Here is a 56,334-nt window from a genome sequence, read left to right as displayed (position 1 = left end):
CGCCGGCGGCCGCCGGGACGAGGGCGAGGGCGATGAGGCCTGTGGCGATGAGCGCGTCGCGACGGAGACCGCGAGATCTGCGAGGGGCGGCGAGGGAAGTGGTCATGACCTCAGCGTCGCGGCGAGGCGGCACTGCCGGCATCGGCCGATCGGCCAGAACCGCTGGTGGCGCGGGGCCGAATCCCGGACGACTCCCTGGCGAGTCGGCGCGTCGACGTGGCGACGCGCCGCGTCGAGGCAGAGGCGTCCGGGATTCGACGCGGGTCACGCGCCGTGGGCGCGCATCGTGCGGGTCAGACCTGCTCCTGCCGAGGGGCGAGGGGCAGCGGCTCCATCGGCTGGTCGTTGGCGGTCAGATCGATGCCCAGGTCGCGCGCGTAGACGCAACGGGTCGCGATCGCGACATCGTCGCCCGACTCGGTGAGTTCGAACACGCGGCCGCCGCGCATGCGGTTGCGCTCGGCGCCCGAGAGACCGTAGGCGCCGAAACCGGTGCCGGGGGCGTAGCCGAGCTGGACGCCGTAATAGTCGCCGACGTAGTCGTTGATGTGGTCGTGGCCGACGAACACGCCCTTCACGTCACCGCGCTCGAGGATCGCGTTGTACATGCCGGAGTTGAAGGGGCCGGGGCACTCGGCCTCGTTGCGCTCGCCGACGATGCCGTGGCGGGCCTTGCCCCGTGCTGCGTCGGCCGCGGTGCGCGTGTCGACGCCGCCCCACCACATGAAGCGGTGCTCCCACAGCGCGATGTGCAGGAACATGAGCCCGGGCACCTTGCGCCCGCGCTGCTGCTCGAGGCGCTGCGACTGCTCGCGGTACCAGGCGACCTGATCCATGCGCAGCCAGTCCCACGTCGGGTAGCCGGCGAAGTTCTGGCCGTTTATCGCATTGGGCGCGTACCGGCCGGAATCCATCAGCCAGAGCGTGAACGCGTCGCGGTTCTTCTTCGCCGTCGAGCCGATCGACACGATCGTGTTGCTGGTTCCCGTCACGCCCTCGATGTTCTCGGCGTTCATGTTGTACTCGTACGAGCGGTACATCGCCAGCATCCCTGCCTCGTCGACGCCCGACGCGGGCAACGAGTCCTCATCGTGGTTGCCGTAGGTGACCGCCCACGGGATCCTGCGGGACTCCATCGGCCACACGACGTTGTTGATGGCCTGCTTGACGGCCAGCCGCGTCTCGCATCCACCCGTGATCACATCGCCGTTGATGACGACGAAGTCCGGCTTCTCCTGATCGAGCACCTTCTCCATCAGTTCGACCGTGCGGCGGTCGGTGCGCTCGTCGTCCTGCGTGTCGTTGAACTGGACCACCTTGAAGGTCCCATCCGCACGGAACCGCAGCTTCGGAGCAGTCGGGCTCGGGCTGCCGGACGGGGATGCCGCGGCACCTGTCAGTGGACTCGCGGCGGCCGCCGCACCGGCGCCGAGCGGCAGGGCGGCGCTGAGGGCGCCGACCGCTCCAGCGGTGAGGACGGTTCGCCGGCTGATCGGCAGTCGTTCGGGCATACGAGATCTCCTTGTCTTCGGGCGGGATTTCGCCGCGGTGAGACTAGGAGTGCCAGGTGGCGTGCCGCTGACGCGGGGGTGAACGGATCCACCGAGTCAGATGCGGTCGAGCTGCTCGAGGAACTCGTCGGCCATCTCGAGCTGCTTCGCGAGCCGGTCACGGCGCTCGGCGGCATCCGCGCGGAAGTCCTGCAGCACGGTGCGGGCCTCGGCAGTGTGGTCGGCGGCGTCCAGGACGCGCAGCAGATCGCCCATCTGCTCGAGCGAGTAGCCCAGTGGCTTCATCCGGCGGATCACGAGCAGACGGCGCAGGTCCTCGTCCGTGTACAGGCGGAAGCCGCCGTCGGAGCGCCCCGAGGGCGTGAGCAGCCCGATCTCGTCGTAGTGGCGGAGGGTGCGCAGCGACATGCCCGTGCGCTCGGCGAGTTCGCCGATGTGCATCGTCTCCGGCATCCGTTTCCTCCTAACCCTCACGTTACGTTAGGGTTTCCGTGTCGGGTGATCCGCCCGCGGTCGATTCATGCTGTCATATCGGGGGAGCGCCATGTCCACATCCGCAGGCGTCGACCGCAACCGCTACCGCGCGAAGCCCAGCGTCCTGGACGCGCTGAAGAGCCCCCGGCTGCTGACGCGCGAGGTCCTCGCCGGCCTCGTCGTCGGTCTGGCGCTGATCCCCGAGGCGATCGCGTTCTCGGTCATCGCGGGCGTCGATCCGAAGGTCGGCCTGTTCTCCTCGTTCATCATGGCCGTCGCGATCGCCTTCCTCGGAGGGCGGCCGGCGATGGTCACGGCCGCGACCGGCGCGGTCGCGCTCGTCATCGCACCGGTCGCCCCGATGTACGGGCTCGACTACTTCATCGCCACGGTGATCCTGGCCGGCATCTTCCAGGTGCTCCTCGGCATCCTCGGCGTCGCCAAGCTCATGCGGTTCATCCCCCGCAGCGTCATGACCGGGTTCGTCAACGCGCTGGCGATCTTCGTGTTCAGCTCGCAGTTCCCGCACCTGATCGGTGTGCCGTGGCTGGTGTATCCGCTCGTCGTCCTCGGCATCCTCGTCATGATCGTGATGCCGCGTCTGACCAAGGTGGTTCCGGCGCCGCTCATCTCGGTCATCATCGTGACCGCCGTCGTGCTGCTGTTCGCCATCAACGTCCCGACCGTCGGCGACCAGGGGGAGCTTCCGCGCAGCCTGCCCTCCCTGTTCCTCCCCGACGTGCCGCTGACCTGGGAGACCTTCACGATCATCGCCCCGTTCGCGCTGGGCGTCGCCGTCGTCGGGCTGATGGAGTCGCTCATGACGGCCAAGCTCGTCGACGAGATCACCGACACCCACTCGGACAAGACCCGCGAGACGTGGGCGCAGGGTGTGGCGAACATGCTCTCCGGTCTCCTCGGCGGCATGGGCGGTTGCGCCGTCATCGGCCAGACCATGATCAACGTCAAGGCCTCAGGGGCGCGGACGCGGATCTCGACGTTCTTCGCCGGCGTCTTCCTGTTCGTCCTGGTCGTGGTGTTCGGGGATTTCGTCGCGACGATCCCGATGGCCGCGCTCGTCGCGGTCATGATCATGGTCGCGATCGGCGCGTTCGACTGGCACAGCGTCCGTCCGTCGACACTGAGGCGGATGCCGAAGAGCGAGACGTTCGTCATGGTCGCGACGGTGGTGCTCGTGCTGATCACCCACAACCTCGCGATCGGTGTCGTCGGGGGCGTGTTCGTCGCCTCGGTGCTGTTCGTCCGCCGGGTCGCGCACCTGGTCACCGTGACCCGCACGGCCGGGCCGGATGCCGCGCACTACGTCGTCGACGGCGCGCTGTTCTTCGCATCCAGCAATGACCTCACGACGCAGTTCGAGTACGCCGACGATCCGGACCGCGTGGTGATCGATCTGTCGCGCTCGCACGTGTGGGATGCCTCGACGGTCGCCGCCCTCGATGCGATCGAGACGAAGTACGCGCAGCACGGCAAGACGGTCGAGCTCGTGGGGCTCAACGAGGCGAGCGGTCTCTTCCACGGCCGGCTCTCCGGCGGGTTCCCACCGGCCTGAGTCAGGCCGTCTCCTCGTCGTCGAGCCGGCGCGGCCCCGCGCCCGAGGCGCCGAGCGCGTCGTCGGGGTTGAGCAGCCGGCATGCCTTCATCGAGAGGCATCCGCAGCCGATGCAGCCGGTGAGCTCGCGCTCCAGGCGCTCGATGCCCTCGCGTCGTCGCTCGAGCTCGTGCTTCCAGCGCCGTGACGCGCGCTGCCAGTCCTCGTGGCTGGGTGTCTCGGTCATCGGGACGTCGGCGAAGACGTCCTGCACTTCGGACAGCGGGATGCTGAGACGCTTGGCGACAGTGATGAGCGACACCCGTCGCAGCATGTGTCTGGCGTAGCGGCGCTGATTGCCAGGGGTGCGGGTGGACGCGATCAGTCCGAGCTGCTCGTAGAAGTGCAGTGCGGACACGGCGACGCCCGTCCGCCGACTCATCTCGCCGACCGTGAGCAGCTCATCCGGCGCGTGGGCGGCGCTCGCCTCGCTCATGCAACCCCCTCGATTTGACCTCAAGCATACTTGAGGTTTTACGGTGGAGGGGAGTGTGAGAGAGGTTCGGATGACGTATGTGATCGCGCTGCCGTGCGTGGACGTGAAGGATCGTGCCTGCATCGATGAGTGTCCGGTGGACTGCATCTACGAGGGCGAACGGTCGCTGTACATCCACCCCGATGAGTGCGTGGACTGCGGCGCCTGCGAGCCGGTGTGCCCGGTCGAGGCCATCTACTACGAGGACGACGTCCCCGAGGAGTGGGCGGACTACTACAAGGCGAACGTGGAGTTCTTCGCCGAGATCGGTTCGCCAGGAGGCGCGGCCAAGGTCGGCGCGTACGAGTTCGACCACCCGATCATCGCGGCGCTCCCGCCGCAGGAGGGAGTCGCATGAGCGCTCCGCTCACCTCAGCCGCACCGATGCCGAGCGCCGTGGGCGAAGGGCTGAAGAAGGCTTTCCGCACGCACCCGTCCGGGGTCGCGATCATCACCGCGAACGTCGACATGGGACCCGTGGGGCTCACGGCATCCAGCGTCTCCTCCGTGGCGGTCGACCCCGCGGCGATCATGTTCTCGGTGACGCGGGCCACCGGCAGCGCCGGCGCCCTGCTCTCCGCCGACACGTTCGTCGTGCACCTCATCGACGACGCGCATGCCGACCTGGCCCAGGCGTTCGCGACCAGTGGCGCCGAGCGCTTCACGCCGGAGCAGGGCTGGCGCGTGCTCGAGACCGGCGAGCCGCACCTGCCCACGGCCAGGGCGGCGCTGCGCAGTCGCGCGCTGCACACGGTTCCTGTCGGGTCGTCGACCGTCGTGATCGCCGAGGTCCTCGACGTGCTCGACGGCCCCCACGGCCGCCCGGTCGTCTACTTCGATCGGCGATTCCACGCCCTTCCCGCCGCCTGACGGCGCCCATTCTGCGAGATGCGCCTCGCGCCCGAATGCTCCGCTCACGACGGCGCGGAAGAGTCGGCTTCGATCTCCTCCAGAATCGGCACCGCCGTGCCGGTGCCGTCCTCGGCGCGGATCCGGTCGCCGATCTCGCTCGCACGAGCGGCGTACTGCGAATCGCTGATCAGATCGACCAGCCGCCGGGTGAGCGCATCGACGCCGGCGCGCTTCAGGTTTCGACGTCGCCGCGGGTGCCGAAGGTCGTGATGAGGACGCGCATGCGCTCAGCCGGTCACGAGATCGCGACGTCGGAAACCCCAGAACGCGAGCGCGAAAAGCGTGGCGCACACGGCGCTGACTCCGAGCACGCCGGACATGTCGACGTCGTCGCCGAACGCGGTCGGCACCCAGTGGAAGGGCGAGAGGCCCTGCACCCATTCCGGAAGGTCGAACAGCGGTCCGAAGAAGTCGATCACGAAGAAGAACGCGAGTGCCGCCCAGCCGGCGCTCGTCGCTCGCGGAACCCAGCCGTACAGGGCGGCGGTCAGGGCGAGCAGGGCGAGCACACCAGGAGCGTACGAGGCCCAGACCACGGCGAAGTCCCCGACGGTCGGATCCTCGATGCCGACCAGTGCGGCTCCCGCCCACATCCCGAAGATGGACACCGCGAGCAGCAACAGGGTGCCGAGCCCCGCGACGATCAGCTGTGCGGCCAGCCACCGTGAACGTCCGACCGGTGTCGACAGGGTGAGCTCCAAACGCCCGGAAGCCTCCTCGGCCTTGGGGTGCTGGCCCATGACGACGGCGTACGCACCGACCGAGATCGAGATGAACAGGACCATCGCGCCGAGGAAGGAAGTCGTGAAGGCCGACGGCTCCGATCCGAACAGCGCCGCGAGCACCGGGTTGTCATCGACCAGGTCGGCGACCATCTCGTTGAGGGTCGACATCATCGTCCCCGCGCCGAACCACATCAGGCCCATCGCGAGCCCGGTCCACAGCAGAGCACCGCGCTGCTGCAGCCACGCGAGTGCGAACGGCGATCGCAGCAGCGTGCCGGCGTCCGCCGGACCGGGACGCCCCGCGACGAGGCCGGCACCGAAGTCGCGTCGACGTGCGAGCTGCGCGGCGAGCACCAGCAGCAGGACGGTCGCGGCCAGCGGGAGCAGCAGCGGCCACCACCGCAGGTCGACGAACGAGCGCGTCTGCTGGGCCCACGCGATCGGCGAGAACCAGGACAGCGGCGAACCGCCGGTCTCCTGGAGGTCGCCGGCGGCGCGCACCGCATAGGCGATCGCGAAGACGACGAGGGCGGCACCGGTGGCGCCGCGGGCGTGGGCGGTCACCTGCGCGGTCACGAGCGCGACGGCGCCGAAGACCAGAGCGACCAGGGCGCAGCCCAGCATCATGGCAACGGCGTCCACCACCGGCACCTCGGTACCGACCAGGACCATGCCGGCCGCGCCCAGCGCGGCGATGATCAGCAGGTGGACGGTGAGGGTGAGCAGCGTGGCGACCGCAGTGGTGTGGCGGCTGACGGCGCTCGCCCTGACGAGCTCCGCGGTGCCGTTCTCCTCGCCGGCCCTAGTGTGACGGATGACATGGAGGATGCTCATGATGGCCAGCGCCAGGATGAGCCACGTGACGCCCTCGTTCGCCATCGCCACGGGAGGCGTGTAATCGTCCAGACCGTAGCCCGGACCACCCATGACGATGCCGCTGGGCGTCGACATCACGGCGGCGCGGGCGGCCAGCGCCGCCTCATCGAACACCGTGGTGAGCGCGAACGTGAAGTACACCGCGAACAGGGTCATCGATGCGGCCCAGACGATCATGCGCACGCGATCGCGACGCACGATGTGTCGGTACAACTGCCAGAGGCCGGCCAGCGGCGGTTCGGCGTGGGGCCGCGCGGACCGACGGGTCTCGAGCGTCGCACTCATCGCGACGCCTCTTCGAGCGGAGTGATCTCGTCGCCGTAGTGCCGCAGGAACAGGTCCTCCAGCGACGGGGGCGTGGAGACGAGGGAGGTGACGCCGAGTCGCCCAAGCGCGCGGAGGACCTCGCCGGTGGCGGCATCGTCGAGGTCGAACGACAGGCGGATGCCGCCGTCCACGTTCTCGACGCCGAGGTCGTGCACGCCCTCGATCGCGGCGACCGAGCCGTCATCAGTCGGAACGACCGCGACGACGCGCGAACGGGTGAGCCGGCGCAGACTGCTCAGCGTCCCGGATTCCACGGCTCGACCGGCGCGGATGATCGTCACGGTGTCGCAGACCTTCTCGACCTCGCTGAGGATGTGACTGCTCAACAGGATCGAGGTGCCCTGGGCCTTCAGGTCGCGCACGTGCTCGGTGAAGACCGCTTCCATCAGGGGGTCGAGGCCGCTCGTCGGCTCGTCGAGGATGAACAGCTCGGCGTCGCTCGAGAAGGCGGCCACGAGCGCCACTTTCTGGCGGTTTCCCTTCGAGTACGTGCGCGCCTTCTTGGTGGGGTCCAGCTCGAAGCGTTCGAGCAGTTCCTTCTTCCGCTGCGGATTCGGCGTGCCGCGCAGGCGCGACAGGTAGTCGATCGCCTCCCCGCCGGTGAGATTCGGCCACAGGGCGACGTCACCCGGGACGTACGCGAGCCGGCGGTGCAGTGCCACCGGCGTCGCCCACGGGTCGCCGCCGAACAGGCGGGCGGTTCCCGCGTCGGCGTGCAGCAGTCCGAGCAGAACGCGGATGGTGGTGGACTTGCCGGCCCCGTTGGGGCCGAGGAATCCGCGGACCTCGCCGGGGGAGACGGTCAGGTCGAGGCCGTCGAGCGCCTTCACCGACCCGAACGACTTGTCGAGTCCCTGAATATCGATCGTGTTCATGGGCATGCTCCTGATTCAACGGACGACGATGCGTCGCCGACCAGGCTTCCCGGCACTCCGATGGTCAAGATACTCCCGGAGGGGGTTCGGCACCAGTACCGTGCGGCGTGGCGCGATCTACTGCTCCTCCGAGGCCGCGAGCTCCTCCGCCTTGCGGTAGCGGCGGTTGCGCAGCCCCAGCACGATCGCGGCCAGCACCGCGGCCAGCACGGATGCCGACAGCACCGCCACCTTGCCGTGGTCGTAGTGCGCGCTGCCCTCGCCGAAGCTGAGTTCCACGATGAGCAGCGAGACGGTGAAGCCGATGCCGGCGAGCACGCCGACGCCGGCGATGTCGATCCAACGCAGTGACGGGTCCAGGTTGATGCGTCGGATGCGGGTGATCAGCCAGGTCGCCGCGGTGATGCCGATCGGCTTGCCCAGGACGAGTCCGATCACGACGCCGATCAGCACCGGATCCGAAAGAGCGGAGGCGAAGCCCTCGGGCCCGCCGATCGCGACGCCGGCGGAGAAGAACGCGAACACGGGCACGGCGAATCCGGCGGACAGCGGGCGGAAGCGGTGCTCGAAGATCTCGGCCAGTCCTGGTCCGGCATCCTCTGCTCGATGGGCCTTCTTGTGCAGCACCGGGATGGTGAAGCCGAGCAGCACCCCGGCGATCGTGGCGTGGATGCCGGATGCGTGCATCAGCGCCCACGCGATGAACCCGATGGGCAGCAGGATCAGCCAGGCGGCCGCGGGCTTCGCGTGGAACAGGCGACGCGAGGTCTGGGCGATCACGCCGTAGACGGCGATCGTCACGAGCGCGAGCAGCAGCGGGACGAGATCGATCGACTCGGTGTAGAAGATCGCGATGATGCCGATCGCGATGAGGTCGTCGACGACGGCGAGAGTCAGCAGGAAGATCCGCAGCGCGCTGGGCAGATGCGAGCCGATGATCGCGAGCACGGCGACCGCGAAGGCGATGTCGGTCGCCGTCGGGATCGCCCAGCCGTGCGCCTCGGTGGTGGAGACTCCGACCACGGACACGTACAGGAGAGCGGGCACCGCGACTCCGCCGATGGCAGCGACGATCGGCACGATCGCCGTGCTGGGGGAGCGCAGGTCTCCGGCGACGAACTCGCGCTTGAGCTCGAGGCCGACGAGGAAGAAGAAGATCGCCAGCAGGCCATCGGCCGCCCACGCACCGAGGGAGAGCTTCAGGTGCCACGGCTCGTAGCCGATCTCGAAGTCACGGATCGCGAAGTAGGAGTCCGCCCACGGCGAGTTCGCCCAGATCAGGGCGATCGCGGCGAAGGCGACCAGCAGGATGCCGCCGACGGTCTCCTTGCGGAGGATCTCGGTGATGCGGATCGACTCCGCTCGGGACGGCGAGGGGAAGATGTTGCGAAGGCGAGCGGGAGTGCGCGACATGGGCGCCTTTCGGGTCGAGGACGGGGCCGTCGACCAGACTTCCCGACTCTCCGCCACCCATTCTAGCGGAGCGGTGGCGCTCAGCGCAGCTGTGCGAAGCGCTCGACGTCCCGCGTGGGGCCGACCACCAGGACGACGTCGCCGTCGCCGAGGACCGTGTCCGCCTGCGCGTTGCGCCACTCGCCGTCGGTGCCGCGGAACGCGGCGATCGTGACGTGGTGCGTGCTGCGGACGGCTCCTTCGGCGAGGGTGATGCCGTGCAGGAGCTGCGGCGCGATGGTCTTGACCACCGCGTACCCCTTGTCGATCTCGAGGTAGTCGGCGGCCGCACCGCGGACGAGGTGGGCGACACGGCGCCCCATGTCCTTCTCCGGGTAGACGACCTTGTGCACGCCGAGCTGCTCCAGCACGGCGCCGTGCTGCTCGTCGACGGCCTTCGCCCAGATGACGGGGACGTTCAGCTGCAGCAGGAGGGATGCCGTGAGGATGGACGCGGTGATGTCGCTGCCGATCGCGACGACGACGCGGTCGAAGTCTCCGATCGCGAGCTGCTGCAGGACGTCCAGTCGGGTCGAGTCGGCGCGGACCACCTGGGTCAGCGCGCCGTTGAGCGACTGGACGACCGCCTCATCCGCGTCGACGCCGAGGACATCCGTGCCGGAGTCCATCAGCTCGAGCGCGAGCGAGGTGCCGAACCGGCCGAGACCGATGACGGCGACGGAGTCCGCCTCGGCGATCCGCCGGGCATCCTGGCCGAACGAGAGAAATCTGGTCATGTGGGGTCCTTTCGCATTCCCGAGCACCGGCGTCAGCCGATGGCGGGGCGTTCCTTGGGGAGTTCGTATCCGGTTGCGCGCTCGCGCAGGGCGAGGGCGGAGCCGAGCGTCAGCGGACCGAGCCGCCCGAGGAACATGAGCAGCACGAGGATGAGCTGCCCGGCCTCAGGGAGGTCGGCGGTGATGCCCGTCGACATGCCGACGGTGCCGAAGGCGGAGACGACCTCGAAGAGCACACGGTCGAGGTCGAGGTCCGTGATCGCGAGGATCGCGATGACCGCGGCCATGACCGCGCCGAGGGCGACGATGACGACCGTGATCGCCTCGCGGTGCACGGCGCGGGACAGGCGCTTGCCGAACACGTTGACGGCGGTGCCGCCCCGGAGCTCGGTGAGCATGATGAAGAACAGCACCGCGAACGTGGTGACCTTGATCCCCCCTGCCGTACCGGCAGGGCCGCCGCCGATGAACATCAGCACGTCCGTGCCGAGCCAGGTCTCGTCGTGCATCTGCGAGGTGTCCACGGAGTTGAACCCCGCGGTCCGGGCCTGCACGGCGTGGAAGAATCCGGCGAGAATCCGGGATGCCGGATCGAGCCCGCCGAGGGTCGCGGGGTTGTCCCATTCCATGACCACGACGTACGTCGTGCCCAGCACGAGCAGCGTGGCGGTCGCCCACAGCACGATGCGGGTGTTCATCGTCCAGTGCAGCGGGCGGCGCAGCTCTTTGCGCAGCTGACGCAGCACGGGGAAGCCGAGTCCGCCGAGGATGATCGCCGCGCAGACGGGCAGACAGATCCAGGGATCGGAGACGAAGCCCATCAGGCTGTCGCTGTACAGCGCGAAACCGGCGTTGTTGAACGACGACACGGAGTGGAACACGGCGTGCCAGATCGCCTTCCCGAGGTCGTAGTCGTATGCGGTGAGGAAGCGCACGAACAGCAGGATCGCGACGGCGACCTCGATCGCGAGGGTGGTCAGCAGGATGCCGGTGACGATGCGCTTCATGTCGCCGTTGCCGGTCGACTTCGTCTCCGTGCCGGCGATGATGCGCGACCGCACCGACAGTTTGCGCACCAGTGCCAGGCCGATCAGCGAGGCGAACAGCATGATGCCGAGACCGCCGAGCTGGATGAGCATCAGGATCACGACCTTGCCGAACCCGCTCCAGTGCGTCGCGGTGTCCACCGTGATCAGCCCTGTCACGCAGACCGCCGAGGTCGACGTGAACAGGGCGTCGACGAACCCGGTCCAGGTGCCCTTCGCCGACGAGATCGGCAGCATCAGCAGCAGGGTGCCGAACAGGATCGTCGCCCCGAATCCGGTCGCGATCGCCTGCGCCGGAGCGAGGTGCCGCGACCTCCGCCGGGGAGGACGCTGAGGGGTGACGGAATGAACCACAAGAGGGCACACTACGCGTGCGCCGACGCCCGGATCGCGATCCTAACGGGATCCATGCGGGCGGATCCTCACGGCTCCCTCACGCCGTCGAAACGGCGACCGGGGTCAGACCAGCTCGGCGACCAGCGCCTCGATACGCGCGCGGATGTCATCGCGGATCGGGCGCACCGCGTCGATGCCCTGACCGGCAGGGTCGTCGAGCTTCCAGTCCTCGTAGCGCTTGCCGGGGAAGAACGGGCACGCGTCGCCGCATCCCATCGTGATCACGACATCCGACGCCTGCACGGCCTCGGTGGTGAGGATCTTGGGCGACTCGGCGGTGATGTCGATGCCGAGCTCCGACATCGCCTCGACGGCGATCGGGTTGATCTGGTCGGCGGGCATGGATCCGGCCGAGCGCACCTCGATGCGGTCGCCGGCGATGTCGCGGAGGAATCCGGCGGCCATCTGCGAGCGGCCGGCGTTGTGCACGCAGACGAAGAGCACGGAGGGCTTGGTGGTCGTTTCGGTCATGATCTCTCCTGGATCTCAGCTGGTCAGGTCGTCGACGAGGATGCGGACCCGGTGCGCGATGTCGTCGCGGATGGCCTCGACGCCATCGTGCGAAGCCAGGGCGGGGTCGCCGACCGCCCAGTCGTCGTAGCGGACGCCGGGGATCACGGGGCAGACATCGCCGCATCCCATCGTGATCACCACGTCGGCGGCGCGGACCGCGTCGTCGGTCAGCGGTTTCGGGAACAGCTCGGATGCCGCGTCGGGCTCGATCTCGGCGAGGAGCGAGCGCACGTGCGGGTGGATCACGTCGGCGGGGCGCGAACCGGCCGAACGGGCGATGACCTTGCCACCGGCGATCCGGTTCACCAGCGCGGCAGCGAGCTGGGATCGGCCGGCGTTCGCGACGCAGACGAACAGCACCTGGGGGACGGCGTGGTCGCGGTCGCGGGTGAGGTCGCTGAGCCGCTGCCGAGCGAACCGCTCGGTCAGCGGGATCAGCGCACTCGTCACGCGCGCTGACCGCGCGAGCGCAGTGTAGGACTCGCGGACGACACTGAGCACGGTCTCGGTCTGCAGCTGCGGCACCTCGGCCGCGAGCTCGGATGCGAGACGCGTCACGCGGGCGTCGAAGTCGGGTCGGCGGGCCTGGTCGTCCGCGGCATCCGACCAGGGCGCGGCGATGCTCGCCGGCGCGAACGAATCCAGCAGAGCGGTCACGGCGACGCGGCGGCCGGGGTGGATGCGGTACCAGACCCAGGTGCCGCGGCGCTCGGAGGTGACCACGCCGACGTCCTTGAGCACCTTGAGGTGATGCGAGACCGTCGGCTGCGACACATCCGCGAGGTCGGCGAGATCGCACACGCAGGACTCGCCGCGCGGGTCGGATGCGATGGCCGACAGCATCCGCAGCCGCAGCGGATCCGACAGGGCCTTGAGCGTGGTGGCGACGGATGCCGCGGCCTCCGCGCCGATGGCGTGCGACGCGACGGGGCTGCAGGTGTCATCTGCGGTCAGAGTGACGGTCATCTCGGCATCCTCTCTGCGGTGTACGGATCGGTGTGGAACCAGCGCCTCGCCGTCCAGAGCGAGACGTAGACGAGTCCGACGAGCACCGGCACCTCGATGAGCGGGCCGACGACGCCGGCCAGCGCCTCGCCGGATGTCGCGCCGAACGTGCCGATCGCGACCGCGATCGCGAGCTCGAAGTTGTTGCCGGCGGCGGTGAACGCGAGGGTCGTGGAGCGCGCGTACCCGAGCCCGAGCGCCTTGCCGGTCAACAGCCCTGCGAACCACATGACCGCGAAGTACGCGAGCAACGGCACGGCGATGCGGGCGACGTCCCACGGATGCTGGGCGATCTGATCCCCCTGCAGGGCGAACAGCAGCACGATGGTGAACAGCAGGCCGTAGAGGGCCCACGGCCCGACGCGGGGGAGGAAGGTCTCCTCGTACCATTCGCGACCCTTGCGGCGCTCGCCGAGGTAGCGGGAGGCGAAGCCGGCCACGAGCGGGATGCCGAGGAAGATCAGCACGTTGAGCGCGATCTGCCAGACCGAGATATCGAGTCCCTGGGTGTCCAGTCCGAGCCAGCCGGGGAGCACCGTCAGGTAGAACCAGCCGAGCAGCGAGAACATGACGACCTGGAAGACCGAGTTGATCGCGACGAGCACGGCCGCAGCCTCGCGGTCACCGCAGGCGAGGTCGTTCCAGATGACGACCATCGCGATGCAGCGGGCGAGCCCGACGATGATGAGACCGGTGCGGTACTCGGGGAGGTCGGGCAGGAACGTCCACGCGAGCGTGAACATGAGCGCCGGGCCGACCAGCCAGTTCAGAACCAGCGACGAGATGAGCAGCCGCTTGTCGCCCGCGACAGCCGCCACGCGGTCGTAGCGGACCTTCGCCAGTACCGGATACATCATCACGAGCAGCCCGAGTGCGATCGGGATCGAGATGCCGCCGACTTCGAGGGCCGCCAGGAGGCCGGAGAGCCCGGGGACGAAACGCGCGAGCAGGAGCCCGGCGATCATCGCCAGGCCGATCCAGAGCGGCAGCCAGCGATCGAGCGTCGACAGACGCCTGGTCGCTGGTGCTGCGGGTGCGGTGGTGGTCACGCGGGCCTCCTGTATCGATCAGTGTCTATATTGACAGAGATCGATACAGGAGGCAACCGAGGGGGGCCCGGCGAGTGATGCCGCTCAGGACAGCATGCCGAGCAGCGGTCGCCCCTCGGTCTGCAGGGAGATCGTGGCAGGTGCGGCGCAGCATCCTCCGCCGTCGCCGAAGTCGCCCGAACCACCGCAGACGCCGGTCTCAGGAAGGGTGAGCTCGTTGCGGGCCGCGGCGTCCTGATCGCCCGCGAGGTGGGCGGCGACGCTGCGTACCTGCTCGTAGCCGGTGAGCGCGAGGAAGGTGGGTGCGCGGCCGTAGCTCTTGACGCCCACGATGAACAGGCCGGGTTCGGGCTGCGTCAGCTGCGCGGCCCCCGTGGCCGCGACCGTTCCGCACGAGTGGATGTTGGGGTCGATCTCTGCGGCGATGCCGGCGACGGCTTCGAGCGAGGCGTCCAGGTCGACGCGCAGTTCGCGCAGCATCCCGGTGTCGGGGCGGAAACCCGTGAGGGCGAACACCTGGGTGACGTCGGTCACCGCGCGGTCGTCCTCGGAGCGGATCGTGAGCGCATCCGCGTCCTGCTCGATCTCGGCGACCCGGAAGCCCGTCACGACGTCGACGACGCCGGACTCGATCACCTTCCTGGCACGCGACCCGAGGGCCGCGCGCTCGGGAAGTCCGTCGCCCGCACCTCCGCCGAACACGTTCGCGGTGCTGCCGCGCCGCAGCAGCCAGGTGACCCTGGTTCCTGGCGCTCGGCGCGCGAGCTCGCTCAGGCGCAGCACGGCGTGCGTGGCGGAGTGCCCGGAGCCGATGACCGCCACGTGGGCGCCCGCGAAGGTGCTGACGTCGTCCGGGATGCGGTACGAGATCCGACCGGATGCCGCTGTCTCGCCGACCGCGGCGAAGCCGTCGGCTCCTGCGGGGTTCGGCTGCGTCCAGGTGCCGCTCGCGTCGATCACGGCGCGGGCGAGCAGGCGCGCATCCGTCCCGTCCGCGCTGCGGGTGTGCACGATGAACGGCTGGCTCTTCCGTCCGGCGTCGACGACCTTGTCCCGGCCGCGCCGGGTCACGGCGGTCACGGTGGTGCCGTACCGGACGACGTCACCGAGGGCGGTGGCGAGCGGCGCGAGATACTCGCGCACCCAGTCGGCCCCGGTCGGGTAGCCGGATGCAGGTGCGGTCCAACCCGTCGGTTCGAGGAGGCGTCGTGCCGCGGCATCCGTCAGCTCCGGCCAGGCCGAGAACAGGCGGACGTGGCCCCACTCCGAGACGGCGGCGCCCGGTCCGTCGCCGCGTTCGACGACGGCGACGGCGACACCGCGTTCGGACAGGTGCGCGGCGGCGGCGAGGCCCTGCGGGCCTGCTCCGATGACGACGACGGGAAGCTCGGACATCGCATCTCCTCAGATTGAGAAACTTCAATATGAAGACTGTCGCGTACCTATCGAAGAATGTCAATACGTGACAGACTGGAGAGATGAGCCTCCCCGTGACGATCGACGCAGGCACCTGCTGCATGCCGCGGGTCGCCGACGTGCTGTCCGCCCAGGATGCGGAGGACGTCGCCCGCGTCTTCAAGGCACTGGGGGATCCGACGCGGGTGCGCCTGCTGTCGCTGATCGCGGCCGGCGAGAGCGGCGAGGCGTGCATCTGCGATCTGATCGAGCCCGTCGGCCTGTCGCAGGGCACGGTCTCGCATCACATGAAGCTGCTCGCGGAGGCCGGCCTCGTCACCAGGGAGCAGCGAGGCCGCTGGGCGTACTTCCGGCTGGTTCAGCCGGCGCTGGATGCCGCGGCCGACGCGCTGCGCGCTGGTTGACTCCGCGAGCAGCGCGACGGCGCGTCGTCAGCGGCGCTTGACCGGCAGATCGATCGGGCCGGTCACGGACAGCTCGTCCTCCCAGCACTGGATGCCGGTGACCTCCGGCAGCCGGGCCCTGGTGAAGACGGGGTCCAAGCCGGCCTTGCGCTGCTGCGAGTAGTCGCGCAGCAGCTTGAACGCCACACCGGAGAGCAGGCCGATGGCGACCAGGTTCACGAGCGCCATGAGACCCATGATGCCGTCGGCGGTGTTCCAGATGAGGTCGGCCGATGCGATCGAACCCGCGAAGATCACGACGACCACGAGCGTGCGGTACGTGGTCAGAGCCTTGCGGCTGGTCGTGATGAACTCGATGTTCGATTCGCCGTAGTAGTAGTTGCCGATGATCGAGCTGAACGCGAGCAGGAAGATGATCACGCTCAGCAGGACGTTCGACCAGGAGCCGAGGTTGCTCACGATCGCGCCCTGGGTGAGCTCGATGCCCCGGCCCGCACCGGCGAGATCCGGGGTGGACACCAGGATGATGAACGCCGTGATCGAGCACACCAGGAAGGTGTCGAAGTAGACGCCGAGCGTCTGGACGAGGCCCTGCTTGACCGGGTGCGTCACCGCGGCCGTCGCGCCGGCGTTCGGGGCCGAGCCGAGACCGGCCTCGTTCGAGAACATGCCGCGCTTGACGCCGGTCATGATGATCGTGCCCAGGGCCGCGCCGACGACCTCGTTGAAACCGAAGGCCTGCGTGTAGATCGAGGCGAACACGACGGGGAGCTGCTCGATGTTCATGCCGACGATGACGAGTCCGACGAGCAGGTACAGCAGCGCCATCGCCGGGACGACGGCCTGCGTGACGCTCGCGATGCGGCGCACGCCGCCGAAGATGACGAGTCCGGTCAGCACGGCGAGCACGGCGCCGACGACCCACGGGATCCAGCTGATCTCGCCGCCGAAGCTCGACGACACCGTCGCGCTGATGGTGTTGGCCTGCAGCGAGCTGAATGCGAACGGGAAGCAGATGATGAGGATGACGGCGAACAGGATGCCCATCCACCGCGCCTTCAGCCCGTGCTGCATGTAGTACGCCGGACCGCCGCGGAATCCGTCCTTGTCGCGCACCTTGTACGCCTGGCCGAGCGTGGACTCGATGAAGCTCGATGCGCCGCCGATGAACGCCATCGTCCACATCCAGAAGATCGCACCGGGGCCGCCGATCGCGATGGCCGTGCCGACACCGGCGATGTTGCCGACGCCGACGCGCGAAGCGGCCGAGATCGTGAACGCCTGGAATGCCGAGACGGACTGCGGTTCACCGTTCTCATCGCGCGGGGTCTTGTTCGTCAGCGTGCGGAACATCTCCGGGATCATCCGGAACTGCACGACGCCGGAGCGCACCGTGAAGTAGATGCCGAGCACGGCGAGCAGCGGGAGGATGATCCACGTCCAGAGCCTGTCGCCATTGGTGAGCACGAATTCGTTCAGAGCATCCATCGGCCCAGTATGTCGGTCGGCATAGCTTCCTGACCAGTCGCCGTGCCGGATCGGCGGATCACGGGCGTGGCACGGGTCAGATCCGCGCGGTCGTCCCCCGGACGATGAGTTCGTACGGCAGCGCACCGTGGGAGGCGGCGGGCGCGGCATCCTCGAGCTTCGCGAGGACGGCCGCAGCGGCGAGCTCGCCCTGCCCGATCGGGAACTGGTCGACCGTGGTCAGACGGAAGAACTCACCGAGCTCGTGGCCGTCGATGCCGACGATCGACAGGTCGGCCGGAACGCGGAATCCGAGGTCGCGGGCGGCCAGGATCGCGCCGATCGCCATCTCATCTGATGCCGCGAACACCGCGGTCGGCCGAGGGCCGGGGCGTCCGAGCAGCTGCTTGGCGGCGCGGTAGCCGCCCTCGACCGTGAAGTCGGCCGGCTCCAGGTACGCCGGGTTGAGGGGGATGCCGGCATCCGCCAGCGCCTTCTCGAATCCTTGGCGGCGCTGGGTGGGGATGTGGAAGTCGAGGTCGAACTCCGGGTTCGCCCCGATGTGGGCGATGTCGCGATGCCCCAGGCTCAACAGGTGCTGGGTCGCGAGTTCGGCGACCGCGACGTCGTCGACGGTGAGGGTGTCCAGGCGAGGGTTGGGACCGCCGATCGCGATGACGGGCAGGCCGAGGCTGAGCATCTGACTGGTCTCGTCGTCATCGAGCTCGATCGCGACCGCGATGATCGCGTCGACGCGCTGTCGGCGCAGCGCCGTCGCGAACACCTCGCGGCGCACGTCGCGGTCGGCGGTGATGTTGTAGAGCGTGATGTCGTAGCCATGCCGCATCAACGCGCTGGAGACGCCGGAGAGCACCGTGCTGAAGAACCAGCGGTCGAGGAACGGCACGACGACGCCGACGTTGCGGGTGCGGCCCGAGGCCAGCGACGAGGCGCGAGAGGACACGACGTAGCCGAGCTTGTTCGCGGCCGACAGCACGCGCTCGCGGGATGCCGCCGACACGTGCCCGCGGCCGCTCAGCGCGCGCGAGACCGTGGCCGTGGAGACTCCGGCCAGCTTCGCGACCTCGTCGATGCTCGTCATCGTGCGATCTTTCGTTCAGGTTTCGTGAGACGTGCTCTGCGCGGCGAGACGTACTTCGGGTGCATACGTCTCGCCGCGCAGGCCAGGTCTCGCGGCGTCGATCAGGACGTGGTGTACCAGGCTGCGGTGTCGACCGGGAGGGCGGTCCCCTCGAACGGTCGGCTCCGCACGAGGAACGTCGCGCCTTCCGGCAGCTCGATCGGAGCCGTGCCGAGGTTCGCCGCGACATGGATGTCGCCGCGGCGGAAGGCTACGGCATCCGCTCCGAGGTCCTCCCAGACCAGCGAGCCGGAGCCGAGGTCGTGCTCGCGACGCAGGCGCAGCAGCTGCTTGTACAGCGCGAGCGTCGACGTCGGGTCGTTCTCCTCGACGGCGCGGGCGTAGGACGCCCACTCGCCGGGCTGCGGCAGCCACGAGGCGCCGGTGTCGTTGAACCCGAACGCGGGGGCATCGGCCTCCCACGGCAGCGGCACTCGGCATCCGTCGCGGCCGTAGCGCTTGCCCTCGGTGCGGAACCAGGTCGGGTCCTGACGGAACTCGTCGGGGATCTCCATGGCCTCCGGCAGGCCGAGCTCCTCGCCCTGGTAGAGGTACGACGATCCTGGCAGCGACAGCATGAGCGTGGTCGCTGCGCGTCCGCGGGCCAGGCCGAGCGCGGTGTCCGGCTTGTTCGGGGTCAGCGGACCGATGCCCTCGCCCTGCGGGTTGTCATCCGTGAAGGCGAGGCGGGTCGCGTGGCGGACGACGTCGTGGTTCGAGAGCACCCAGGTGCTGGGGGCGCCGACCCTGCCGAACTCCTCGAGCGACTCGCGGATGACGGAGCCGAGCTGCTTCGCATCCCACGGCGTCATCAGGTACGGGAAGTTGAAGGTCTGGTGCATCTCGTCCGGGCGCACCCAGAGAGCGGTCTTCTTCAGCGTCGGCAGCCAGGCCTCGCCGCACAGGGCGCGGTCGCCGTCGTACTCCGCGAGCACCTGGTGCCAGTCACGGTAGATGTCGTGGACCTCGTCCTGGCCCCAGTACGGCACGTTCTCCTCGCCGCCGCCCATGGAGTCGGCGTCCGCGACAGGTGCGTAGTCGGGCAGGCCGGCCTCCTTGGCCATGCCGTGCGCGACGTCCACGCGGAAGCCGTCGACGCCGCGGTCCAGCCAGAAGCGCAGGATGGAGCGGAACTCCTCCTTGACCTCTTCGTTGGTCCAGTCGAAGTCGGGCTGGGTCGGGTCGAAGATGTGCAGGTACCACTGACCGGGTGTGCCATCAGGCTCGGTGATGCGCTCCCACATGCCGCCGCCGAACACGCTCTCCCAGTTGTTGGGGGGCAGCTCGCCGTTCTCGCCTCGACCGTCGCGGAAGACGTAGCGTGCGCGCTCCGGGCTCCCGGGTGCGGCCTTCAGCGCCTCCTGGAACCAGACGTGCTGGTCGGAGGAGTGGTTCGGGACGAGGTCGACGATGACGCGGATGCCGCGGGCGTGCGCCTCGGCGAGCATCGTGTCGAAGTCGGCGAGCGTGCCGAAGATCGGGTCGACATCACGGTAGTCGGCGACGTCGTAGCCGGCATCCTTCTGCGGGGAGGTCATGAACGGGCTCAGCCAGATGGCGTCGATGCCGAGTTCCTTGAGCGACTCGAGGCGGCTCGTGATGCCGGGGAGGTCGCCGATGCCGTCACCTGAGGCGTCCGCGAAGGACCGCGGGTAGATCTGGTAGATCACGGCGCTGCGCCACCACTCGGCTCCGGGTGCGGCGGACTGTTCAAGCTGAGTCATGCGATGAGCCTACTGCAAGCGCTTACAGTTTTGCGAGCGCCTGTGTCGACGCCGGACCTCAGGCGTCGCGCACGAGGTTGATCGGCTCCTCGTCGGCCAGCATCCGCTCGATCTGGGTGCGGATGACGCGAGCGATGCGCGGGTGCATCGCGTCGGAGGATCCGCCGACGTGCGGGGCGATCAGGACGCCGGGAAGGCTCCACAGCGGGTGGCCGTCCGGCAGCGGCTCAGGGTCCACGACGTCGAGCGCGGCGCGGATGCGGCCACGGGTCACATGATCCACCAGGGCGTCGGTGTCGACGAGGGCTCCGCGTCCGACGTTCACGACCAGCGCTCCGTCGGGGAGTGCAGCGAGGGCGGCGTCGTCGATGAGGTGGCGGGTCTCCGGCGTGTAGGGCAGGCCCAGGATCACGATCTCGGCCTGGGGCAGCAGCGTCGGCAGTTCGTCGATCGCGTGCACCTCGACCGTTCCCAGGCCGTCGTGCTCGACGGTTCGTGCCGTGCGCGCCACGACGGTGAGCTCGACCTCGAAGCCGACGAGACGATCGGCCACGGCCTGGCCGACGCCGCCGAAGCCGATCAGCAGCACGCGGCGGTCGGCGAGTCCCGGCGACCACAGCCGCTCCCACGCGCCGCGGTCCTGCGAGCGGACGAACTCCGGGATGTGACGCTGCGCGGCGAGGGTGAGCGCCAGCGCCTGCTCGCCGGTCGCCGTCTCGTGGACGGTCGCGGCGTTGGCGAAGCGGACTCCGGCCGGGATCTTGTCGATGATGCTCTCGTAGCCGATCATCTGCCCCTGGAGGAGGTCGACGTCGACACCGTCCAGAGCCGTGAGCACCTCACCGGCGTTCATGTACGGCGGCACGACGATGTCGATGCGATCGCGCGGGGCATCCGACTGCATGTCCCAGACGTGCACTTCCACGCCCTCGGGAGTGGGTGCGATGTCTTCGGCGATACGGGCGGTGGGAACGGTGACGACGAGACTCACGCTACGAGCCTATCCTCGCGCCCGTTCGCGCAGTAGCGTCGGAGTCACACTTCGAGATGAGGATGCCGCGATGATTCCCGAGATCAATTACTGGGCCGTGCTGCTGGCGACGGTGTCGAGCATGATCGTCGGTGCGATCTGGTACGCGCCGAAGGTGTTCGGGCGGCGCTGGGCGAAGCTCGCGCACGTGGACATGGACAATCCGTCGCGCGGAGCGCTGTGGCCGATGGTCACGACCGTCCTGGTGAGCTTCGGCACCGCCTGGGTGCTGGCCGGAGCGGCCGCCATCGCGTGGCACTTCTACCAGGGCTCGTTCTTCTCGGCAACCTTCGTGACCGCGATCATGCTGTGGGGTGGGTTCACGGGTGCGCGCATGATCACGCACGACGCGTTCGAGGGGCGGCCGACCCGGCTCACGACGCTGAACATCGCGCACGAGCTGGTCACGGTGGCCGTGATGGCGGTCATCATCGGTGTGTGGCCGCCGGCGCTCGGCTGACGCCGCCCGAACCGCAGGCTGACGGGCCGCCTGTCGGACTGTTCGTCCGACATGGCATGTCTACCCCCGGACCGACAGCTCGCGTCGCGCGGGTACACCTGCACGACGAGGGCACACCTGCACGACCGGATCGGCGGATGCATCGTGCATCCGTTCCCGGGTCGTGCACCTGTCCCCGCGTGAACGACGGTACGCGGCAGTCGGGTCCTACGCGGCGACGCGCGCCACTGCGGCGATCGCGCTGGTGAAGAAGTCCAGACCGTCGACGCCGCTGCGCATCGCGGTGGCGGTGTCGGGGCCGAAGCCCGGCTCGACGGCGTGCTCGGGGTGCGGCATGAGACCGACGACGTTGCCCGCCTCGTTCGTGACGCCGGCGATGTCGCGCAGCGAACCGTTCGGGTTGAGCCCCTCGTACCGGAAGGCGACGAGCCCCTCGCCCTCGAGGCGGTCCAGGGTCTCCTCGGAGGCGATGTATCCGCCCTCGCCGTTCTTGAGCGGAATCACGATCTCCTGGCCGCGGCGGAACGCGTTGGTCCACGCCGTGTCCGAGTTCACGACCGTCAGCTTCTGATCGCGGCGCACGAAGTGCTGGTGGTCGTTGCGGATCAGGCCCCCGGGCAGCAGGTGCGCCTCGACGAGCATCTGGAACCCGTTGCAGATGCCGAGGACCGGAAGGCCCTTGGCCGCGGCATCCTTGACCTCGGTCATGATCGGCGACAGTGCGGCGATCGCGCCGGAGCGCAGGTAGTCGCCGTAGCTGAAGCCGCCGGGGAGGACGAGCGCATCGACGCCCTCGAGGTCGTGCGCGCCGTGCCAGAGCGCGACCGGCTCGGCGCCGGCGAGGCGGATGGCGCGCTGCGCGTCGCGGTCGTCCAGCGAACCGGGGAAGGTGACGACCCCGATTCGGACGGTCATTCGACGACCTCGATGCCGACGACGTCCTCGATCACCGAGTTGGAGAGAACGTCCTCCGCCACGCGCTTCGCCTCGGCGAGCAGCTCGTCCGTGACCTCGCCGTCGACCGTGAGCTCGAAGCGCTTGCCGATGCGGACGTCGCTGAAGCCCTCGACGCCGATGCGCGCGAACGCACCGGACACGGCTTTCCCCTGCGGGTCGAGCAGTTCGGACTTGGGCATGACGTCGACGACGATGGTGGGCATTCGAGGCTCCGGATGTCGCGGGAAGGCGGGCACGGCCAGTCTACTGGCCTTCCCGCGGTCCGATCGGCGCTCGTGCGCCGGCGATCACCACTGGGGGTGGATCTCGGCGCGAAGCAACCGGTCGTACACGTCGTGCACCGCTGCGTCGAAGTCGGCGATGAGGTTCGTGTCGTCGAGGAGCGCGGCGGCCTGCGCGTTGCCCTCCGCCTGAGACGGGCGTCGTGCGCCGGGGATGACGGTGGTCACGCCGGGGCGGCTGGCCGCCCAGGCGATGGATGCCGCGGCGAGCGGCACTCCATCGGGCAGGGCCTCGGCGAGCTCGCGGGCCGCGCGCAGTCCGGTCTCGTAGTCGACGCCGGAGAACGTCTCTCCGCGATCGAACGCCTCGCCGTGGCGGTTGTAGGAGCGGTGATCGTCGGCGGAGAAGCTCGTCGCGCTGGTGTAGCGGCCGCTCAGTAGTCCTGAGGCGAGCGGTACTCGGACGAAGATCGCGACTCCGGCTGCGGCCGCGGCGGGAAGAACCTCGTCGAGCGGCTTCAGGCGGAACGGGTTGATGATGATCTGCACATTCGTGACGTTCGGTCGCGCGATGGCCGCCAACGCCTGCTCGCACGTCTCGACCGAGACGCCGTAGGCCGCGATCGCGCGCTCGTCGATCAGCCGGTCGAGGTCGTCGTACGTGCGGTCCGCGGCGATGACCTCGCTGGGAGGGCAGTGCAGCTGCACGAGATCGAGAGCATCGACGCCGAGATTGCGGCGGCTGCGCGCCGTCCATTCGCGGAAGTTGTCGAGCGTGTAGTTGTCTGCGGACTGCTCGGCTCGGCGTCCCATCTTCGTGGCGACGGTGACGCCGTGGTGGGGCCGCTCGCGGAGGTAGCGTCCGATGATCGACTCGCTGCGACCGTCGCCGTAGACGTCTGCGGTGTCGAACAGGGTCACGCCCTGCGCGACCGAGGCGTCCAGGACGGCGCGCGCGTCGTCCTCGCCGACGGCGCCCCAGTCGGCGCCGAGCTGCCAGGTTCCGAGGCCGATCGCCGAGACGTCACGGCCGGTGCGTCCGAGGGCGTGTTGCTTCATGACTCCACGCTACCGGCCATGCGGGTGGCCGGATCGGTGTCAGGCGTGGAACACCGTGTGCAGGTCGCCGATCAGGTCTCGGCCGCCGAGACCGTCGATCTCGAACAGCACCGAGATGCCGGCGACATGGCTGCCCAGACGCTCGACGAGCTGGCGTCCGGCGGCGAGCGTCCCGCCGGTGGCGAGGACGTCGTCGATCAGCAGGACGCGGGAACCGGCAGGCAGATCGTCGTGCATCTCGATGGTGGCCGTGCCGTACTCGAGTGCGTAGTCGACGGATGCCGCCGGCCGGGGGAGCTTGCCCGCCTTGCGGATCGGGATGAGCCCCGTGCCTGCGGCGATCGCCGCGGCGCCGGCGAGGAGGAACCCCCGCGCCTCGATGCCGGCGACGACGTCGAACTGCCCGGCGAACGGCTCGAGGATCGCCTCGGTGGTCGCGCGCAGCGCCTCGGCATCCGCCAGCAGAGGAGTGATGTCGCGGAAGACGACGCCGGGTTCCGGGTAGTCGGGGATGCTGCGGATCAGCGATTCGGCGCGGGCGAGGGCAGGAGAAAGAGCGGCGGAGGGCACCGGCCAAGGGTATCCCGCCCGGCTGAATCCGAGCCCGATGATCGGCTTCGGAGGTCGAAAGAGGAGGACTTGACAGTCGTGGGAGCGCTCCCATAGAGTGACTGCTCAGATCGTGGGAGCGCTCCCACGACACCCCCGAGCACGACACATGCAACAGCCCGCACAAAGGAGTGACACCGTGAACGCACGCGCCAAGCGCAGGATGCTGGTCATCGCATCCCTCGCCTCCGTCTCAGCACTGGCCCTCGCCGGATGCTCCGGCAGCAGCGAACCCGCCGAGGGAAGCTCGGACGAGAAGGTCACGCTGACGATCACCACGTTCGGCACGTTCGGCTACGAGGACCTGTACGAGGAGTACGAGGACCTCAACCCGAACGTGACGATCGAGGCATCCAACATCGACACCGGCGGCAACGCCCGCACCGACGCCTTCACGAAGATCGCCGCCGGCTCCGGCCTCAGCGACATCGTCGCGATCGAGGAGGGCTGGCTCGGCGCCATCATGGAGGTCTCCGACACGTTCGTCGACCTGAAGGACTACGGCATCGAGGATCGCAAGGGCGACTGGGTGGACTGGAAGTACGCCCAGGGCACGGATGCCGACGGCCGCGTGATCGGCTACGGCACCGACATCGGCCCTTCCGGCATCTGCTACAACGGCCCCGCGTTCGAGGCGGCCGGCCTGCCGAGCGACCGCGAGTCGGTCGCGGAGCTGCTCAACGGCGACTGGGAGACCTACTTCACGGTCGGCCAGGAGTACACCGACAAGACCGGCAAGGCCTGGTACGACCACTCCGGCTTCGTCTGGAACTCCATGGTCAACCAGCTCGACGAGGGTTACTACACCGCCGACGGCGAGCTGAACGTCGAGGGCAACGACCTGCTCCAGGAGCGCTTCGAGCTCCTGGGCGCCGCCACCGAGGGCGGACAGTCCGCCGCCCAGGCCGCGTGGGACTGGAACGGCGGCAAGTCGTTCGTCGACGGCACCTTCGCGACCTTCGTCTGCCCCGGCTGGATGCTGGGCACCATCGCTGGCAAGCTCGAAGCCGGCGGCGGAGACGCGTCGACCGGGTGGGACTTCGCCGATGTGTTCCCCGGAGGGGCGGCCAACTGGGGTGGCGCGTTCCTCTCCGTCCCGGAGAGCTCGGAGCACAAGGAGGCGGCCGCGGCGCTCGCCGACTGGCTGACGCAGCCCGAGCAGCAGGTGAAGCAGTCGGCGGCCGCCGGCAACTTCCCGTCCACGATCGAGGCGCAGGAGAAGCTCGCTGCAGACGCGACGCCGAACGAGCTGTTCAACGATGCTCCGACCGGCGCGATTCTCGCCGAGCGCGCCAAGGGTGTCGTCGCCCAGTTCAAGGGACCGCACGACTCGGTCATCCAGGAGAACGTCTTCGGGCCGGCGCTGAGCGCGCTCGACCGCGGTGAGACCGACACGCAGGGGGCCTGGGACCAGGCGATCTCGCTGCTGAACGAGCTCGTCGACTGACACGCTCCCCCTCCGGTCGCAGTTCGTGTCGCCTCGGCTCCGCCAGAGCGACACGAACTGCGACCGGAACCACGTCCGATCGCCCCAGACGGGAAAGACCATGACCCTCACCGCTCCGCCGGAGGAGCGCGTCGCCACGGCATCCGCCAGGCCCGCCCCTCCCCGTCGCCCCTGGCGTCACCGCCTCTCGCGGTTCGACCAGAACGCGTCGCCGTACTTCTACGTCTCGCCGTTCTTCCTGCTGTTCGGTCTGATCGGGCTGTTCCCGCTGATCTACACCGTGTACGTGGCCGTGCACGAATGGGACCTGCTCAAGGGCGAAGGGCCGTTCGTCGGGCTCGGGAACTTCACCGAGATCCTCGGCGACCCGATGTTCTGGAACTCGATCTTCAACACCCTGAGCATCTTCCTGCTGTCCGCGATCCCGCAGCTGTGCATCGCCCTCGTGATCGCGTACCTGCTCGACCGCGGCCTTCGAGCGCCCACGTTCTGGCGGATGAGCATCCTCATCCCGTTCGTCGTGACGCCCGTCGCCGTCGCCATCATCTTCTCCAGCATCTTCAACGAAGCCGACGGTCTGGCCAACAACCTGCTGAACCTCATCGGCATCGCCGACCAGGAATGGAAGCACGACACGTTCCTGTCGCACCTCGCGATCGCGATCATGGTGAACTTCCGCTGGACCGGGTACAACGCCCTCATCCTGCTCGCGGCCATGCAGGCCGTACCGCGCGATCTGTACGAGTCGGCCGCCCTCGACGGGGCGGGGCCGGCCCGCCGCTTCTTCTCGATCACCATCCCGACCATCCGCCCGACGCTCATCTTCGTCATCATCACGGCGACGATCGGCGGACTGCAGATCTTCGCCGAGCCGCGCCTGTTCGACGTGTCGACCGCCGGTGGCATCGGCGGCAGCGACCGCCAATTCCAGACCACGGTGCTGTTCCTGTGGGAGCTGGCGTTCTTCCGCCGTAACCTCGGCGAGGCATCCGCGGTGGCGATCCTGCTGTTCGTGCTCATCGTCGGCATCGGCGTGATCAACTTCCTCATCTCGCGCGGAATCGCATCCGGCGGCGACCCCGGACGCAACCGCGCCGCTCGCCGCGCCGCGCGCAGGTCCCTCACCAAGGAGGACGCCCGATGACCGCCACACAGGCCATGAGCGTGCCCGAGCGCCTCCGCCGCCGCCAGTCGTCGAGCGTCGGCACCGCCGGCATCGGCAGTCGCCCCGGCTTCCTCACCTACGGGCTGCTGGCAGCCTTCATCATCGGCAGCGTCTACCCGCTGTGGTGGTCGGTCGTCGTCGCCTCGAGCGACAACTCCACCGCCGGCGAGACCCTGCCGCTGATCCCCGGCGGCAACTTCTTCACCAACGCGACGAAGGTCTTCGATGCCATCCCGTTCTGGCTGGCACTGGGCAACTCGGTCATCATCTCCACGATCATCACGATCTCGGTCGTGACGTTCTCGACGCTCGCCGGCTACGCGTTCGCGAAGCTGCGCTTCAAGGGTCGTGACGGGCTCATGGTGTTCGTCATCGCGACCATGGCGATCCCGACGCAGCTGGGCATCATCCCGCTGTTCATGCTCATGCGCGAGCTCGGCTGGACGGGCTCGATCGGAGCCGTCATCGTGCCGACCCTCGTCACGGCGTTCGGCGTCTTCTTCATGCGTCAGTACCTCGTCGACGTGATCCCCGACGAGCTGATCGAGGCCGCGAGGATGGACGGCGCGAACCAGTTCCGCACCTTCCTGACGGTGGGACTGCCCGCCGCGCGGCCGGCCATGGCGATCCTCGGCCTGTTCACGTTCATGACGGCGTGGACCGACTACCTGTGGCCGCTGATCGTTCTCTCACCCTCGAACCCGACGCTGCAGACGGCGCTCAGCCAGCTGCAGTCCGGGTACTACGTCGACTACTCGATCGTGCTCGCCGGCGCGGTGCTCGCGACCCTGCCCCTGCTCATCCTCTTCGTGGTGGCAGGCAAGCAGCTGGTCAGTGGCATCATGGCGGGCGCGGTGAAAGGATGAGCCCCATGACCTCACGGCCGTTCCCGGACGATTTCCTCTTCGGTGCCGCCACGGCCGCGTATCAGATCGAAGGCGCCGCCTTCGAGGACGGGCGCACGGCGTCGATCTGGGATGCCTTCGCCCGGGTCCCCGGAGCCGTGATGGGCGCAGACAACGGCGATGTGGCGTGCGATCACTATCACCGCTACCCGCAGGACGTCGCGCTCATGAAGCGTCTCGGCCTGCAGACGTACCGGTTCTCCACGTCCTGGTCGCGGGTCCGTCCGGACGGCGGAGCGGTCAATCCGCAGGGCGTGGACTTCTACGAACGTCTCGTGGACGAGCTTCTCGGGGCCGGCATCCTGCCCTGGCTGACGCTGTACCACTGGGACATGCCGCAGGCGCTGCAGGATGCCGGTGGCTGGACGAACCGTGACACGGTCGACCGGTTCCTCGAGTACGCCGGAACCATGCACGATGCTCTGGGCGACCGGGTGAACGTGTGGACCACGCTGAACGAGCCGTGGTGCTCGTCGTTCCTCTCCTATACGGGCGGCGAGCATGCGCCGGGGCACACCAGCGTCGCCGAGGGTCTGCTCGCGTCGCACCACCTGCTGCTCGCGCACGGCGCGACCGTCAGGGAACTGCGCTCGCGCGACGATTCGCTCGATCTCGGGATCACGCTGAACCACACGGTCGCCGACCCGGTGGATCCGAACGATCCGGCGGACGTCGACGCCGCACGGCGCATCGACGGGCAGTTCAACCGCTGGTTCCTCGATCCGATCTACCGCGGCGAGTATCCCGCAGACATCGTCGAGGACATCCGCGCCGTGGATGCCGAGGCGGTCGCTCGCTTCGAAGCCGCTGTGCGGCCGGGGGACCTCGAGACGATCTCGCAGCGCATCGACACGCAGGGCGTGAACTACTACCACGGTGACTACGTGTCCGGCACGGCGCCCGAGGTCCCGCCCGTTTCCGGAGGGCCCCGCACCGAACGGAAGGGCCGCAGCCCGTACCCGTCGGATGCCGGCATCCACTCCGTCGAACGAGGACTGCCCCGGACCGCGCAGAACTGGGAGGTCCAGCCCGAGGGGCTGACCCGCCTGCTGCAGCGGGTGTGGACCGACTATGCGCAGCCCGCCGGAGTCGTGCTCTATATGACCGAGAACGGCGCGGCCTATGAGGATGTCGCCGTTGTCGAGGACGGCGAGACGCGGGTGCACGACGCGGACCGTGCCGAATTCCTCCGTCTGCACCTGGGCGCCGTGCTGGATGCCGCGGATGCCGGCGTCGATGTGCGCGGCTACTTCTACTGGTCGCTGTTCGACAACTACGAGTGGGCGTGGGGGTACGACAAGCGGTTCGGGATCGTCCGCGTCGACTACGACACCCAGGAGCGCAGCCTCAAGGACTCGGGTCGGGAGTACGCCCGCATCATCGCCGCTCGGTCTCTGTAGTTCCCTACCGCGAGTGCGGCGGGACAGGTGAGAATGGGCGAATGGAAGAGAGCGTGCGATGACGGCGTCACGGGCGACGATCGAAGAGGTGGCGGCCGCCGCAGGGGTCTCCCGGTCGACGGTGTCGCGCGTCGTGAACGGTTCGACCGCGGTGAGCCCGGAGGCGCTTGAGGCTGTCAGGCGCACGATCGCCGAGATGAACTACGTGCCCAACCGCGCGGCGCGCTCGCTGGCGTCGCGGCAGACGAACGCGATCGCGCTGATCGTCCCGGAGGACACCACTCGCTTCTTCGGCGACCCCTTCTTCGCGGCGATCGTCGCCGGAATCACCGGTGCCCTGGGCGGTTCGGACTATCTGCTCAACCTGCTCATCGCCAGCGACGACCCCGGCGACAAGATGACGAGCTTCGTGCGCAACGGCGGAGTCGACGGCGCGCTGATCGTCTCGCACCACTCCAGCGACGCGTACATCGATCGGATCGCGGATGCCGTGCCCGTCGTGTTCGGCGGCCGGGCGTTCCACCTGCGCGACTCGGACTACGTCGTGGACGTGGACAACGTCGCCAGCGCGCGCCTGGCGACGCAGCACCTCATCGACATCGGCCGCACCAGGATCGCCACGATCACGGGTCCGCTGACGATGCTCGCGGCCGACGATCGTCTGCAGGGCTATCGCTCCGCGCTGGGGGATGCCGGACTGGGGTCGTTCGCCGAAGCGGAGGGCGACTACAGCGAGTTCGGCGGAGCGGAGGCCGCGCGCCGGATCCTCGCCGCAGGCACACCGGACGCGATCTTCGCGGGCAGCGACCTGATGGCGCGGGGGGCGATGGGCGTTCTGCGCGCAGCAGGACTTCGCGTGCCGGACGACGTCGCGGTCGTCGGCTTCGACGATTCATCGGTGGCGCTCACGACCGATCCGCCGCTGACGACGATCCGCCAGCCGATGTACAAACAGGGGGAGACGATGGCCGCCGTCCTGCTGTCGCACCTCGCGGGCGGCTCTCCCGATCGCACCACGATCCTGCCCACCGAGCTGGTCGTGCGCGGTTCGGCCTGACCAGGTTCTCGGCCTCGTCGAGCACCGAGGATGCTCGATCCCGGCCCCCCGACAGAGATCGAGCATCCTCACCATGAGGCCCTGGATGAGGATGTCCGCGCGTCATCGGTACCCCTCCGATACGTGCCGCGTGAGGCGCTTCCCGAACTCCCCGTCGAGCCCCATCCTTCATCCTCATGCGCGCGAGTCCCCTCCCCGAGTCCGATGCGCATGACTGAACACTCATTCAGTGAGTACGATAGCGGGAAGCCGGGGGAATGGGAAATGGACCGGAAGGATGCCGTATGGCGCGCTCCGAGGAGCAGAACCGCCAGGCGCGCGAACGCGCCAGAGAGAGCATCCTGAGCTCGGCGATCGAACTGTTCGCCGAACGCGGTGTGCACGGTGCGACGATCGCCGAGATCACGAACCGAGCCGGTGTCGCCCAGGGACTGGTCAACTACCACTTCGGCGGCAAAGACCAGCTGGTCGGCGAGATCGTCGATCGGTGGTTCCGGTTGCTGATCGGGTTCCCGACTGCGCGATCCGGCAGCGCCGACGATCGTCTGCGCGGCATCATCGATGGGACCTTCGCCGCGGCATCCGCCAACCTGCTGCTCCACCGCGCGGTGTCGACCATGCAGCAGGACCCCGCACAGCTGCGCTTCTTCGCCGAGGCCGCTGAGCGCAACGCCGCGGGCGTCGCGGCTGCCGAGCAGGCCGTTCGCGGCATCTTCGCGGAGCGCGGCGCCGCAGAGCCGGCGCTCGAGGAGGCGATGCTGCGGACGACGCTGGAGGGCATCGTCCTCAAGTACGCCGCCGTCGGCGAGGCGTTCCCCATCGAGGGTGCTCGGCGCTGGGTGCTCGGGCTCTACGGGCTGGATGCCGACTCGTGAGCGTCGCGCGCACCATCGATCTCAACTCCGACCTCGGCGAGAACGTCCCCGAACGGATCATCAGCGACGACACGAGCATGCTCGAGATCGTCACGAGCGCGAACGTGTCCTGCGGATTCCACGCAGGCAGCCCCGAGGGGATACGCGAGACACTCGCCGCCGCGGTGAGCCGCGGCGTCGTGGTCGGAGCGCATCCCGGCTATCTCGATCGCGAGAACTTCGGTCGCACGCCCGTCGACATCGACTCCGCGACGCTGCAGGCGCACGTCGAGTATCAGCTCGGTGCGCTCGCCGGCCTGGCGTCCGCAGTCGGCGGCACCGTCTCCTACGTCAAGCCGCACGGCGCGCTGTACAACACCGTCGCGCGCGACCAACGGCAGGCGCGGGATGTGGTCGCCGCGGTGAAGGCGATCGATCCGGGTCTCGTGCTGCTGGGTCTGGCCGGGAGCGTCGTGCTGGAGGTCGCTGAACGCGCAGGGCTCGCGGTGACTGCCGAGGCGTTCGCCGACCGCGCCTACCTCCCGGATGGGCGGCTCGTCCCCCGGTCGCACCAGGGCGCCGTGATGCACGAGGCGAAGGACGTCGCGCAGCGGATGGCGCGCCTCGCCACGGACGGGGTCATCCGGGCCATCGACGGCACGGATGTCGCGATCACGGCCCAGTCCATCTGCGTGCACGGCGACAGCCCTGGTTCGGTCGCGATGGCCGCTGAGGCGAAGCGGATGCTGACGGCCGCCGGCATCGCGGTCGCCCCGTTCGCCGGTGCACGATGATCCTGGTCGTTCCGACAGCCGGCCGGGCATGATGCGCATCCTCACGGCATCCGACCACGCCCTCTTGATCGAGGCGACCGATCTCGCCGAGGCGATGAGATTCACCCTCGTGTGGCAGCATCTGCCAGGGGTCGTCGAGTGCGTACCAGGGGCGCGCACGGTGCTGGTGCGCTTCGACCCGCTGAGGGTCTCGGCGGACGCGCTCGCCGGGGTGCTCGAGGCACGGGAGGCGACGACGATTGAGAATGAGCCCGCGATACCAGTGCGCGACGTCGTCGTGCCGGTGGTCTACGACGGGGAGGATCTCGCCGACGTCGCCGGAATGCTCGGCGTGTCCTCGGAGGAGCTCATCGGCCGGCATGTCGCGGCGGACTGGCGCGTCGCCTTCTCGGGGTTCGCGCCGGGTTTCGGCTATGCGGTCGGTGACGATGCGCTGTTCGACGTCGCCCGCAGAGGCACTCCGCGCACGCGCGTGCCAACCGGATCGGTCGGCCTCGCCGGCCCGTTCACGGGCGTCTATCCGCGGGAGTCGCCCGGTGGTTGGCAGCTGATCGGACGCACGGATGCCGTGATGTGGAACATCGACCGCGATCCACCCGCGCTGCTGTCGCCCGGCACGCGGGTGCGGTTCGTGCGTGCGGAGCGAGCACGGTTGGCGTCGTCGGAACATCGGGACGAGAGGGATGCCGGTCGGTGCGTCGCTCCCGGACACGCCGCCGCCAGCGCGACCTCTCCCCGTCTCCCGATGGCGAGTGTCGAGGTCGTCCGGCGTTCACTGCAGCTGCTGGTGCAGGATGCGGGGCGGCCGGGATACGCGTCGCTCGGCGTCTCGCCATCCGGAGCTGCGGACCGCACCGCGCTGCGCGACGCGAACCGGGCGGTCGGCAACAGCCCGAAAGCCGCGGTCCTGGAATGCGTCGGATCGGCGACACTGCGCTTTCGCGGTGCAGGGGTCGCCGTCGTCACCGGGGCCGAGGGGGACATCGAGGTGACGACTGCCGACGGCGAGTCCCGTGCGGTGGTGCACGGCGCCCCGTTCGCGACGGCCGACGGCGACGAGCTGCGACTCGAGCATCCGGCGCGCGGCATCCGCTACGTCATCGGGGTGCGCGGGGGCGTGGACGCGGCATCCGCTCTGGGCAGCCGGTCCTCCGACACCCTGGCTGGGCTGGGCCCGGCGCCGCTCGGCGCCGGTGATGTCGTGGCGATCGGTCGGGACGCTGTCGCGGCTGTCGACGATCTCGTCGTGCCGCGGGATCTGCCGGCGGCGGGCGAAGTCGTCGAACTCGAGATCACGCTCGGACCCCGTGACGACTGGTTCACGCCGACGGCGCTGCGCGCGCTCACGGAGCAGGAGTGGCTGGTCACGCCGCGCTCCGACCGCGTCGGCGTCCGGCTGCACGGTGAGCATCCGCTGGAACGGGCGATCGCGGGAGAGCTGCCGAGCGAGGGGGTGGTGACGGGCGGTCTTCAAGTGCCGCCGGACGGGCAGCCGGTGCTGTTCCTGCCCGATCACCCGCTGACCGGCGGCTACCCGATCATCGGTGCGCTCACCGATCGCTGCCTGCACATCGCCGGTCAGCTGCCGCCGGGGGCACGGGTCCGGTTCCGCGTCGTCTGATCCGTGGCGTCGGCCGTCCGGGGTCTGATCCGCGCGATCCGGCATCCGGGTCCAGTCCGCACGAACGGGAGGAGAACGCACGAACGGGAGGAGCCGCACGGCGTTCCGAGTCATCCGGATCGTGCGTTCTCCTCCCGTTCGGATGCCGGGGGAAACGGGGCGGGATTACTCCGGGTCGCCGCCGAGCGGGCCCACCGCGGGGATGGGTCCGCCATCATCCGCGCCGGTCTTGCGCCAGCGGGCGATCGCGTTGCCCAGGTGATAGATCAGCAGTGCGGCGACGGTGCCGATCACGATCGCGCCGAGCTGGAAGTTGCCCCAGCCCATCGCGAAGCCGGCGATCGCGATGACGAACGAGACCGCGACCGTGTACTGGTTCACCGGGCGCGAGAAGTCCACGCGGTTGTCCACCCAGATCTTGATGCCGATGACACCGATCAGGCCGTACAGCGCGGTGGTCACACCGCCGAGAACGCCGGGCGGAATGGTGTTGAAGATGACGCCGACCTTGGGGGAGAAGGCGAGCAGGATCGCCACGATGCCGGCGACCCAGTACGCGGCCGTCGAGTAGACGCGGGTCGCGGCCATGACGCCGATGTTCTCGCCGTAGGTGGTGGTGCCCGAGCCGCCGAAGCCGCCGGCGATGGTCGTGGCGATGCCGTCCGCGACCAGGGCGCGGCCGGTGTGCTTGTTGATGGAGGGATCCTCGGTCATGGTCGCGACGCCGCGCACGTGTCCGACGTTCTCCGCGATGAGCACGAGGACGACCGGCAGGAACATCGGCACGAGCGCCCACGCAGCAGGGTCGGTGATCGCGGCGAGGTGGAAGTCGGGGAGGCCGATCCACGCGGCATCCGCGACGTTCGAGAAGTCGACCTGACCGGTGAACGCGGCCACGATGTAGCCGACGATCACGCCGAGGAAGATCGAGATGCGCCCGAGGAATCCTCGGAACAGCACGCTGAACAGGATCACCGCGATGAGCGTGACCGAGGCGAGCTCCGGCTGCAGCTGGTAGTTGTTCCAGGCGGCAGGGGCGAGGTTGAAACCGATCAGTGCGACGATCGACCCCGCGACGACGGGCGGCATGAGCTTGTCGATCCACCCGGTGCCGACGGCCTGCACGAGGAAGCCGATTCCGGCCAGCAGGATGCCCGCGGCGACCACGCCGACCAGTGCCTGCGTGATCTGCTCGGGGGTCTCGAGGGCTTTGCCCGCGTTCAGCGCGGTGATCGGAGCGATGAACGCGAAGGACGAGCCCAGGTAGCTGGGCAGCCGGTTGCGGGTGAGCAGCAGGAACAGGAGGGTGCCGATGCCCGAGAACAGCAGGGTCGTCGAGACGGGGAAGCCGGTGAGGATCGGCACGAGGAACGTGGCGCCGAACATCGCGACGACGTGCTGAGCGCCGATCGCGACGGTCGCGGGCCAGCTCAGTCGTTCTTCGGGTCTGACGACCTGGCCGGGTGCGACGGTGCGGCCGTCGCCGTGGATCTTCCACACGGGCATGGGGGCTCCTCAGGGTTCGGGGGATGCTGGGGCAACACTACCGATTCCTGGGCGTTTCCTGAGTGGCGGGCGCCGGCCCCGCGCCGTCGTCAGGAGGTCAGGCGCTCGATGAGCTCGCGGTACCGGTCGGCGGTGCGCTGCACGATCTCGTCAGGCAGGACGGGCGGTTCGCCCTGCTTGTCCCAGTTCGAGGCCAGCCAGTCGCGCACGATCTGCTTGTCGAAGCTCGCCATCCGCGCCGACGGCGTGGTGCCCGTCTGCCAGGCCTCGGCGTCCCAGTACCGAGACGAGTCGCTCGTGAGAACCTCGTCGGCGAGGCGGAGGGTGCCTTCGGCATCCGTCCCGAATTCGAACTTCGTGTCGGCGAGGATCAGGCCCTTGGCCTCGGCGATCTCTGCCGCGCGGCCGTAGAGGCGCAGCGACGTTTCGCGCAGCTCGGAGGCGCGCTCCGCGCCGACCAGCTCGACGACGCGTTCGAACGTGATGTTCTCGTCGTGCTCGCCCATCGGCGCCTTGTAGGCGGGGGTGAACAGCGGCTCGGGCAGGCGGTCGCCGTTCTCGAGTCCGGCCGGGAGCGGGATGCCGCAGACCGTGCCGCTCTCCTGGTATTCCAGCCATCCGGTCCCGGTGATGTACCCGCGCACGACGCACTCGATCGGCTGCATCTCCAGCGACTGCGCGAGCATCGCGCGATCGGCCACGGCCGCCGGGATCTCACCCTCGGCGATGTGGTTTGGGACGTCGCTCAGCTGCTCGAACCACCAGCGGCTGAGGCGGGTCAGCAGGGCGCCCTTCTGTGGGATGCCGGGGGAGAGCACGTAGTCGAACGCGCTCACGCGGTCGCTGGCGACGACGAGGATCCGCGGGTCGTCGGCATCCTCCGAGGCGTACAGGTCGCGGACCTTGCCCGAGTAGATGTGCCGCCAGCCGGGGATCCTCATCGCTTCGCTCACCAGGCCATCATTCCAGACCGCTCAGTGGGCGCGAACACCCTCGGATGCCGGGACAGGGCGTCCATCCCCGGGTGTAACTTGGCCGGGTGACCCCTGAAGCGACCCCGACGACCGGTACCTACGCCACCGGCCAGAAGCCCGCCAGCCCGTGGCCGGCACTGTGGGCGATGGTCATCGGGTTCTTCATGCTCCTGGTCGACACCACGATCGTCTCCGTCGCGAACCCCGCGATCAAGGCGGCACTGGATCCCGAGACGAACAACCTCGACCGCGTCGTCTGGGTCACCAGCGCCTATCTGCTCGCGTACGCCGTCCCGCTGCTGGTCACCGGCCGACTGGGTGACCGATTCGGTCCCAAGAACATCTATCTCATCGGGCTGGCGGTGTTCACCGCGGCATCCCTGTGGTGCGGCCTGTCGACCACGCTCGAAGGCCTGATCGCTGCGCGAGCCGTGCAGGGACTGGGCGCGGCATTCATGACGCCGCAGACGATGGCCGTCATCACCCGCACCTTCCCGCCGAACCGCCGCGGCGCGGCGATGGGGCTCTGGGGCGGAGCATCCGGCGTCGCCATGCTGGTCGGTCCGCTCGCGGGCGGTTTTCTCGTCGACGGATTCGGCTGGGAGGCGATCTTCTTCATCAACATCCCGGTCGGCATCGTCGGTTTCGTGCTCGCCTGCATCTACGTGCCCAAGCTCGAGACCCACCCGCACCGGTTCGACATCCCCGGTGTGTTCCTCAGCGCGATCGCCCTGTTCCTCATCGTGTTCGGACTGCAGGAGGGCGAGGCCTACGACTGGGGCACGATCTGGGGACCGATCTCGGTGTGGGGCCTGATCGTCACCGGTGTCATCGTGCTCGCGCTGTTCATCTGGTACCAGGCGCGCACCAAGAACGAGCCTCTCGTGCCGCTGGGGCTGTTCCGCGACCGCAACTTCTCCTGGGCGAACATCACGATCGTCACGGTCGGGTTCACCGTGACGGCGCAGTCGCTTCCGTTGATGTTCTTCCTGCAGCTCGCCCGGGGTCTCACTCCGACCGAAGCGGCGCTGCTGATGATCCCGATGGCGCTCATGGCCGGTTTCCTGTCGCCGTTCGCGGGCAAGCTCCTCGATCGCATCGACCCGCGATTCATGCTCGTCCCGGGGCTGCTGCTCGTGTCGACCGCCCTGTTCCTGTTCGCCATGATGATGGACACCGGAACCAGCGTCTTGTGGCTGCTGATCCCCTCGACGATCCTCGGCATCGGAAACGCCGGGATGTGGGGGCCGCTCGCGACCACAGCGACGCGCAATCTTCCGCCGAGGCAAGCGGGCGCGGGGGCCGGTATCTACAACACGATGCGCACGATCGGATCGGTGCTGGGATCGGCGGCGATCGCCGCCTTCATGCAGAGCCGGATCGAGGCCAACCTGCCCGGTGCGGCCGAGGCCACTGGCGGTTTCGGCGGCGGTGCGCTTCCGGATGCCGTGGCGACTCCGTTCGCGGTCGCGATGGCGCAGACGATGCTGCTGCCGGCGGCCTTCATCCTGCTCGGTGTCGTGGCGGTGCTGTTCCTACGTGGTCGCCCCAAGACCGACGCCTGACGAGGGGATGCCGCGGGCCGGGCCTCGAGTGGCATTTGCGCGATCGCGAGAGCTCTGGTGTGCTGAGGCGATGACGATCGATCTCGCCCGCCCCACGACCGACCTCTTCGAATCCTGGGCGGCAGCGGTCGCCGAGTTCGACGGCGGTCACATCGACGGTGGCGGTTACGAACAGGGCCTCGTCCCCGATCTCGCGGCGTGCGAGTCGTTCGTCGAGAAGGCGCGGCTGTACGCCGAACCCGGCGCGAAGCTTCCCGACGGCCACGTGCCGTGCGACTTCTTCTGGATCGTCGAGGCCGATCAGGTCGTCGGATTCATCGCCTTCCGCCGCGAGCTCAACGATTGGCTGCGCCGATTCGGCGGGCACATCGGCTACTCGGTGATCCCGTCGCGCCGCCGCGAGGGGATCGTCAAGGCGGCTCTGCGTCAGGTCCTGGCCATAGCGAGGGCCGACGGCTTCGAGCGCGTCATGCTCACCTGCGACGACGACAACCCGGCGTCGTACCGCACGATCGAGGGCGCTGGTGGCGAACTGGAAGACATCATCGACGCGGCGGATGCCGGTCACCCGAAGCTCCGCCGCTACTGGATCGAGCTGTAGCCACGCTGTCCGATCTCACCAAAGTCGTCAGTTGAAAGACGCGCACGTGATGCATCACCGAGACTGCCCGTTGTCTCACAAAGCATGTCGGCAGTCGCGTCTCGCTTTTAGGCTGCCTAAAACGTCGGACCGGCAGTTTCGGCGCTACGTGTGAGCCTGTGGGCTAGCTTTTCCCTACGAGCTGGTACCAGCGATGACCGAGGGGAATCAATGATGTCGGAGACCGATGAGCTGGCACCCAAACCTGCGACGGAGCACACCAGGCGGGCGAATGCCGAGTTTCTCTTGGGTCTTCCGATGGGCGACCGTCGAGATTTCGACGACGCGGCTCGAGGCTTCGTCGCCACGCTTGAGGACCCGGTGATTCGCCGTGCTGATGGGCACCCGATCCATGACCTCACTGATCACGACTTCCTCAAAGAGTCGGAGGATGCGCCCGACACGGTGAACCCGAGCTTGTGGCGGCACGCCCGTGTGAACAATCACCATGGCTTGTTCGAAGTTGTCGATGGCGTCTATCAGGTGCGCGGGTTCGATCTCGCGAACATGACGATCGTCGAAGGCGACGTTGGCATCATCGTCCTCGACCCGCTGAGCGGCACGGAGACTGCCCAGGCGGGCCTGGACCTTTACCGTGCGCACCGTGGCGGTCGTCCCGTGAAGGCGCTCATCTACACGCACAGCCACGCCGATCACTACGGCGGATCCCGCGCGATTGTCGCCGGCCAGTCAGACGTAGCGGTGATCGCTCCGGAAGGATTCCTCTACGAGGCCGCCGCGGAGAACGTGTTCGCCGGCACCGCCGACATCCGTCGCGGGTTCTACATGTACGGGTCAGCCCTGCGCCCGGGCCCCCAGGGTCAGGTGGATGCCGGACTTGCCAACGCACTTCCTGCGGGCGGCAGTTCGACGCTGGTCCCGCCGACGGATCTGATCACGAAGACTGGCGAGACGCGCATCATCGACGGCGTCGAGATGGTCTTCCAGATGGCGCCGGGCACCGAAGCTCCTGCGGAATTCCTCATTCACTTTCCCCGTCTACGGCTGCTTGCTGCGGCCGAGGACGTCAATCACCTCATGCACAACCTGCTCACGCTCCGCGGCGCACAGGTCCGCGATGCGGCGACGTGGTGGAAGACGCTCAACCGAACGATTCAGCTGTTCGCCGACGACACGGACGTCATCATCGCCCAGCACGGATGGCCCAGGTGGGGTTCTGACGACATCCGTGAGTACCTGCAAGACCAGCGGGATCTGTACAAGTTCATCCACGACGAAGCGCTGCGCCTCACGAACCTCGGCTACACGATGACGGAGATCGGCGAGCAACTCACCCTCCCGCCCGGGTTGGACGAGCAGTGGTACAGCCACGGCTACTACGGCACCCTCAACCACAATGCCAAAGCGGTCTACCAGCGCTATCTCGGATGGTACGACTCCCACCCGGCGAACCTGCACAAACTCCCCCCCGTCGAGGGTGGGCAGCGGTACGTGGAGTACATGGGCGGCGCGGATGCTGTTGTGCAAAAGGCGCGCGCCTCCTACGAGGACGGCGACTACCGGTGGGTGGCCGAGGTTCTGACGCACGTCGTGTTCTCAGATCCCACGCACCGTCCGGCCGCACTCCTGCAAGCGGATGCGCTCGAGCAGCTCGGCTACCAGGCAGAGAACGCCACCTGGCGCAATGAGTACCTCATGGCCGCCTTCGAGTTGCGACACGGCGTCACCGACCTGGGGCGCATCGACCTCGCCACCCCGGACGTCTTCGCCGCCATGACCCCCGAGATGCTCTTTGACTTCGCCGGCATCAAGCTCAATGGGCCCGCCGTTGCACAGACCTCCGCGACGATCGGATGGACCGTGAGCGACGAACCGGACGCACAGTTCCTCCTCGAACTGCGCAACGGGGTGCTCATCTACACCTCCGGAGTCCCGCTCGACACCGCAGATGTTCGGGCGACGTCGACGAAATCGGATCTCGCCGACGCGCTGTTCAGCGGCCGCCCATTCGGTGACGCCAACACGGGAGTCACCATCGAAGGCGACCGCGCCGTCCTGGAGCACCTCTTCGACGCGCTCGACGACTTCCCGCTCTGGTTCAACATCGTGCAGCCCTGACACCCAGTGATCCGCCGGAATCGCCTGCCGAAAGCCTGCTACGGCGCACGTTTCTGGAAACCACTCCAGGGCTGTATGAACTAGATAGCCGAAAACGATCGTTTCCGGCAGGCCAGGCGCGCACCTCTCTGACATCGGTGGTTGCGGGCTGCGCCATTCGGAACTGTGGCCTCTGGGGCGCGGTTCACCCTAGGCTTAAAGGTACCGGGGAGCCAGGGGGAAAAACTTAATGTCGCAATTCGATCTCAGCAAGGTTGCCGTCGACGCGTACCTGTACGCGTACCCGCTCGTGACGATGGAGTACACGCGGCGCCAGATGACGAACGTCCCAGACGCGAATACTGCGTTGTTGCGGGCACCGGCGAACCAGTTCGCACACGCCCGGGAATACCCCGCAGCAGAATCCAAGGACGTCGTGCGTTTCAACTTCGACACGCTCTACTCGTTCGCGTGGCTCGATCTCCGAGACGGACCTGTGATTCTCCACACGCCCGATGCGCCTGACCGGTACTACCTCACGCCCATGCTCGACATGTGGACGGACATCTTCGCCGTTCCTGGCAGCCGAAACACCCTCGGTAAAGCCCGCGACTTCCTCATCGCGCCACCCGCGTGGAGCGGCGAAGTCCCCAGCGGACTCGACCTGATAGTCGCACCGACGCCGCACGTCTGGGTCATGGGTCGCACACAGAGCAACGGCCCCGACGATTTCGCGGAAGTCCACCGCATCCAGGACCAGTACCGCATCACCCGTATGGACGCGTACGGCCAAGAATCAGGCACGCCTTCTGCTGCACCCGTTGACCCGAGCGTGGATGATGTGACACCGCCACTGGACCAGGTGAACGCGCTCAGCAGCGTCGAGTTCTTCACACTCTTTGCCGAGTTGCTGAAAGAGAACCCGCCGCACGCTAACGACTACCCGATCCTGCATCGGATGCGCGCCATCGGGATCGTGCCAGGCGAGGACTTCAACCCTGCGGTGCTGGACGATGCTGCTACTGCCGCCGTCTCGGCAGCTCGAGACACGGCCCTGCAGGATCTCGTGAAAGCAATGACCGAAGCCAGCATCGGCATCGTACGAAACGGGTGGAACTGGGAGCAGTCGTTCGGAACGTACGGCACCTCGTATCGCGTGCGCGCTCTTGTCGCAATGGCCGGGCTCGGAGCAAACCTCCCCGAGGACGCGATCTACCCCAACGCCTTCGTCGACGCCGACGGTCAACCGTTCACCGGGGAGCACAACTACGTGCTCCACTTCGACGCCGGCCAACAGCCGGGCGTGGATGCCTTCTGGTCCCTCACGATGTACGACGGCGAAGGCTTCCAGGTCCCGAACCGACTCAACCGCTTCGTGATTCGCGACCGAGACCCACTGATCGTCAACGCTGACGGTTCACTCGACATCTACATTCAACACGCATCTCCAGGGGCCGAGCGCGAAGCGAACTGGCTACCCGCACCACAGGGAGCGTTCGCCCCGATGCTCCGGCTCTACTCGCCCACCACCGAAACCCTTGCCGGAGACTTCACCCCGCCGAAGATCATCAAGAGATAGGCCAGCCGAACTACCGTACGGCGCCGGGTCACGAGCCGACCGAAAACCCCCGCCGTATCGGGATTCCGGTGAACGTTAACGGACCCCGTTCCGGGACTCCAGACCGGATCACGCCGAAAACGATCGTTTTCGGTGGAGGTGGCTGGCCCGGCGCGGAACGCGATCGACACCCTTACGAATCCACCTGGTCCGCCACACTCGTGAGATTCCGACACTTCTCGTGAGATCGGACGCACGCATCCCGCGTCGGAGAACTCCCCAGCGTCGGACGGAAGCACCTGGTCGCGTCCGACATGCGGGATCTCTCCGACGCAGGGGGATGCGGGATGCTCGCCCGCGGCTCAGACCTCGGTCCACGCAGCGCCCGCTGAAGCGCTGCGTTCGACGGCATCCAGGACCCGCTGCACGCGCAGACCCGCCGCGAACGTCGGATGCGGATCCCGGCCGTCCGCGATCGCCTCGACGAAGTCCTTCGCCTGGTGCGAGAACCCGTGCTCGTAGCCGAGCATGTGCCCTGCTGGCCACCATCCTTCGAGGTACGGATGCTCGGGTTCGGTGACCAGGATGCGGGTGAAGCCCTGCTCGAGCGCCGGCCGGGTCGCGTCGTAGAACTGGAGGGCATTCAGATCCTCAAGGTTCCAGTGCAACGCGCCTGCGTCACCCGAGATCTCGATGTCGAGCGCGTTCTTGCGCCCGGTGGCGAAGCGCGTCGCTTCGAAGCTCGCCAGAGTCCCGGACTCGAGCCGTCCGACGAACAGCGCCAGGTCGTCGACGGTGACCTTGCCCCGCTCGGCGCTGGCCGTGCCGCTGAGCCCGATCGCCTCGCCGAGCAGCGGGCGTTCGGGGACGATCGTCTCCAGGGCGGCGGACACGTGCGTCAGATCCTGCCCGGTCACGAACTGTGCCATGTCGACGATGTGGGCGCCGATGTCGCCGAGTGCGCCCGATCCGGCGCGGTCCTTGTCGAGTCGCCAGGTCATCGGCGACTCCGGATCCGCGAGCCAGTCCTGTCGGTAGCTCGCGCGAACCTGTCGCACGGTGCCGATGCGCCCGGCCGCGATCATGTCGCGCATGAGGGTGACGGCCGGCACCCGCCGATAGGTGAATCCGACCATGGCACGGATGCCGTGAGCTGCGGCATCCTGCGCTGCCTGCCGCATCGCCTCCGCTTCCTCGACCGAGTTCGCCAGCGGCTTCTCGCACAGCACGTGCTTGCCGGCGGCCAGAGCGGCGATGGCGATCTCGGCGTGCGAGTCTCCTGGCGTGACGATGTCGACCACGTCGATGTCGTCACGCGCGATGACCGCGCGCCAGTCCGTGGAGGCCTCGGCCCAGCCCCACTTGCGGGCTGAGGCTGCGGTCTTGTCGGCATCGCGTCCGACGAGCACCGCCATCCGAGGGGTCAGCGGGAGCTCGAACACCGCGGGCGCCTGACGCCAGCCGACGGAGTGCGCCGCTCCCATGAATCCGTGGCCGATCATCGCCACGCGCAGCTGAGTGGACATCTTTCCTCCCGGAGGACAGCGCGGGGCGAGCGCCGAAGCGCTCGCCCCGCGGGTGATGATCAGGACTCGAAGGCGAGATCGATGAACTCGTCGACGTTGTCCTTGGTCACGACCGGAGCATCCAGCACGATTCGGTAGGGAACGCTCGGGGTGACCAGGTCGCTCATGGTCTTGCCCTGCGCGACCAGTCGCGCCAGCGCGATGCCGTCAGCGGCCTGCGTGGACGGGTAGATGACGGTCGCCTTGACGACGCTGTCATCCGCCTTGATGCGGTCCATCATGTTGACGCTGCCTGCGCCGCCGACCATGAAGAACTCGTCCCGCCCTGCAGACTCGATCGCCGCCAGGACGCCGACGCCCTGGTCGTCGTCGTGGTTCCAGATCGCGTCGATCTTCGGGTTCGCCGACAGCAGCTGCGACGTCGCGCTCTCTCCGCCGGCGACGGTGAAGTCCGCGGCGACGCGCGGGCCGACTTCGAGACCGCACGCTTCCAGCGCATCCTTGAAGCCCTGCGAACGATCCTGCGTGAGCGGCAGGGAGTCGATGCCGGCGATCTCGGCGACGACCGCGTCGCTCTGGCCGTCGAGCTGCTCGCAGATGTACGTGCCGGCGCTGACGCCCATGCCGTAGTTGTCGCCGAGGATCGTTGCCCGCGACGCGAACGTGCTCGAGAACTCGCGGTCGACGTTGATGACGGGGATGCCGGCATCCATCGCCTTCTGGGCGACCTGGGTCAGCGCCGCACCGTCGGTCGGCAGGAGCACGATCGCGTCGACGCCCTCGTTGATGAACTGCTCGACCGCGGCGATCTGCTGGTTGGCGTCGTTGGTGCCCTCGGCCTGGCGCAGTTCGACGTCGTCGAAGCCTTCGGCGGTCTCGATCGCGCCCGTGTTGATCGCGCCGAGCCAGCCGTGGTCGGCTTCAGGGCCCGACCAGCCGATCACGACGGTGTCGCCGGATGCCGTGTTCTCCTCGCTCGTGGTGCCCTGGCTGTCGGCACCCTCGTCGCCTTCGGTCCCGTCGCTGGTACAACCGGCCAGCAGCGAGACGGCGAAGAGAGCCGCCGCTCCGACCATCAGCGGGCGAAGCCCGCGTTTGCGCATGCCGTGCATGTCTTTCCTCCTTGAAATGTGATGCAGATGCGTGCGGTGCGAGCGCGGTCGATCACGAGCCCCTCAGCGCGCACCGGGCGCTGAGGGCCAAGCTAGCAGAACATGACTATATCCGGCCATCTTTTGTCGTGATCAGATCAAAAGTCGTGGATCGCTGTCAAGTCAACGAACTCTGGCGATTGTTCGGCGGTGACGTAGCGCCGCCGACCCGTGATCAGCCCTTGGTCTTGGTCTGTCGGGCGTGTTATGTTCATCCCGTGATCAAAGATGACCATCCTTCGGCATTACTCGAGATGCAGGGTGTCGAGAAGAGCTTCTCCGGCGTCCATGCTCTGCGCGGTGTGCAGCTCGAGGTCCGACCCGGCGAAGTTCACTGCCTGCTCGGCCAGAACGGCGCAGGCAAGTCGACGCTGATCAAGACGCTCGCGGGCGTGCACAGGCCGGATGCCGGTGAGATCCGCTGGATGGGCGAGCCCGTCGAGATCGATGATCCGCAGACCGCCATCTCGCTCGGCATCTCGACGATGTACCAGGAGCTCGACGTCGTCGACGGACTCACCGTCGCCGAGAACGTCTTCCTCGGGCACGAGTTCGATCGGTTCGGCTTCACCCGCCGTCGGCAGCTCATCCAGCAGACGCGCGCGCTGCTGCAGCGCCTCGGGCACGGGTCACTGTCGCCCTATGCCGAAGTCGGCTCGCTCAGTGCTGCGGGGAAGCAGATCGTCAGCATGGCCCGTGCCCTGTCGCATGACACGAAGCTGATCATCATGGACGAGCCCAGCGCGGTCCTCGACTCCGAAGAGGTACGCAATCTGTTCGCCGTCGTGCGGGAACTGACCTCGCAGGGCATCGCCGTGGTGTACATCACCCACCGCCTCGAAGAGATCCGCGAGATCGGCGATCGCATCACGGTCCTCAAAGACGGCTCGACCGTCGCGAGCAACCTGCCCGTCGCGGAGACGACGACCGCCGAACTGATCAAGCACATGACCGGGCGGGCGGTGCAGAACGTCTTTCCCCCGGCAGAACCGATCGCGGCCGACGCGCCGGTGCTGCTCGAGGTCGAGGGCCTGGAACTGGCCGGAGTGTTCGACGACGTGTCGTTCTCCGTGCGTGCCGGTGAGATCATCGGTCTCGCCGGTCTGGTCGGTTCAGGTCGCAGCGAGATCGTCGAGACGATTTACGGCGCCAGACGAGCATCGCGCGGAACGGTCCGAGTCGCCGGCAAAGAGCTCCCGCGAGGATCCGTCGCCGCGTCGGTGTCCGCCGGCGTCGGGCTGAGCCCCGAAGAGCGAAAGTCCCAGGGGCTGGTGCTGGGGGAGCCGATCTTCAAGAACGTGACGCTCTCGTCGTTCGCGCGGATCGCCAAGGGAGCGTGGCTGGACGAGCGCAGTGAGCGCCGCATCACGAGGGAGCAGATCACCGCGCTCGAGTTGCGACCGGCCGACCCCGATCGCCCTGCCGCGACCCTGTCCGGCGGAAATCAGCAGAAGATCCTGCTCGCGCGCTGGCTCGTGCGAGGCAGCTCCGTGCTGCTGCTCGACGAGCCCACCCGTGGTGTCGACATCGGTGCGCGCTCCGAGATCTACGCGCTGATCCGTCGCCTCGCGGCATCCGGCCACGCCATCGTCATCATCTCGAGTGAGATCGACGAGGTCCTCGGCCTCTCGGATTCGGTCCTCGTCATCGGCGACGGCCGCGTCCTCACCACCGTTCCCGCATCGGAGATCGACGAGCACGGCGTGCTCGACCTCGTCATGAAAGGAGTCGCCGCGTGAGCGTGCAGACCCCCACGTCGCCTGGGCAGACCCCGGCTGAAACCGAGTCGCCGCTGCGGCGGCTGCTCTCCGGATCGGTCGGGCGAAACCTCGGTCTGGTGCTCGCGCTGGTCGTGCTCATCATCGTCGGGGCGGTGACCTCGTCGAACTTCCTGAACTTCGACAACGCGCTCGTCATCCTGCGGCAGGCGTCCATCACCGGCGTGATCAGCATCGGCATGACGTTCGTCATCATCGCCGGCGGCATCGATCTCTCGGTCGGTGCGGTGCTCGCGCTCGCGTCCGTCGTCGGATCGCTCAAGGCGATCCAGGAGATCGCGAGCTCGAGCCACTGGATCGTGACGGTCCTGGTGGTGCTGCTCGTCGGCTTCGGTGCAGGGCTCATCAACGGCGTCGTGATCGCGTACGGCAAGGTCGCGGCCTTCATGGCGACGCTCGCGATGATGGTCGGGGCTCGCGGGCTCGCCGAGATCCTCGCGAACAACCGCACGCTGGTGCTGAGCGACCGCGACTTCCTGCGCGCCATGAACGTCGATCTGCTCGGCGTCGACATTCTCATCTGGATCTTCGTCGTCGTCGCCGTCGCCGGGTGGTTCCTGCTCAACCGGACGACCTTCGGGCGGCGCACGGTCGCGATCGGAGGCAACGCCGAGGCCGCGCGTCTGGCCGGCATCAAGGTGAAGCAGCACACGATGTGGCTGTACGCGCTCGTCGGCACGACCGCAGGCATCGCGGCGGTCATGCTCATGGGTCGTACTACTGCCGGTACGTCGACCCACGGCAACCTTTACGAATTGGATGCCATCGCGGCCGTCGTCGTCGGCGGAACCCTGCTCGTCGGTGGCCGGGGCACGATCACGGGCACCGTGTTCGGCGTGCTGATCTTCGCGACCCTGTCGAACGTGTTCGTGCAGAACAACCTCACCTCCTCCGCGCAGGCCGTCGCGAAGGGCGTGATCATCGTCGTCGCCGTGCTGCTGCAGCAGCGCTTCGCTGTCGGGCGCGTCCCGCGCAGGCGTCTGCGCGCGGCGGATCAGGCGGCGCCTCCCGCATAGGATCGAAAGACGCGGAAGCGCCGGAACGATGGCCTCGAAGGCGTGGATGCGGTGCCGTCATGGCGGTGCGCCGTTCACGAGAAGTGCAGGGTGAGAATGGCAAGCAATCCCAACACCGCCGGAGTCGGCGAACTGTTCCAGCTGCTGCGTGACGGCGAACCCCGGACCCGTGCGGAGCTGGCGAAGCGATCGGGTCTTGCCCGCTCGACGGTCGCGGCACGCGTCGACGAGCTCATGCGCAAGGGCCTGATCACTCCGGTGGCGGATGCCGCTTCGACAGGGGGCCGGCCGCCATCGCAGTTCGCGTTGAACCCGACGGCCAAGGTCGTGATCGCGGCCGATATCGGTGCCTCGCACACGACGGTCGCGGTGACCGATCTCGCCGGCACCGTGCTCGCCGAACGCACCGGCCGACTCGCGGTGTCGCTGGGCCCCGAGCCCGTGCTGTCCTGGTTCGCCGAAGCCGCACACGAACTGATCGCCGAGGCCGGACTCACCCACGATCGCGTCGCGGCTGTCGGCGTCGGCGTTCCCGGACCCGTCGAGCACGCCACCGGGCGTCCGGCGAAGCCGCCGATCATGCCGGGGTGGGACGGCTTCGACGTCCCCGGTTGGGTGCAGCAGCACATGCAGGTGCCCGTTCTCGTCGACAACGACGTCAACGTCTCCGCACTCGGTGAGCGCGCGGCGGCCTGGCCGTCGACCGATCACATGATCTTCGTGAAGGTCGCCACCGGTATCGGCGCCGGCATCATCTCCGATGGTCGCCTGCTCCGCGGAGCGCAGGGCATCGCCGGCGACTTCGGACACGTCCGCGTGTCGCGCGGAGCCGACGTGCCCTGCCATTGCGGGAACACCGGATGCCTCGAAGCGCTCGCGTCCGGCCCGGCGATCGCACGTTCGCTCAGCCAGCGCGGCGTCGCGGCGGCAGATGGCGATGATGTGGTCGAACTGGTCAAGGCCGGCAACCTCGAGGCCATTCAGGCGGTGCGTCAGGCCGGACGGGATCTCGGCGAAGTGCTCACCGCGTCCGTGAGTCTGCTCAATCCGTCGGTGATCACCATCGGCGGCGCGATGGCCCGTGTCGGCGAGCACCTGATCGCAGGGGTCCGCGAGGTCGTCTATCGCCATTCGATGCCCCTGGCGACCGAGCATCTCGCGATCGTGCAGTCCGTCACCGCGGGGGAGGCCGCGGTGCGCGGTGCGAGCCTGCTCGCGGTCGAGTACGCGCTGAGCCCCGAGATCCTGCCGCGCAGTTTCAGCCTCGCCGAGTGACGCGGCCGCACGGCGGCCCGGGGTGAGGACTACTGTGCGACGCGCGCCGCGATGTCCGTGCGGAAGTGCGAGCCCTCGAGCGTGATCCGTCCGATCGCGTCGTAGGCCTGCGCTCGCGCGGTGGCGAAATCGGACGCCGTCGCGACGACGTTCAGCACGCGGCCGCCGGTGGCCAGCAGATCCCCTCCGGGGGCATCCGGGCCGGCAGTGGCGGCGTGCACGACCCGCACACCGTCGACGGAGGCGGCGTCGGACAGGCCCTCGATCGGACGGCCGGTCTGCGGCGCCTCCGGGTAGCCCTCGCTCGCGAGCACGACCGTGATCGCGACCTCGGCCGAGAACTCCGGCTGCGGCTGGTCCTCGAGGGTTCCGGATGCCGCGGCGAACAGCAGCTCGGAAAGCGGCGTCACCAGGCGCGGCAGCACGACCTGCGTCTCGGGGTCGCCGAAGCGGGCGTTGAACTCGATGACGCGCACGCCGGACTCCGTCAGGATGAGTCCCGCGTACAGCAGACCGATGAACGGCGTGCCCTCGGCGTCCAACTGGTGGATGACCGGGAGGGCGACCTGCTCGGTGACGAGCGAGACGAATTCCGCCTCGCTGCCGAAATCATCGGCGAGCCAGGGCAGGGGAGTGTAGGCGCCCATGCCACCGGTGTTGGGACCTTCGTCACCGTCGTAGGCGCGCTTGAAGTCCTGCGCGGGGCTGAGCGCGCGCACGGTGTCGCCGTCGCTGAGGAAGAAGAGCGAGACCTCTGGGCCGGAGAGGAACTCCTCGATCAGCACCGCGCCCTCGCCGAGGTAGTGCGAGGCATGCGCGAGCGCTTCGCCGCGATCGGACGTCACGAGGACGCCCTTGCCCGCCGCGAGGCCGTCGGCCTTCACGACGTGCGGGGCGCCGAGCTCGTCGAATGCGGCTTCGACTTCGGCGACCGTCGCCGCGCGCACTGCACGACCCGTCGGGACGCCGGCGGCATCCATGATGCGCTTGGCGAAGGCCTTGGACCCTTCCAGCTGTGCGGCCGCCTTGCCCGGACCGAACACCGGGATGCCGCGTTCGCGCAGCACATCGGCGACGCCGGCCACCAGCGGCGCCTCGGGGCCGACGACCACGAGGTCGATCGCGTGCGTGTTCGCGAACGACGTGACCGCGGCACCATCGAGCGGGTCGAGCGACACGAGCGTCGCGTCCTGCGCGATGCCGGCATTGCCCGGCGCGGCGTAGATCTCATGCTCCGCGGTCTCCGCCCGAAGGGCGAGGATGATCGCGTGCTCACGGGCACCGGAACCGAGGACGAGGATCTTCACCCCTTCACCCTACCGAGCCGAGCCCGTCGCCGGTTCAGACCGAGACCGGGCGCTCATCGGCTCGATCCCAGGGGACATTCCACCCGCACGCCTCGAAGAGACCGTCCAGCACCATCGCGGTGAACCCCCACACGATGGTGCCGTCTACGTCGAACGCCGGGCCGCTGAAGCGCATCTCGCCGCGTTCGATCACCGAGGTGAAGCGGCTCGTCGGATCCAGCAGCTGCGCCACGGGCACCCGGAAGACCTCGACCGTTTCGGCATGGTCGACAGCAGCGACGCGGCTCGGTCGTCGCCACCACCCCAGCACGGGCGTGACTCGGTGATTGCTGGCTGCCAGCGGGATCTCGGGCAGGGTCGCGAGCACCTCGACGCCGGAGGGATCGAGTCCTGTCTCCTCTTCGGCCTCGCGCAGGGCGGTCGCCGCGGCATCCGCGTCGCCGTCCTCCCGCCCGCCACCGGGGAAGGACACCTGGCCAGGGTGCGAGGAGAGCGTGGACGCCCGACGCTGCAGCAGGACGTCCAGGTCGCGTGCGACCACGGCATCCGCCGTCGGAGACGGGATGCTGTCGAGTACACCGAACAGGATCAGCACTGCCGCCTCGCGGGCCGCGTCCGGGTCGGCCAGCCGCGGAAACGGGCCGCCCCAGTCGTGTGAGGCGGTCGCCTGCAGCAACTCGGCGCGCGCGCCGGCCGGATGCTGCGGATCGGTCATTCCCCGAGCCTACGACGCCCCGCCGACACCGGCTCTTCCCCGGTTAGGCTCGCTGCATGAAGCGCCTCCTGTCCCTGCTCGTCATCGCTGTCCTCGGTGCGGGCCTGACCGGGTGCAAGTCGGTGCCGCAGCCGCCGGACCCGGATGCAGTGAGTGAGTGGATACAGGAGCAGAGCGCATCCGATCGACCGGGCCTCGCCACCATGGCCGGGGCGCCGCGGAACGCGTCCGGGCCGACCACCGAGGGCGAAGAGAGCATCACCGTGGACTTTGCTTCGGCGACGAGCGTCACCGGTGTGGAGTTCTCCTGCTTCGGCGAGGAGAGCATGAGCGTCGCGTTCGAGCTGCGCGGTGCGGCCGAGACCAGGAGCACCGGATCGGACGATCTCGTCTGCGCGGATAGCCCGCACCTCCTGCCCGAGGCGCTCGACGGCGTGATCGGGGTCAGCGTCAGCGGCACGAGCGAGCACGGATCCGGGGCGTGGTCGGTCGTCGTACTCGGCGAGGAGCAATGACGCGTACGGCTCGCGCGCGCGCAGCGCGGGCGCTCGCCGCCGCCACTGCACTGATCATGGCGCTGGTCGGATGCACCTCCATCGCGGAACCGCTGCCCACCGGTGCCCCTCTCGATGCGGAAGCCGACGTCGGACCCGGCGCGGACTTCGTGGCCGCCGGCTCCTCCGGCGTCACGATCGTCGACGGCGACGACTGGACCCTGCCCGCATCCGTCCGCCCGGCGCAGAACTCCGGATTCTTCTCCGAGGAGACGAGCGAGGACGACCTCGTTCTCGTGCACTCGGTCGACGTGACCTGGGCGCAACTGCAGCCCGGCGACGGCGGACCGATCGACCGCACGGCTACCGGTGAAGCCCAGGGCATGGGCCTCGCGTCGCTGGACGATCAGCTCGCCGCACCCGACGACTTCTGGATGCGCCTGTTCGCGAGCGCCGAGGATTGGGCGCCCGCCTGGGTCGCCCAGGACTGCGGCGTCTCGACGTACGGACCGGACGAGGACGGCCAGCAGCACCTGCCGATCTGGGACGAGTGCGTGTGGGGTCACCTGTTCGACACGTATCGCGCAGTGTTCGTCGATCTCGGCCTTGCCGATGATCCACGGTTGCGCTTCGTGTATGTTCCCGGAGCGTTCGGCTGGGCCGAGTTCGACTACGACGTGGTGTCGGATGCCGTCGCCGCAGGGGACCTCGACGAGCAGAGGTATCTCGACTGGTACGACCACGCGTGGACCGACCTCGTCGACCTGTTCGGCGCGAACGCGCACAAGCTGGTGTTCACCGGGGAGGACTACCCGTGGGGGCCGTTCGGCACGGCCGACGACCTGCTGGCTGCTGATGCGGTGGACGGCGGCCTCGGCATCCGCAACGGCATCACCGAGGTGTCGAACTTCCACCTCAGCGAGGCGCCGTCGTTCGGATCACGTGTGCAGCCGGACGGCCATCTCGTCGTTGACGAGTCGTTGCCGATCCACGCCGGCGACAGGATCGTCGCGACCGAGAACGAGTGCTTCGACGCGTGCGGCTATGCGACGAGCGATCGGTATTACGCGATCCGCCAGTCGAACCTGAAGGCGCTGCAGCTGCGCGTGAACTGGCTGTACGTCGTGCCGAGCGATTCGTACCTGACCGAATACCCCGAGCTGTGGGATTGGACGCGGCTGTCGCTCGGCCAGACCGCTGCCACGTCCGCCGACGCGTGGGCGGCCTTGCGCGACGCCGAAGACACCTTCTGGGTCGACGAGGAGTTCCCCCGCGATTGGGACACGCAGCCCTGGGTGCGCAACCTCGAACGCTGGCTCGTCCAGGTCGACGAGCCCGGCTCCGTCGCGCACCGCGCTGACGCCGACGTGCACGTCGGAGAGGTCGAGGCCGAGAACGGCACCGCGTACGAGGGGCTCTCGACCGAAGTCGCCGGCGGCGACACCGGATTCGTCCTGGAGACGGACCCGGGATTCGCGGCATCCACGACCGGCGACACCGTGCTGAAGGTGACCTTCCTCGACGTGGGCTCCGGCTCTTTCGCGATCGACACCGAAGCGGGAGCATCGGCCGAGGTCGAGCGCACCGGCAGCGGCGAATGGCGGACCGCGACGATCGCGCTTCCGACCGGCGCCGTGTCGGCCGATGCAACCCGGCTGCGGATCGCACTCGCCGACGGCGCGGACGACCTCGTCATCCGCTTCGTGCGCCTGGTGCGCGACTCCGTCTGAGATCCCGCGAGACGTACTCGGCGGGGGTGAGACCGGTCGTGCCCGCGTACGTTTCACCGCGCAACGCACGTCTCGAGATCTAGGCTGGACGCATGGCGCGGAAGATCGACACGGTGGCGGGGCGCGATGCGCTCGCCGCCATCAGGGCCGCCCAGGACGCAGACGCCACGCCCGCTCGCGCCGACCTCGCCACGGCCGTGCGCTACCTGCTGCAGCTGCTGGACGAGAAGGCGCCCGGCAACAGCGTCGAGGTCCGCGTCCCCCCATTCGGCGCCGTGCAGGTCGTGCAGGGTCCGCGGCACACCCGCGGCACTCCGCCCAACGTCGTCGAGATGGACGCCACCACCTGGATCGCCGTCGCGACGGGGAGCGAACCCTGGGCCGTCGCCGCGGCATCCGGACGAGTGAGCGCCTCGGGCATCCGCGCCGATCTGGCGGATCTGCTCCCGCTGCGCCCGTAGACCAGCACGCGTCGATGGACGCCCGTTCCGTCCCCGCGCACAGGTGCGTGGTGGGACAATGGATGCATGACCACAGCCGATTCCCACGAGACCGTCGAGGCGACCGTCCGCCGCGTACCGCGGTTCGGCGTGTTCATGGGCCTCGGTGTCGTCCTCGGCATCATCGCCGCGGGCATCATCACCCTCACAGGCAGCTACGAGGAGTCCGCGGCCCTCGGCGTCGTCTACCCGCCGGGCCAGGTCTTCGGGTTCGCTCTGCTGTGGACCGTTCCGATCGGGCTCGCCCTCGGCGGAGTGGTCGCATTGATCCTGGAGCGCACGGCCCGCCGCCATGACCGGGTCGTTCGGGTCGACCACGAGACGGTCGTCTCCGACGGCGCTGACGACGCAGCCTGAGCGTCAGGCGAGTTCCGCGATCACCGGCCGGATGGCGGTGTCGAATGCCACGACGTCCCGCCTGAGTCCGTCGGTCACGGCGACCGTGAGCGCTCCGACCCACCAGATCCCGCGCTGGGAGAACGGCAGCACCTGCACGTTCAGCTCGAACGAATGCGCGCGGCGACCGATGTCCCGTTCGAACTCGGCGATCGCCGACGCGTAGGCCCGATAGGCGTCCCCGCCGGCCGAATTGCGCATCGTGGCCGAATACCGTCGATGCGCGGCGCGCGCGTACTCGAGCGACGACTCCGCGTACGGTGCGATCGCGGCACGCAGCTCCTCGGCCCCGGCCTGCGGCAGCGCCACCAGGGTGTCGAAACCGTCGACGAGCTCGAGGGGCACGGATGCCGGGTGCGCCCGCGGCTCGACGGTCATGTCCCAGTAGGCCCGCCACTGCTTCTCCAGCGCCGGCGTGGCATCCATGGCATCCGGGGCCCGTACGGCCAGGTCGCGAAGCACGGGGAGGTCCTCGGGGGTCCGCACGCCCAGCTCCTGACGCAGGGCGAGCGCGACCAGGACCGGGACGCTCGCATCCTCGCGAATGAGCCACTGCGGCTTGTCGGACATAGCCCCATCGTAGGAGGACTCCGGGTCAGGGGGCATCCGCGGATCTGCGGCCGCGCCGACGGCGGTAGTCTTGACGCGTGGCTGCCTCTCCCACCAATCCCTATGCCGAAGCCGGCGTCGACACCGTCGCCGGTGATCTGGCCGTCGAGCTGATGAAGTCGTCCGTCCGCGCGACGCACGGACCCGAAGTGCTCGGTGGTGTCGGCGGATTCGCCGGTCTCTTCGACGCATCGGCTCTGCTGAGCTATCGCAAGCCGCTGCTCGCGACGAGCACGGACGGCGTCGGCACGAAGGTCGCGATCGCGCAGGCCATCGACAAGCACGACACGATCGGTCAGGACCTCGTGGGCATGGTCGTGGACGACATCGTCGTGGTGGGCGCGAAGCCGCTCTTCATGACCGATTACATCGCCTGCGGAAAGGTCGTTCCCGAGCGCATCGCCGACATCGTCCGCGGCATCGCCGAAGGGGCCGCAGCCACCGGTACCGCGCTCGTCGGCGGTGAGACCGCCGAGCACCCCGGCCTGCTCGGTCCTCGTGACTACGACGTCGCAGGCGCTGCCACCGGCATCGTCGAGGCGGATTCCGTACTCGGCGCCGAACGGGTCCAGGACGGCGACATCGTGCTCGCCCTCGGCTCCAGCGGCCTGCACTCCAACGGCTACTCGCTCGTGCGCCACATCGTCGCCGGCGCCGGGATCGGCTACGGCGACAACGCCGCCGATTTCGGTGCGACCTGGGGCGAGGTGCTCCTCGAGCCGACCCGCCTCTACACGCTCCCGCTGCTGCGTCTGATCTCGTCGCTCGGCGGCGGCGTCCACGCACTCAGCCACGTCACCGGTGGCGGCATCGCCGCCAACCTCGCGCGCGTGCTCCCGCAGGGCAGCTGGGCCGAGGTCGACCGGGCGACCTGGTCGCCGAGTCCCGTGTTCCGGGTGCTCAGCGACATCGCGGGATCCACGCTGGAATCCGCCGAGGGGACGTGGAACCTCGGTATCGGCTTCCTCGCGGTCATCGACGCTGCGAAGAAGGATGCCGCGATCACCGCCCTCGCCGCCGAGGGCATCCCGGCCTGGCAGGTCGCGACGATCTCCACCGGTGCCCGACCGGACGGTCATTTCGAAGAGGGCGCCAAGGGCGTCGACGGCGGAGCTGTGCGCCTGGTCGGCGCGTACGCGGACGGAGCGAAGTAACACCCCATGTGCGGCATTGTCGGAATCGTGGGGAACGCCCCGGTCAACCAGGACATCTACGACGCTCTGCTGCTGTTGCAGCACCGGGGCCAGGACGCGACGGGCATCGCCACGGCGGAGACGACCGGCGTCATGCACATGGCCAAGGCATCGGGCATGGTCCGCGAGGCCTTCCGCACGCGCGACATGCGATCGCTCCTCGGCAACGTCGGCCTCGGTCACGTCCGCTACGCCACCAAGGGCACCGCGTCGAGCGAGGAGGAGGCCCAGCCGTTCTACGTGAACGCGCCGTACGGCATCATCCTCATCCACAACGGCAACCTCACCAACACGCGTGAGCTCACCGCCGAGATGGCGCACCGCTACCGCCGCCACCTGAACTCCTCGAGCGACACCGAACTGCTGCTGAACGTGCTCGCCGGCGAGCTGCAGGAGACGACGTCGCTGGTCGACCTCGACCCCGAGCGCATCTTCGAGGCCGTCGCCCGGACGCACGAGCGCATCGAGGGCGCCTACGCCGTGATCGCCGTGATCGCCGGGTACGGGCTGCTGGCCTTCCGCGATCGCTTCGGCATCCGACCCCTCATCCTCGGCAAGCGGCCGTCGACCGTTCCCGGCCGCGAGGGTCGCGACGAGTGGGTCGTCGCCAGCGAGTCGCTCGTGCTC

54 protein-coding genes (2 of these 54 only partly in view) are annotated in these 56,334 nt (G+C 68.5%); 26 read left to right on the top strand and 28 right to left on the bottom strand.

Annotated elements, in window-relative coordinates:
* From ACFCYE_RS00515 to ACFCYE_RS00505, 3 genes are all read right to left on the bottom strand, one after another.
* Positions 1-106: the 5' end (the start) of a DUF2306 domain-containing protein gene (locus ACFCYE_RS00515; RefSeq protein WP_376175588.1), read on the bottom strand. It extends 572 nt beyond the left edge of the window; only the first 106 of its 678 coding nucleotides appear in the window; it begins with the start codon at positions 104-106; its stop codon lies beyond the left edge, outside the window.
* 187 nt (positions 107-293) lie between these two features.
* Positions 294-1,511, bottom strand: a complete 1,218-nt coding sequence (locus ACFCYE_RS00510; RefSeq protein ID WP_376175587.1) for a metallophosphoesterase — start codon at positions 1,509-1,511, stop codon at positions 294-296.
* Between the two features lie 96 nt (positions 1,512-1,607).
* Positions 1,608-1,964: a MerR family transcriptional regulator gene (locus tag ACFCYE_RS00505; protein WP_376175586.1), complete on the bottom strand. Its 357-nt coding sequence runs from the start codon at positions 1,962-1,964 to the stop codon at positions 1,608-1,610.
* A gap of 91 nt (positions 1,965-2,055) precedes the next feature.
* Here ACFCYE_RS00505 and ACFCYE_RS00500 point away from each other — a divergent pair, with 91 nt between their 5' ends.
* Positions 2,056-3,558, top strand: a complete 1,503-nt coding sequence (locus ACFCYE_RS00500; protein WP_376175585.1) for a SulP family inorganic anion transporter — start codon at positions 2,056-2,058, stop codon at positions 3,556-3,558.
* A 1-nt stretch (position 3,559) separates the two neighbouring features.
* Here ACFCYE_RS00500 and soxR read toward each other — a convergent pair whose 3' ends face one another.
* Positions 3,560-4,033 (bottom strand): redox-sensitive transcriptional activator SoxR, encoded by a 474-nt coding sequence (soxR, locus tag ACFCYE_RS00495; RefSeq protein WP_376175584.1) that lies wholly within the window; start codon positions 4,031-4,033, stop codon positions 3,560-3,562.
* A gap of 70 nt (positions 4,034-4,103) precedes the next feature.
* On the opposite strand from soxR, the gene fdxA reads away from it, so the two are divergent.
* Both fdxA and ACFCYE_RS00485 read left to right on the top strand, forming a co-directional pair.
* On the top strand, positions 4,104-4,430 hold the full coding sequence (fdxA, locus tag ACFCYE_RS00490) for a ferredoxin (protein WP_376175583.1): 327 nt from the start codon (positions 4,104-4,106) through the stop codon (positions 4,428-4,430).
* Complete coding sequence (locus tag ACFCYE_RS00485; protein ID WP_376175582.1) at positions 4,427-4,942, top strand: flavin reductase family protein; 516 nt, start codon at positions 4,427-4,429, stop codon at positions 4,940-4,942. The genes fdxA and ACFCYE_RS00485 overlap by 4 nt, the downstream gene beginning before the upstream one ends.
* Positions 4,943-5,211: 269 nt before the next feature.
* Here the strand turns inward: ACFCYE_RS00485 and ACFCYE_RS00480 are convergent, their stop codons facing one another.
* The 9 genes from ACFCYE_RS00480 to ACFCYE_RS00440 form a co-directional block, all read right to left on the bottom strand.
* The gene (locus ACFCYE_RS00480) at positions 5,212-6,870 is read right to left on the bottom strand and encodes an ABC transporter permease (RefSeq protein ID WP_376175581.1); all 1,659 of its coding nucleotides are present in this window, start codon (positions 6,868-6,870) and stop codon (positions 5,212-5,214) included.
* Positions 6,867-7,787, bottom strand: coding sequence for an ATP-binding cassette domain-containing protein (locus ACFCYE_RS00475; RefSeq protein ID WP_376175580.1), 921 nt, complete (start codon positions 7,785-7,787; stop codon positions 6,867-6,869). The genes ACFCYE_RS00480 and ACFCYE_RS00475 overlap by 4 nt, the downstream gene beginning before the upstream one ends.
* Positions 7,788-7,904: 117 nt before the next feature.
* The gene (gene nhaA, locus ACFCYE_RS00470; RefSeq protein ID WP_376175579.1) at positions 7,905-9,200 is read right to left on the bottom strand and encodes a Na+/H+ antiporter NhaA; all 1,296 of its coding nucleotides are present in this window, start codon (positions 9,198-9,200) and stop codon (positions 7,905-7,907) included.
* A gap of 80 nt (positions 9,201-9,280) precedes the next feature.
* Positions 9,281-9,976, bottom strand: a complete 696-nt coding sequence (locus ACFCYE_RS00465) for a potassium channel family protein (RefSeq protein ID WP_376175578.1) — start codon at positions 9,974-9,976, stop codon at positions 9,281-9,283.
* 32 nt (positions 9,977-10,008) lie between these two features.
* Positions 10,009-11,376 carry a TrkH family potassium uptake protein gene (locus ACFCYE_RS00460; RefSeq protein WP_376175577.1) on the bottom strand — a complete coding sequence of 456 codons (1,368 nt, stop codon included), beginning with the start codon at positions 11,374-11,376 and terminating at the stop codon, positions 10,009-10,011.
* A 105-nt stretch (positions 11,377-11,481) separates the two neighbouring features.
* Positions 11,482-11,889 (bottom strand): arsenate reductase ArsC, encoded by a 408-nt coding sequence (locus tag ACFCYE_RS00455; protein ID WP_376175576.1) that lies wholly within the window; start codon positions 11,887-11,889, stop codon positions 11,482-11,484.
* 15 nt (positions 11,890-11,904) lie between these two features.
* On the bottom strand, positions 11,905-12,897 hold the full coding sequence (locus tag ACFCYE_RS00450) for a metalloregulator ArsR/SmtB family transcription factor (RefSeq protein ID WP_376175575.1): 993 nt from the start codon (positions 12,895-12,897) through the stop codon (positions 11,905-11,907).
* On the bottom strand, positions 12,894-13,985 hold the full coding sequence (gene arsB, locus ACFCYE_RS00445) for an ACR3 family arsenite efflux transporter (RefSeq protein ID WP_376175573.1): 1,092 nt from the start codon (positions 13,983-13,985) through the stop codon (positions 12,894-12,896). Before arsB ends, ACFCYE_RS00450 begins: the two co-directional genes overlap by 4 nt.
* 84 nt (positions 13,986-14,069) lie before the next feature.
* Positions 14,070-15,380: an FAD-dependent oxidoreductase gene (locus ACFCYE_RS00440; protein ID WP_376175572.1), complete on the bottom strand. Its 1,311-nt coding sequence runs from the start codon at positions 15,378-15,380 to the stop codon at positions 14,070-14,072.
* An 83-nt stretch (positions 15,381-15,463) separates the two neighbouring features.
* Between ACFCYE_RS00440 and ACFCYE_RS00435 the strand changes: the two genes are divergently transcribed.
* Positions 15,464-15,805 (top strand): ArsR/SmtB family transcription factor, encoded by a 342-nt coding sequence (locus ACFCYE_RS00435; RefSeq protein WP_376175571.1) that lies wholly within the window; start codon positions 15,464-15,466, stop codon positions 15,803-15,805.
* Between the two features lie 27 nt (positions 15,806-15,832).
* Here ACFCYE_RS00435 and ACFCYE_RS00430 read toward each other — a convergent pair whose 3' ends face one another.
* The 4 genes from ACFCYE_RS00430 to ACFCYE_RS00415 all read right to left on the bottom strand — a co-directional run bounded on the left by ACFCYE_RS00430 (position 15,833) and on the right by ACFCYE_RS00415 (position 21,128).
* Positions 15,833-17,293, bottom strand: a complete 1,461-nt coding sequence (locus ACFCYE_RS00430; RefSeq protein WP_376175570.1) for an alanine/glycine:cation symporter family protein — start codon at positions 17,291-17,293, stop codon at positions 15,833-15,835.
* Positions 17,294-17,369: 76 nt separating this feature from the next.
* A complete protein-coding gene (locus ACFCYE_RS00425; RefSeq protein WP_376175569.1) occupies positions 17,370-18,374 on the bottom strand; it encodes a LacI family DNA-binding transcriptional regulator in 1,005 nt (334 codons plus the stop codon).
* Positions 18,375-18,475: 101 nt separating this feature from the next.
* Complete coding sequence (locus ACFCYE_RS00420; protein WP_376175568.1) at positions 18,476-20,137, bottom strand: glycoside hydrolase family 13 protein; 1,662 nt, start codon at positions 20,135-20,137, stop codon at positions 18,476-18,478.
* A 58-nt stretch (positions 20,138-20,195) separates the two neighbouring features.
* Positions 20,196-21,128, bottom strand: a complete 933-nt coding sequence (locus ACFCYE_RS00415) for a 2-hydroxyacid dehydrogenase (protein ID WP_376175566.1) — start codon at positions 21,126-21,128, stop codon at positions 20,196-20,198.
* Between the two features lie 70 nt (positions 21,129-21,198).
* Between ACFCYE_RS00415 and ACFCYE_RS00410 the strand changes: the two genes are divergently transcribed.
* On the top strand, positions 21,199-21,627 hold the full coding sequence (locus ACFCYE_RS00410; protein ID WP_376175565.1) for a DUF1761 domain-containing protein: 429 nt from the start codon (positions 21,199-21,201) through the stop codon (positions 21,625-21,627).
* A gap of 207 nt (positions 21,628-21,834) precedes the next feature.
* Here the strand turns inward: ACFCYE_RS00410 and purQ are convergent, their stop codons facing one another.
* From purQ to ACFCYE_RS00390, 4 genes are all read right to left on the bottom strand, one after another.
* Positions 21,835-22,542 carry a phosphoribosylformylglycinamidine synthase subunit PurQ gene (purQ, locus tag ACFCYE_RS00405; protein WP_376175563.1) on the bottom strand — a complete coding sequence of 236 codons (708 nt, stop codon included), beginning with the start codon at positions 22,540-22,542 and terminating at the stop codon, positions 21,835-21,837.
* Positions 22,539-22,787 (bottom strand): phosphoribosylformylglycinamidine synthase subunit PurS, encoded by a 249-nt coding sequence (gene purS, locus ACFCYE_RS00400; RefSeq protein ID WP_376175562.1) that lies wholly within the window; start codon positions 22,785-22,787, stop codon positions 22,539-22,541. The genes purQ and purS overlap by 4 nt, the downstream gene beginning before the upstream one ends.
* An 84-nt stretch (positions 22,788-22,871) precedes the next feature.
* A complete protein-coding gene (locus ACFCYE_RS00395) occupies positions 22,872-23,864 on the bottom strand; it encodes an aldo/keto reductase (protein ID WP_376175561.1) in 993 nt (330 codons plus the stop codon).
* 39 nt (positions 23,865-23,903) lie between these two features.
* Positions 23,904-24,434, bottom strand: coding sequence for an adenine phosphoribosyltransferase (locus ACFCYE_RS00390; protein ID WP_376175560.1), 531 nt, complete (start codon positions 24,432-24,434; stop codon positions 23,904-23,906).
* 178 nt (positions 24,435-24,612) lie between these two features.
* Between ACFCYE_RS00390 and ACFCYE_RS00385 the strand changes: the two genes are divergently transcribed.
* From ACFCYE_RS00385 to ACFCYE_RS00350, 8 genes are all read left to right on the top strand, one after another.
* The gene (locus ACFCYE_RS00385) at positions 24,613-25,920 is read left to right on the top strand and encodes an ABC transporter substrate-binding protein (RefSeq protein WP_376175558.1); all 1,308 of its coding nucleotides are present in this window, start codon (positions 24,613-24,615) and stop codon (positions 25,918-25,920) included.
* A gap of 100 nt (positions 25,921-26,020) precedes the next feature.
* A complete protein-coding gene (locus ACFCYE_RS00380; RefSeq protein WP_376175557.1) occupies positions 26,021-27,064 on the top strand; it encodes a carbohydrate ABC transporter permease in 1,044 nt (347 codons plus the stop codon).
* Complete coding sequence (locus ACFCYE_RS00375) at positions 27,061-27,951, top strand: carbohydrate ABC transporter permease (protein WP_376175556.1); 891 nt, start codon at positions 27,061-27,063, stop codon at positions 27,949-27,951. The genes ACFCYE_RS00380 and ACFCYE_RS00375 overlap by 4 nt, the downstream gene beginning before the upstream one ends.
* A gap of 5 nt (positions 27,952-27,956) precedes the next feature.
* Complete coding sequence (locus ACFCYE_RS00370) at positions 27,957-29,390, top strand: GH1 family beta-glucosidase (protein ID WP_376175554.1); 1,434 nt, start codon at positions 27,957-27,959, stop codon at positions 29,388-29,390.
* Positions 29,391-29,448: 58 nt separating this feature from the next.
* Positions 29,449-30,447: a LacI family DNA-binding transcriptional regulator gene (locus ACFCYE_RS00365; RefSeq protein ID WP_376175552.1), complete on the top strand. Its 999-nt coding sequence runs from the start codon at positions 29,449-29,451 to the stop codon at positions 30,445-30,447.
* A gap of 284 nt (positions 30,448-30,731) precedes the next feature.
* Complete coding sequence (locus ACFCYE_RS00360; RefSeq protein ID WP_376175551.1) at positions 30,732-31,322, top strand: TetR/AcrR family transcriptional regulator; 591 nt, start codon at positions 30,732-30,734, stop codon at positions 31,320-31,322.
* Positions 31,319-32,095: a LamB/YcsF family protein gene (locus tag ACFCYE_RS00355; RefSeq protein ID WP_376175549.1), complete on the top strand. Its 777-nt coding sequence runs from the start codon at positions 31,319-31,321 to the stop codon at positions 32,093-32,095. Before ACFCYE_RS00360 ends, ACFCYE_RS00355 begins: the two co-directional genes overlap by 4 nt.
* 28 nt (positions 32,096-32,123) lie before the next feature.
* The gene (locus ACFCYE_RS00350; protein ID WP_376175547.1) at positions 32,124-33,716 is read left to right on the top strand and encodes a carboxyltransferase domain-containing protein; all 1,593 of its coding nucleotides are present in this window, start codon (positions 32,124-32,126) and stop codon (positions 33,714-33,716) included.
* A 165-nt stretch (positions 33,717-33,881) separates the two neighbouring features.
* Here the strand turns inward: ACFCYE_RS00350 and ACFCYE_RS00345 are convergent, their stop codons facing one another.
* Together ACFCYE_RS00345 and ACFCYE_RS00340 are read right to left on the bottom strand one after the other, a co-directional pair.
* Positions 33,882-35,222: a uracil-xanthine permease family protein gene (locus ACFCYE_RS00345; protein WP_376175545.1), complete on the bottom strand. Its 1,341-nt coding sequence runs from the start codon at positions 35,220-35,222 to the stop codon at positions 33,882-33,884.
* 89 nt (positions 35,223-35,311) lie between these two features.
* Positions 35,312-36,163 carry a phosphoribosylaminoimidazolesuccinocarboxamide synthase gene (locus tag ACFCYE_RS00340; RefSeq protein ID WP_376177109.1) on the bottom strand — a complete coding sequence of 284 codons (852 nt, stop codon included), beginning with the start codon at positions 36,161-36,163 and terminating at the stop codon, positions 35,312-35,314.
* A 179-nt stretch (positions 36,164-36,342) separates the two neighbouring features.
* Between ACFCYE_RS00340 and ACFCYE_RS00335 the strand changes: the two genes are divergently transcribed.
* From ACFCYE_RS00335 to ACFCYE_RS00320, 4 genes are all read left to right on the top strand, one after another.
* On the top strand, positions 36,343-37,761 hold the full coding sequence (locus ACFCYE_RS00335) for an MFS transporter (RefSeq protein WP_376177108.1): 1,419 nt from the start codon (positions 36,343-36,345) through the stop codon (positions 37,759-37,761).
* A 70-nt stretch (positions 37,762-37,831) separates the two neighbouring features.
* Positions 37,832-38,362 (top strand): GNAT family N-acetyltransferase, encoded by a 531-nt coding sequence (locus tag ACFCYE_RS00330; protein ID WP_376175543.1) that lies wholly within the window; start codon positions 37,832-37,834, stop codon positions 38,360-38,362.
* Between the two features lie 297 nt (positions 38,363-38,659).
* On the top strand, positions 38,660-40,480 hold the full coding sequence (locus tag ACFCYE_RS00325) for an alkyl/aryl-sulfatase (protein WP_376175542.1): 1,821 nt from the start codon (positions 38,660-38,662) through the stop codon (positions 40,478-40,480).
* 229 nt (positions 40,481-40,709) lie between these two features.
* Complete coding sequence (locus tag ACFCYE_RS00320) at positions 40,710-42,038, top strand: DUF1254 domain-containing protein (RefSeq protein ID WP_376175541.1); 1,329 nt, start codon at positions 40,710-40,712, stop codon at positions 42,036-42,038.
* A gap of 341 nt (positions 42,039-42,379) precedes the next feature.
* Here ACFCYE_RS00320 and ACFCYE_RS00315 read toward each other — a convergent pair whose 3' ends face one another.
* The gene (locus ACFCYE_RS00315) at positions 42,380-43,543 is read right to left on the bottom strand and encodes a Gfo/Idh/MocA family protein (RefSeq protein ID WP_376175540.1); all 1,164 of its coding nucleotides are present in this window, start codon (positions 43,541-43,543) and stop codon (positions 42,380-42,382) included.
* Between the two features lie 59 nt (positions 43,544-43,602).
* Entirely contained in the window at positions 43,603-44,655 is a 1,053-nt protein-coding gene (locus ACFCYE_RS00310) for a substrate-binding domain-containing protein (protein ID WP_376175538.1), read from the bottom strand.
* A gap of 293 nt (positions 44,656-44,948) precedes the next feature.
* Here ACFCYE_RS00310 and ACFCYE_RS00305 point away from each other — a divergent pair, with 293 nt between their 5' ends.
* From ACFCYE_RS00305 to ACFCYE_RS00295, 3 genes are all read left to right on the top strand, one after another.
* Positions 44,949-46,433, top strand: coding sequence for a sugar ABC transporter ATP-binding protein (locus ACFCYE_RS00305; RefSeq protein WP_376177107.1), 1,485 nt, complete (start codon positions 44,949-44,951; stop codon positions 46,431-46,433).
* Between the two features lie 2 nt (positions 46,434-46,435).
* On the top strand, positions 46,436-47,488 hold the full coding sequence (locus ACFCYE_RS00300) for an ABC transporter permease (RefSeq protein ID WP_376177106.1): 1,053 nt from the start codon (positions 46,436-46,438) through the stop codon (positions 47,486-47,488).
* 96 nt (positions 47,489-47,584) lie between these two features.
* Positions 47,585-48,763, top strand: a complete 1,179-nt coding sequence (locus tag ACFCYE_RS00295; protein ID WP_376175536.1) for an ROK family transcriptional regulator — start codon at positions 47,585-47,587, stop codon at positions 48,761-48,763.
* Between the two features lie 29 nt (positions 48,764-48,792).
* Here the strand turns inward: ACFCYE_RS00295 and purD are convergent, their stop codons facing one another.
* Together purD and ACFCYE_RS00285 are read right to left on the bottom strand one after the other, a co-directional pair.
* On the bottom strand, positions 48,793-50,070 hold the full coding sequence (gene purD / locus ACFCYE_RS00290; RefSeq protein ID WP_376175534.1) for a phosphoribosylamine--glycine ligase: 1,278 nt from the start codon (positions 50,068-50,070) through the stop codon (positions 48,793-48,795).
* 34 nt (positions 50,071-50,104) lie between these two features.
* Positions 50,105-50,785, bottom strand: a complete 681-nt coding sequence (locus ACFCYE_RS00285) for an NUDIX hydrolase (protein WP_376175532.1) — start codon at positions 50,783-50,785, stop codon at positions 50,105-50,107.
* A gap of 56 nt (positions 50,786-50,841) precedes the next feature.
* Here ACFCYE_RS00285 and ACFCYE_RS00280 point away from each other — a divergent pair, with 56 nt between their 5' ends.
* From ACFCYE_RS00280 to ACFCYE_RS00265, 4 genes are all read left to right on the top strand, one after another.
* Entirely contained in the window at positions 50,842-51,300 is a 459-nt protein-coding gene (locus ACFCYE_RS00280) for a hypothetical protein (RefSeq protein ID WP_376175530.1), read from the top strand.
* Entirely contained in the window at positions 51,297-53,009 is a 1,713-nt protein-coding gene (locus ACFCYE_RS00275; RefSeq protein WP_376175528.1) for a hypothetical protein, read from the top strand. The genes ACFCYE_RS00280 and ACFCYE_RS00275 overlap by 4 nt, the downstream gene beginning before the upstream one ends.
* A gap of 92 nt (positions 53,010-53,101) precedes the next feature.
* Positions 53,102-53,470, top strand: a complete 369-nt coding sequence (locus ACFCYE_RS00270; protein ID WP_376175526.1) for a sterol carrier family protein — start codon at positions 53,102-53,104, stop codon at positions 53,468-53,470.
* 66 nt (positions 53,471-53,536) lie between these two features.
* On the top strand, positions 53,537-53,866 hold the full coding sequence (locus ACFCYE_RS00265) for a potassium transporter Trk (protein ID WP_376175524.1): 330 nt from the start codon (positions 53,537-53,539) through the stop codon (positions 53,864-53,866).
* A 3-nt stretch (positions 53,867-53,869) separates the two neighbouring features.
* Here the strand turns inward: ACFCYE_RS00265 and ACFCYE_RS00260 are convergent, their stop codons facing one another.
* Positions 53,870-54,475: a zinc-binding alcohol dehydrogenase gene (locus tag ACFCYE_RS00260; protein WP_376175522.1), complete on the bottom strand. Its 606-nt coding sequence runs from the start codon at positions 54,473-54,475 to the stop codon at positions 53,870-53,872.
* 77 nt (positions 54,476-54,552) lie between these two features.
* Between ACFCYE_RS00260 and purM the strand changes: the two genes are divergently transcribed.
* Both purM and purF read left to right on the top strand, forming a co-directional pair.
* A complete protein-coding gene (gene purM / locus ACFCYE_RS00255) occupies positions 54,553-55,668 on the top strand; it encodes a phosphoribosylformylglycinamidine cyclo-ligase (RefSeq protein ID WP_376175520.1) in 1,116 nt (371 codons plus the stop codon).
* A 6-nt stretch (positions 55,669-55,674) separates the two neighbouring features.
* Positions 55,675-56,334 carry the 5' end (the start) of an amidophosphoribosyltransferase gene (gene purF / locus ACFCYE_RS00250; RefSeq protein WP_376175518.1) on the top strand. It continues 813 nt past the right edge of the window, so the window shows 660 of its 1,473 coding nt (coding positions 1-660); it begins with the start codon at positions 55,675-55,677; its stop codon lies off the right edge, out of view.

It is taken from the genome of Microbacterium sp. NPDC056234 (assembly GCF_042267585.1).
In the GTDB taxonomy this organism is placed as follows: domain Bacteria; phylum Actinomycetota; class Actinomycetes; order Actinomycetales; family Microbacteriaceae; genus Microbacterium.
Note: the sequence above shows the minus strand (reverse complement) of the source record. Positions and strands in the feature narration are given on the sequence as shown.

Excerpts from the sequence above, each read along its gene's own strand:
- ACFCYE_RS00510 (WP_376175587.1), bottom strand. The coding sequence starts at position 1,511 with ATGCCCGAACGACTGCCGATCAGCCGGCGAACCGTCCTCACCGCTGGA.
- ACFCYE_RS00505 (WP_376175586.1), bottom strand. The coding sequence starts at position 1,964 with ATGCCGGAGACGATGCACATCGGCGAACTCGCCGAGCGCACGGGCATG.
- ACFCYE_RS00500 (WP_376175585.1), top strand. The coding sequence starts at position 2,056 with ATGTCCACATCCGCAGGCGTCGACCGCAACCGCTACCGCGCGAAGCCC.
- soxR (WP_376175584.1), bottom strand. The coding sequence starts at position 4,033 with ATGAGCGAGGCGAGCGCCGCCCACGCGCCGGATGAGCTGCTCACGGTC.
- fdxA (WP_376175583.1), top strand. The coding sequence starts at position 4,104 with ATGACGTATGTGATCGCGCTGCCGTGCGTGGACGTGAAGGATCGTGCC.
- ACFCYE_RS00485 (WP_376175582.1), top strand. The coding sequence starts at position 4,427 with ATGAGCGCTCCGCTCACCTCAGCCGCACCGATGCCGAGCGCCGTGGGC.
- ACFCYE_RS00480 (WP_376175581.1), bottom strand. The coding sequence starts at position 6,870 with ATGAGTGCGACGCTCGAGACCCGTCGGTCCGCGCGGCCCCACGCCGAA.
- ACFCYE_RS00475 (WP_376175580.1), bottom strand. The coding sequence starts at position 7,787 with ATGAACACGATCGATATTCAGGGACTCGACAAGTCGTTCGGGTCGGTG.
- nhaA (WP_376175579.1), bottom strand. The coding sequence starts at position 9,200 with ATGTCGCGCACTCCCGCTCGCCTTCGCAACATCTTCCCCTCGCCGTCC.
- ACFCYE_RS00465 (WP_376175578.1), bottom strand. The coding sequence starts at position 9,976 with ATGACCAGATTTCTCTCGTTCGGCCAGGATGCCCGGCGGATCGCCGAG.
- ACFCYE_RS00455 (WP_376175576.1), bottom strand. The coding sequence starts at position 11,889 with ATGACCGAAACGACCACCAAGCCCTCCGTGCTCTTCGTCTGCGTGCAC.
- ACFCYE_RS00450 (WP_376175575.1), bottom strand. The coding sequence starts at position 12,897 with ATGACCGTCACTCTGACCGCAGATGACACCTGCAGCCCCGTCGCGTCG.
- ACFCYE_RS00440 (WP_376175572.1), bottom strand. The coding sequence starts at position 15,380 with ATGTCCGAGCTTCCCGTCGTCGTCATCGGAGCAGGCCCGCAGGGCCTC.
- ACFCYE_RS00435 (WP_376175571.1), top strand. The coding sequence starts at position 15,464 with ATGAGCCTCCCCGTGACGATCGACGCAGGCACCTGCTGCATGCCGCGG.
- ACFCYE_RS00430 (WP_376175570.1), bottom strand. The coding sequence starts at position 17,293 with ATGGATGCTCTGAACGAATTCGTGCTCACCAATGGCGACAGGCTCTGG.
- ACFCYE_RS00425 (WP_376175569.1), bottom strand. The coding sequence starts at position 18,374 with ATGACGAGCATCGACGAGGTCGCGAAGCTGGCCGGAGTCTCCACGGCC.
- ACFCYE_RS00420 (WP_376175568.1), bottom strand. The coding sequence starts at position 20,137 with ATGACTCAGCTTGAACAGTCCGCCGCACCCGGAGCCGAGTGGTGGCGC.
- ACFCYE_RS00410 (WP_376175565.1), top strand. The coding sequence starts at position 21,199 with ATGATTCCCGAGATCAATTACTGGGCCGTGCTGCTGGCGACGGTGTCG.
- purQ (WP_376175563.1), bottom strand. The coding sequence starts at position 22,542 with ATGACCGTCCGAATCGGGGTCGTCACCTTCCCCGGTTCGCTGGACGAC.
- purS (WP_376175562.1), bottom strand. The coding sequence starts at position 22,787 with ATGCCCACCATCGTCGTCGACGTCATGCCCAAGTCCGAACTGCTCGAC.
- ACFCYE_RS00395 (WP_376175561.1), bottom strand. The coding sequence starts at position 23,864 with ATGAAGCAACACGCCCTCGGACGCACCGGCCGTGACGTCTCGGCGATC.
- ACFCYE_RS00380 (WP_376175557.1), top strand. The coding sequence starts at position 26,021 with ATGACCCTCACCGCTCCGCCGGAGGAGCGCGTCGCCACGGCATCCGCC.
- ACFCYE_RS00375 (WP_376175556.1), top strand. The coding sequence starts at position 27,061 with ATGACCGCCACACAGGCCATGAGCGTGCCCGAGCGCCTCCGCCGCCGC.
- ACFCYE_RS00370 (WP_376175554.1), top strand. The coding sequence starts at position 27,957 with ATGACCTCACGGCCGTTCCCGGACGATTTCCTCTTCGGTGCCGCCACG.
- ACFCYE_RS00365 (WP_376175552.1), top strand. The coding sequence starts at position 29,449 with ATGACGGCGTCACGGGCGACGATCGAAGAGGTGGCGGCCGCCGCAGGG.
- ACFCYE_RS00360 (WP_376175551.1), top strand. The coding sequence starts at position 30,732 with ATGGCGCGCTCCGAGGAGCAGAACCGCCAGGCGCGCGAACGCGCCAGA.
- ACFCYE_RS00350 (WP_376175547.1), top strand. The coding sequence starts at position 32,124 with ATGATGCGCATCCTCACGGCATCCGACCACGCCCTCTTGATCGAGGCG.
- ACFCYE_RS00345 (WP_376175545.1), bottom strand. The coding sequence starts at position 35,222 with ATGCCCGTGTGGAAGATCCACGGCGACGGCCGCACCGTCGCACCCGGC.
- ACFCYE_RS00340 (WP_376177109.1), bottom strand. The coding sequence starts at position 36,163 with ATGAGGATCCCCGGCTGGCGGCACATCTACTCGGGCAAGGTCCGCGAC.
- ACFCYE_RS00335 (WP_376177108.1), top strand. The coding sequence starts at position 36,343 with ATGGTCATCGGGTTCTTCATGCTCCTGGTCGACACCACGATCGTCTCC.
- ACFCYE_RS00330 (WP_376175543.1), top strand. The coding sequence starts at position 37,832 with ATGACGATCGATCTCGCCCGCCCCACGACCGACCTCTTCGAATCCTGG.
- ACFCYE_RS00325 (WP_376175542.1), top strand. The coding sequence starts at position 38,660 with ATGGGCGACCGTCGAGATTTCGACGACGCGGCTCGAGGCTTCGTCGCC.
- ACFCYE_RS00320 (WP_376175541.1), top strand. The coding sequence starts at position 40,710 with ATGTCGCAATTCGATCTCAGCAAGGTTGCCGTCGACGCGTACCTGTAC.
- ACFCYE_RS00315 (WP_376175540.1), bottom strand. The coding sequence starts at position 43,543 with ATGTCCACTCAGCTGCGCGTGGCGATGATCGGCCACGGATTCATGGGA.
- ACFCYE_RS00310 (WP_376175538.1), bottom strand. The coding sequence starts at position 44,655 with ATGCACGGCATGCGCAAACGCGGGCTTCGCCCGCTGATGGTCGGAGCG.
- ACFCYE_RS00305 (WP_376177107.1), top strand. The coding sequence starts at position 44,949 with ATGCAGGGTGTCGAGAAGAGCTTCTCCGGCGTCCATGCTCTGCGCGGT.
- ACFCYE_RS00295 (WP_376175536.1), top strand. The coding sequence starts at position 47,585 with ATGGCAAGCAATCCCAACACCGCCGGAGTCGGCGAACTGTTCCAGCTG.
- ACFCYE_RS00285 (WP_376175532.1), bottom strand. The coding sequence starts at position 50,785 with ATGACCGATCCGCAGCATCCGGCCGGCGCGCGCGCCGAGTTGCTGCAG.
- ACFCYE_RS00280 (WP_376175530.1), top strand. The coding sequence starts at position 50,842 with ATGAAGCGCCTCCTGTCCCTGCTCGTCATCGCTGTCCTCGGTGCGGGC.
- ACFCYE_RS00275 (WP_376175528.1), top strand. The coding sequence starts at position 51,297 with ATGACGCGTACGGCTCGCGCGCGCGCAGCGCGGGCGCTCGCCGCCGCC.
- ACFCYE_RS00270 (WP_376175526.1), top strand. The coding sequence starts at position 53,102 with ATGGCGCGGAAGATCGACACGGTGGCGGGGCGCGATGCGCTCGCCGCC.
- ACFCYE_RS00265 (WP_376175524.1), top strand. The coding sequence starts at position 53,537 with ATGACCACAGCCGATTCCCACGAGACCGTCGAGGCGACCGTCCGCCGC.
- ACFCYE_RS00260 (WP_376175522.1), bottom strand. The coding sequence starts at position 54,475 with ATGTCCGACAAGCCGCAGTGGCTCATTCGCGAGGATGCGAGCGTCCCG.